The organism is Desulfovibrio inopinatus DSM 10711 (assembly GCF_000429305.1).
In the GTDB taxonomy this organism is placed as follows: domain Bacteria; phylum Desulfobacterota; class Desulfovibrionia; order Desulfovibrionales; family Desulfovibrionaceae; genus Alteridesulfovibrio; species Alteridesulfovibrio inopinatus.
In genome coordinates this window covers 1-57,671 of the sequence record NZ_AUBP01000017.1, presented here as the reverse complement: position 1 = coordinate 57,671, position 57,671 = coordinate 1, and the positions used below count along the sequence as shown (strand labels likewise).

Here is a 57,671-nt window from a genome sequence, read left to right as displayed (position 1 = left end):
CGCATGCCTTGGTTGCTGCCGGCCACACTGTTTTTATTGAAGAAGGTACTGGTCTGGGTAGTGGTATCACCGACGACGAGTACCTCGCCGCCGGAGCGGATATCCTCCCTTCCGCCAAGGATGTTTTCGATCGGGCCGATATGATCATCAAGGTTAAAGAACCTTTACCCCAAGAATACCCGCTGCTGCGTGAAAACCAAATTCTTTACACCTACTTGCACCTCGCCCCGGCTCAACAGTTGACCGAAGCTCTGCTCGACCGCAAAATTATTGGTGTAGCGTATGAAACCATCCAGCTTGCCGACGGTTCATTGCCGCTCCTTACACCTATGAGCGAAGTCGCCGGCAGGATGGCCACCCAGGTCGGTGCGTACTACCTCGGGAAATCCCACGGTGGACGGGGCGTTCTGCTCGGCGGTGTCCCCGGTGTCCATCGCGGGCGCATTACCATCATCGGCGGCGGTGTCGTCGGAATCAATGCCGCTAAGATTGCCGTCGGTCTCGGTGCCCAAGTGACGATTCTCGATGTCAATCAAGGTCGCTTGGCTTATCTCGACGACATCTTCGGAAATGGCATTACAACGCTGATGTCCAACAAGCACACGATGGCCGAAGTAGTGGCCAACTCCAACCTTGTTGTTGGTGCCGTGCTCATTCCTGGCGCCAAAGCCCCCCATCTTGTCACTCGTGAAATGATCGCTTCCATGCTGCCGGGATCGGTTATTGTCGACGTCGCGATCGACCAAGGGGGTTGCATAGAAACGAGCCATGCAACGACCCACGACGATCCCGTCTTCGTTGTCGACGATGTCATTCACTATTGCGTGGCCAATATGCCCGGCGAGTTTGCCCGTACCTCGACTTTTGCTCTCACCAACGTCACCCTGCCGTATGCGCTGGCCCTGGCCAATAATGGCGTCAAGCAAGCCATTGAAAACGATGCCTGCCTGCGCAAGGGTGTCAATGTCTGCAAAGGACACATTACCTGTGCTCCGGTTGCCGACGCTATGAACAAGCCGTACACCAATGTTATGACCCTCGTTTAATTGCCGTAACCCTCCTTAAGACGAAGGGCATGCGCGCACCCTGCATGCCCTTCCCCTTCACTACTACCACGATTTCTCCTCGACACATTTCCTAGCTGCATTTATAATCACACCATCCATGTCAATCCACACTATTTTGATAGAATATCATATTTTATCGAGACCAGAATATACTGTACGAACACAGAAAAATTGATAAAAGGAAGGTTGTCTACAGACTCTTTCCTTCCCCAGGCATACAGAGCTCTATAAATTCAAAAAGTAGAAAAAAACAAGAGGCATGGAGAACATATGCAAAAGAACATCTTGCAACACACACTTATTCTGCTTTTTATTATATTTTTCATAAGTCCTTCAAAAGGGCTTACAGCTCAATCTCCCCACGTATCTCTTACGAATTTGACACAATACTACCGTGTAACAGTCGATCTCACCGATACATCGACAACGCGCCCTGCTGTTTGGCAAGAATATGGAACATTACTCAAATCATCAGTCCCCAACATGGGTGCACTTCTTGACTCACTTATCCATGACGCCTGCCAAGGCAAAAACGACATCTATACACTGTTTTTATTGCGTACCTCGCAAATTCGACCACAAGTTCCGGAAATTTATCAAAATGATGTTAACGCCATCGCTCTCGGTCTTGTCGACACGACGACGGACACCATGGGCGACGGTCTGCTGTCGACAAACGAATTATGGCTGCTCAACCTGCTCGGCGATGTCGCCCGGCAAACTCAATGCAGTGGCTTCGGCGTGTTGCCTGAGGCCGCGGCTTCCGGAAAAACGACGGTTGTACGAAACCTCGACTGGGACGATGGAAGCACCTTTCAACTTTCTCAGCTGCAAGCGGTCACAACCATCACATTCCCTGACAATCGAAAACTCACGCTCATTGGCTATTTAGGAGCAATGCAATGCATCACCGGCATTGTCACCATCCCGCTTGCAGGCGGAAGCGGAAACACCGGCCTTTTTGCCGCTATTCTCGACTCAGAAACCGGACAAGCATATACGAGCGAAAATAAACGTTCCTTCCCCTTCGATCTGCTGTATGGAATGGAAACTCTCGACTCCTTGGCCGCTCTTGTCACGCACCTGCAATCCACCTCCACCCAATATAGCTACGGACACCTCACTCTGCTTGCGGATAAAGACACCGTAGAAGTATTGGAAAATGATCTTTTGCCAGGCGGCTCCCATCTCCGTACGGTGGACAGCGCTCCATTGTACCATACCTGGTCTGTTCCCAATACCATCGGCGCGGTCAACTGCAATATGCTTCCAGCAAGCTTCAACAACTCCAACGATGCCTGGGACACGAAACGATGGGAATCCATGCAACAATTGTTGAATAAAGCAGGTCCGACGATCAGTCGGGACGAGATGGAATCTATTGCCGGATACGGTCCCGGGTTGGGATCAGATGGATATCTATATATTATCAATCCGCAATCTGCTGTTCAAACACAACAGATTATTCTTTTCGAACCCGAAACATTCACAACACGAATTGCTTTCCATCCGGTAGGACGAAGTCTTTCGGACCATGAGCACCCCGTATTCCAAAATTTTTCCATACTTCCTCAACCGTATATTCCGCTTTCCCTCTTCTTGGAACAAGGAAAATAATTCTCACACACAGCAATAACGATCAAAAATCGGTCGTCTCATTCATTTTCGACGACTCATCCGTAAGATGCGATGTGTATCCTCCTTCATGAAGATAAGTACTTGCATTTGTCTTCATGAAGGAGAAAGCATATGCGTCGTGCTCTGCGTCAACTGAATAGCCTCGCAGGCAGCCTACACAAAGAACATCATGTGTACTGCACCGACAAATAAAGAGGAAACAATGCCATTCAGCCAGCTCCAGCAGTTCATTGAAAATGGATTTCCGTTTCACGAATTTCTCGGCATCAAAGTAGACTTTATCGAAGAAGGTCGTGTCCGTTTACATGTTCCCTTCAGACCCGAACTTGTCGGTCATACAACGCCGCCCATGATGCATGGCGGCGTCATGTCGACAATTGTCGATATTTGTGGCGGTTTTGCGGTCTGGACACGATGTAACCCCAAGGATAACCTTGTTACCATCACCTTGAGCATAGACTATCTTCGCCCGGCGCCAGCCGCTGACCTGTATGCGGAAGCAACCATTCGACTTCTGGGAAACCGTGTCGGAAACTCCCATGTTGTCGTCTGGTCGGCCAATGCCCCCGACCTCCATGTTGCTGAAGGCCGAGGCGTATACAATATTAAGCGGAATTCTTGAGAATGCGTGTAATCACATGTCGGAAGAAAGACCGTATGCGTCTGAATCAAGCGCAAAAAAAAAGGAAGAGAACGTTCACTCTCTTCCTCCGCTTTCATGCTCTGTGTGTATGCTCATGGACCTGGTTCTAGCACCTGAAACTGGGTCAATTTTTCGGAAAGTTTGGCGGCCTTTTTGGCTTCGACATAGGTGAGAATTTCACCCGCCTGACGTCCACGCATACCTGCCAAAATTTGGACAGCGATATCTTCGTCTAAATCTTGAAGGACTTGTGCGGCTTGTTTGGCTTTCATGTTGGAATAAACGTCAATAAGATGACGAAGTTTCTTGTTCTTCGCTGCCGACGCCTGCTCAACAGCTTCTTTCAACTGGCCTTCAAGTTGGTCCAACCGTTCGACACGTTTGCTGAGTTCTGCTTCAAGCGCTTTCAGTGCTTGTTCGCGCTGCGCAATTTCATCTTGTTTTTTCTTTAACGCATCCCAGTTTAACGGCGAATCGCCAGAAGCTGCGCCTTGGGGCGCCTGTGTCTGTGCATTCGCAGCATTGGTTTGTGCTTGGGCTGTAGAAGCCAGAGATACGGCGTTTAAAACGGGGGCAACGACAGATGCGGATACGGTCGCGACGGGCGTAGCGGGTAACACTTTCGATGATGTCGATACATTGACTCCAGTAGGAAAGGACTCTGGATTGGGGAAGATGGCATCAAGCCCCATAAACATAAGGACACCGAATTTCACCGCCGCCAAAAGAATCAATACAGAAAAGAGTCTAGATATCTTTCGGCCTGTACCGGACGGTTGCCATTTCATCGAATTCAGATTGTTCGGCGTGTGCAAGGTCTCGAGCATGGCGTTTCGCTTGGTTTTCCTTGAGTTTTTCGAGAAGTTTCCGATCTTTCGACCGGATTACCAAATCAACCCGACAGGTTTCGCAATGCTGCTCCAGCTCTGCCAGACGATTGACGGCCTGCGCGACTTCTTGCAAAAGGCGTTCCTTATAATCTCGATACAACATCATTTCTGCGGCTGTCTGTGTTTTTTGAGCAACACTCGCCTGTTCATGCTCAGCAAGTTGATGCTGCAGTTTGTCGAGAAACTGATTTTGCGCAAATATTTTGGCCTGGGCATCGGCAAACGCCTGTTTTGCCTCATCTTCAAGGCGCTCACGGTAATCAAGAACCTTTTGTAAGTTGAACTTGAAGACACGAGGCATACAATATTCTCCTTAGAGCAGGAGCAAGAGCGTGGGCACCACGACACGACCTGCATCAAAATTAAAAAAAGCATTGGTGGCGCTATCACTGGTGTAGGAAATCAAAAGCTCCGAATCTTCCGGTATCTCAGCTGAATACAGATAATATATGTTCCAGTCAGAGTAATCGATGACGGTGCCATCTTCGTACGTCACCGTCATATACTGCGTTCGCAATGAATCCAAAGCCGCCTTTTGATCATTTGTAAAATAATCATCGCCAATGTTATTTAACAACTGGAAAAACGTCGTCGCATAATAATAATTATTTTCTCCATCGAGCACGCCATACATAGCGGAGTATGTATCGACAGTTTCCTCGACCTGGGAAAGCACAGCTTCCGATGGTTCAGTGAAATCAATAAGACTCCGTAATGCTTCCGAGATCATTGTTCTGGCTAAAACAATATTGCCAAGGGGATTCGAATACAAATTGTGTTTCTGGGTATTGGATACGTCCTTCATCTTGGTAGCTCCGGCGGCAGAAATATAGCCCAAGCTACTGTCACAAAGAATATTCCCTAGCGTCGCTGTCATTTGCTCGTCAATGCTGTAGCCAGCGTGACCTATTGCTGGTGCATCCTTCATGTAGAAGGATCCAAAATACGTGCCGTGCCGTTCTGGACAAAAATAAACATCTGAAACAACTGATCCGGCATACCAAGAATAGAGGTCCCCAGCATAGGTCATCATGGCAACGACGATATCGTTAGATAAGCCTTGGAGTTTTTCTTTGACGTCAGACTCTGATATGTCCGGCCAAGAATTGTATCCCTTACCAACCATAGCATCGATATACGCCTTCTGAGTCTCATTTAAGGATCTATAGATCGCTGCGTATACTACGGCTCGTTCAAAGCTGATCTGGCCGTCAAGAAGGTACAACTCCTGCGAAGCGTCTTTCACGGATTCCAAATTCAATCCCGTCGCTCCAGTGGGCATGGTATTATCGACAAAAAGACGAAAAGCCTTCATCAGGGGATAACGTTTCCAAGCATACAGATTAATAGTATCTATTTGCACTTCGGCCAAGGTCTTGAGCAACTGAATCTGCTCGTCATCTAGAAGATATAATATGTTGCAAGATATTCTGGTCAAAAAGTTCGTATTGTGTCCCATATCGTCCGGGTCATTGTCTCGCAAGTATTGGAAGCCCCAATAATCAGCCACTTTGCCTGGGGGAAAAAACGACTGTGGCCCCAATTGGCCGGTCATCATGGCGAATCCTGAGAAAGCAATAGTCGTACTTTGGGCGCCGTCACTTAAAGCTTGAATGATGTTGAACTCGTCCGGACTTGTCACGATAATGGAATACGCTATCGCACTGTCTGAAACGGCGTCGGCAAGGTCTTTGGCAAAAGCGTATAAAAGCTTGTAACCTGAGTTTTGAAACGTATATTGGGTTGGACTGGAGGAGCTCCAGACACAGTCACTGCTGCTGTTTGATTCTGTGAGGCAGTAACCGGCGAGACCGTTCTCAACAGTGGCCAAAAAACTGACTTCAACAGTAAGATTGTCTGAAGTTTCAGGGAGACTAAAGGCAGTTATGGTCGGAGGCGTTGCACCTGCATGGGCGGCATATCCTGCTACCACGAGCAATATCGTGAGCCTGAAAATACGACAAGAGATGCGCTGTTCCATGACGAGTTCTCCTTTTTTGACGGTACCCATAACAAAGGAAGACCATTCGCTCGCTGCCAACAGGAGAACAATACGTCCAATCCTTTTCGCTATTCCCCGTGGGGGAGTGCCTCGTTTTTCAAATCAGCAGAATCAAAACGTGAGCTCCTCGCAATCGAAGCAATCATGTGATGAAGCATGAATTATACCAGAAAAAATCTCACAAAGTGTGCAGGGTATACTTCCATTGCTCGATATACATTATGTCACCGCCAGGACCATGACCGTTACAAGCAATAAAAACCATATCACAACGAGCCACTTTTTTAATCACCGTGAAAGGACAGGATTGCCTTTGCATTGCCCACTAAGGATTCTTTTTTGATGAAATTATAGACCAATTTCTCTGGCAATCATATACCACCCCCCTGAATACCGTGACCATACCTTGCTACTATGACAATACCTTTAATTTTCACTCCTTTGCCTCACCATCGATCTCTTATTCTCTTTATTTTTCCCCAAAAACAATATATAATAAGACGTTGAATATAAAAAAAGTATTCCAAGGACATATGGCATTGTTTTTCCTTGCCTCATAACGGTGAAATGCTTATCGGCTGTTGAAGGAAAATCCGCCTCTTTCCTGTAACCTTGCTCCTTCGCAGGGCGACTCCAAACACAAGACACTGATCCCCATTGGACAGAAGAGTGAACAGGACCCCCTATGAAACATCGCTCAATTATTTCAATACTTGCTTCATCACTTAAAATTATCTTGCCGATTCTTGTCCTGGCGGCAGGAGGTGCTGCAGCGGCTTATTTTCAGGCCACAAAACCCATTACCCCGAAATCGCGTCCACAAAGACAGGCGTCCGTTGTTGACGTGATGACCGCTTTACACGGACAGGCAACAACAACCATCACCGGCACGGGAACGATCATTCCGTCTCGTGAGGTTGTTATGCGTCCGGAAGTCTCCGGAACGATCCAAAGCATCTCGCAAGAATTCAACCCCGGCGATCAGGTACAACAAGGGGAAGTGATCGTCACGTTAGACCCGTTTGACTATGAAGCGGAAGTCAAAGTCAAAGAAGGTGAACTCGACGTGGCTGAAGCCGACTTGGCTATTGAGAATGGACACCAGAGCATTGTCAAAGACGAACTCTCCAGCTTACGCCGAGCATCGTCCTTAACCATTCACGAAACATCGCTGATCCTACGGAAGCCCAACCTCAAACAGGTTGTCGCCAAGGTCAATATGGCCAAAGCTGAATTGGAAAAAGCCAAACGGGATCTGGAACGGACAAAAGTCAAAGCGCCGTTTACCGGTATCGTCATCTCGCGCGATGTGGCGCAAGGCTCGCGGGTAAGTGAATCGGATACGCTCGGTACGCTTGTTGCCACGGATGAATATTGGATTGAGGCTGCTATTCCCATGGATAAAGTGGTCAGCCTTGATCTGAGTTCATCGGAAGGTGCACCGGCAAAAGTACGTACGCAAACCGGAGAATGGCAGGGTCGTGCGCTCAGGCTGACCGGAAACCTGAGTGAAAATACATTGATGGCCAAAGTCCTTATCGCCGTCAAAGATCCCCTTGGCCACGACGTGAATAACGGGAAACCGCCCTTGCTTTTGGACGACTATGCAACCGTAACCATTACCGGTCGTTCTCTTGAAAATGTTGTTGAAATTCCTCGACTTGCTTTACGTGAAGATGAAACCGTCTGGATTTTAAAAGACGGTCAGCTCGACATCCGCAAGGTTAATACGGCCTGGAAAAACGATAAGCAGGTTTTTATCAAAGGTGGTCTGAAAGAAGGAGAAACCATTGTCACATCCGATCTCGGTGCTCCGGTTGCCGGCATGGCACTGACTACGGCCGAAATCGTCAAAGCCTCGGACAGTCCGACTCCTCAGCCTACTGAAGATAAAGAGGATTCCTAATGCATACCGATGATCGGAACTGTCCCGATACCTCCCCGAATAAACGCACCGGTCCGATAGCATGGATGGCGGGAAACTCCGTTGCCGCCAATATTTTGATGCTTCTCCTGCTTGTAGGCGGTTTTATTGTTGCCAACAACGTCAAGCAAGAAGTCTTTCCCGAATTCTCCACCGATATGGTAAGAATAATTATTGCCTATCCTGGAGCCGGGCCGGAAGAAGTCGAATCCGGTGTCGTTTTAGCCGTCGAAGAAGCCATCCAAGGTTTGGAGGGCATAAAAAAAATTGAGTCCACGGCATCGGAAGGTTCAGCAGTAATCACTGTCGAAGCCTTGACAGGTGCCGATGTCACGTTGCTCTGGCAAGACATCAAAGCTGAAGTCGATCGCATCACCACATTTCCCGAAGAAATCGAAGAACCGCAGGTTGCCATCGCCGAACGACATCGGGAAGTCCTCTCATTTGCTTTGTCCGGGGACACGAGCGAACGCGCCTTGCGTGAAAAGGCTGAGCAGATACGTGACCAACTCCTTCTCAACTCAAACATCACCCAAGTGGAACTGAGTGGCGTTCGTGACTACGAAATTATTGTCGAAGTGCCGCATTCAGTCTTGCGACGATACGGTGTGACACTCAACGACGTCGCGAATCGCATAGCCAACAACTCCGTGGAACTTGGCGGCGGCAGTTTGAAAACAGCGGGTGGCGAAGTCCTCCTTCGTGTGGATGATAAACGTGAAACAGGACGAGGGTATAGCCAGCTCCCGTTGTTGACCGGTGAAGACGGAAGCCGCATTCACCTTGACGATGTGGCGACCGTCAAAGACGATTTTGAAGACACGGACAGTTGGGCGACGTTTAACGGCAAGCCCGCGATCATGATCGAAGTCTATCGTGTTGGTGACCAGACTCCGATCCAGGTTGCCGATGCTGCCCGCAAAGTTGCCGATCAAGTCAACCAGGAACTCCCGAAAGGACTCCATCTTGATGTGTTGCGTGACAGTTCGGAGGTCTACCGCCAACGCGCCGACTTGCTTTTAAGTAACGCCTATACCGGCTTGGCGCTTGTTTTTGTCTGTCTCGCCTTGTTTCTCGAGATCCGGCTCGCATTCTGGGTCAGTTTGGGAATTCCCATTTCGTTCCTTGGCTCGTTTCTTATTCTTCCGGCTTTTGGATTCAGCATCAACATGATCACCATGTTTGCCTTTCTCGTCACCTTGGGGATTGTGGTCGATGATGCCATTGTGGTGGGTGAAAACGTCTACCACCATCGCAGCCTGGGGAAAAGCCGACTGCAAGCTGCTATCGATGGCTCTCGGGAAGTGGCCATGCCGGTTGTCTTCAGCGTTCTCACCAACGTCATCGCTTTCTTGCCACTCTATTTTGTCCCCGGTATAATGGGAAAAGTTTTCAGGACCATCCCCGTCGTCGTTGTGGGTGTTTTCACGATATCGCTTATTGAAAGTCTTTTCATTCTTCCCGCCCACCTCGGGCATGGCGACCCGCGCCCCATGCCCGGCCCACTCGCATGGTTGGGAAGAAAACAAACCCAATTCAGCGAGGGCGTGGAATCATTCATTGCCAATCGCTTTGCCCCACTCCTCCGTTGGTGTCTCAACCAGCGCTATCTCGTCATTTCCATCGGTATCGCCATTTTGATCACCACGGTCAGTTATGTTGCCTCCGGTCGCATGGGGATTGTGCTTTTCTCCAAAATCGAGTCGGACTATGCCTATGTTGAAGCGGAACTCCCGTACGGCAGCGCCACTGAGCGCGTACGTACTGTTCAGAATAAACTTGTTGCCGCTGCAGAAAAGGTCGTGAAAGAATCGGGTGGAGAGGCATTGTCCCGTGGTATTTTTTCGGTTGTCGATGAAAATGTTGTCAAAGCACGAATATTTCTCACGCCTCCGGAAGAACGTCCCTTCGGAACAGCCGAAATAACCCGGCGTTGGCAGCAAGCAACTGGCATTATCCCTGGCCTCGAAACAATCAGTTTTGAATCCGACCGTGGCGGTCCAGGCTCGGGTAAAGGACTTTCCGTCCAGCTCTCGCACCGAAACCGTGACCAACTCGAAGCAGCCGGTGAAGACCTTGCCGCACAGATATCGAAATATAGCGGGGTGAGTGATATTTACGATGGATCGGCCAGAGGCAAACGACAGTATGATGTCAGTCTGTTGCCTGCCGGTGAGCGTATGGGCCTCACCTCACGAGAAATCGGGAATCAGATTCGAGCCTCCTTTTACGGAGCCGAGGCATTACGTCAACAGCGTGGCCGCAACGAGGTGACCGTTCGTGTCCGTCTGCCGGAAAATGAACGGACGACCGAATCCACGCTGGAAGATCTTGTCCTGACCACACCATCGGGAGGAGAAATCTATTTGCGGGATGCCGCGAAACTCACCCCGAGCCAAGCCTACACATCGATAATGCGCACCGATAGCCGACGAACGATCACGGTCACCGCCAATGTACGCCCGCAATCCCAGGCCGAAAATATCATTAACTCCATGAAGAAAGATATTCTGCCTGAACTGATGCGCAAGTATCCCGGTCTGAACTTCAGTTTTGGAGGCCGTCAGGCTGATTTACGCGAAAGTTTGCAGAGCTTGAAAACAGGCTTCTTCCTTGCGTTATTGGCCATTTATGCCTTTCTCGCAATACCGTTTCGCAACTACTTTCAGCCGCTTATCATCATGTTTTGCATCCCCTTCGGCATCATCGGTGCCATTTTCGGACACCTTGCCATGGGCTACTCCTTGAGTCTCATGAGTATGTTCGGAATCATCGCCCTGTCCGGGGTTGTGGTCAATGATTCGCTCGTCCTCATCGACTTCTCCAACCGTCGCAGGCTCGAAGGACTGACAGCACTGGAAGCAATTCTTGATTCAGGGAGACAGCGGTTTCGCCCCATTCTCCTCACAACTCTGACCACGTTTGGGGGTCTCGCGCCTATGATATTCGAAACCTCGCGTCAGGCGCGATTTCTTATTCCTATGGCCATTTCATTGGGATTCGGTATCCTGTTTGCCACCTTCATCACCCTGCTTTTGGTGCCGTGTCTTTATATCGTGCAGGAAGACATCCACAATCTGTTCACATCATCGAAGCCAGCCGCCAACGTGAAGCTTAAAAACATCGAACAAGTCTAAGTTTTTCAAATCTCCAAGGGCCAGAGGAAGAGAAATTTGCCCTTTCCCTGGCCCCATGTCCTTCCTCTCTCACTGCAATTCACGGAAAAAAATGATAGAATGTCGTATTTCCGATTGTCTCTCGAGAAAATATCGCGTTATCATAAATACCAGTAAAAAGTTTTTGAAGGAGGGATGGGGTCTCTGCACTCACTTTCACAGGGGAACTTTCCCCGTGAAAGTGAGTGCAGAGCCGTCGGAGACATTTATTTTTCATTTCAAGGAGATGCCTGCACATGGAATATCGCACTGAAACCGACAGCTTGGGCGAAGTTCAAGTCCCGGCCGATCGCCTGTGGGGCGCACAGACTCAGCGGTCATTGGAACATTTCAGCATCGGCGATGACCTCATCCCGCGAGAAATGATTCAGGCGTATGCCTATTTGAAAAAAGGCACCGCTTTAGCCAATGCTGAACAAGGACGACTGGGAAAAGAACAAGCCAAACTCATTATACACGTCTGCGATGAAATTCTCGACCATCAACACGACGATATGTTCCCCCTGCATGTTTGGATGACGGGAAGCGGCACGCAGTTCAATATGAATGTCAATGAAGTTATCAGTAATCGCTGTTGTCAACTTGCCGACACCCCACTGGGATCGAAAACACCGGTCCACCCCAATGATCACGTCAACATGTCGCAATCGAGCAATGACAATTTCCCTTCGGCCATGTGTATTGCCGCGGCCTTGGGAGTGACACAACACCTCGTGCCGGCAGTGGCGTTTTTACGAGAAGGTTTGAAACAAAAACAAGACGAATTCAAAGACATCGTCAAAATCGGTCGCACCCACTTGCAGGACGCGACGCCATTAACATTAGGTCAGGAATTTTCCGGCTATGTCGGCATGCTCGACGATAACATGAAGCGACTGGAAGAATGTATTCCCGGTGTCTGCCGTTTGGCATTGGGCGGCACAGCAGTCGGGACCGGCATCAATGCCGCCCCCGAATTCGCCGATGCTGCGGCCAAACATATTGCCGAATTGACCGGACAGACGTTTCTCTCAGCCCCCAATAAATTCACGGTGCAAGGCTCGCATGACGACCTGGTACACCTCTCCGGAGCGCTACGGACGCTTGCCGTTTCACTTTTTAAAATCGCTAATGATATCCGTTTATTGTCGTGTGGACCGCGCGCCGGATTCGCCGAATTGATTCTCCCTTCCAACGAACCGGGATCGTCCATCATGCCGGGCAAGGTCAATCCCACACAATGCGAAGCCCTGGCCATGGTGGCCGCTCAGGTCATGGCAAACGACGTCGCCGTTGGATTTGGCGGCGCCAGCGGATATTTGGAAATGAATGTCTATAAGCCGCTCATAATCTTCAATATCATGAAGTCCATCCGTATCATGTCGGATTCCGTGAAGAACTTCCGAAAATATCTTGTGGATGGTGTCGTCGCCAATACGAAAAAGATTGAATACTTCGTTGAGCGTTCACTCATGCTCGTCACGGCGTTGAGCCCGGTTGTCGGCTACGACAAAGCATCCGAAATTGCTCACCATGCACTGGACAAAGACCTCTCCCTCCGTGAAGCGGCCCTGGAGCTGGGTTACGTCAGTGAAGAAGAATTCGATCGGGTTGTTGATCCGAAAAAAATGACCGCCCCGTATGTAGCCAAAGACAAATAGTCATTTCACTCCCTGCGCTTTTTTGGAGGTATAGTAATGGCGACGACGCAAAAACATGGCCGAGACATCCTATGCGATCCGGAAACCAATAAATCAACCGCCTTCTCCGAAGCCGAAAAAGAACACTATGGATTGATCGGCCTTGTTCCCGACATCGTTGAAGACATCGAGACGCAATTACAGCGCGTCATGATGCAGCTTGATCATAAAACGAGCGATATTGACCGTTATATCTATCTCGTCAACCTGCTCGATCACAACGAGACCCTGTTCTACAAGACCATCATGTCGGACCCGACACGATTTCTCCCCATTGTCTACGACCCGACGATCGGCGAAGCCTGTCTCAAATTCGGCCATATCTATCGCCAACCCCGCGGTATGTATCTGTCCATCACGCGCAAAGGAATGGTGGAGCAGATATTGCGCAACTGGCCGGGGCAGGATGTGCGTTTTATTTGCGTCACCAACGGAGGCCGCATTCTCGGATTGGGAGACCTTGGGGCCAATGGCATGGGGATTCCCATCGGCAAATTGCAACTCTACACGGCCGCGGCCGGTGTTCCGCCTGAAGGCCTGCTTCCCATGTATCTCGATGCAGGAACAAACAATGAAACCCTGCTCAGCGATCCGCTCTATCTCGGTCTGCGCCAACACCGTCCCCTGAGTGAAGAACTCTATGCCTTTGTCGATGAATTCGTTGACGCCGTCCAAAAAGTCTTTCCGGATTGCTGCATTCACTTCGAAGACTGGACCGGTGCCGATGCCGTCCATTTGCTTGAACGCTACCGAGACAAGGTCTGTTGCTATAACGATGACGTGCAAGGAACGGCCGGCATCACCCTGACCGGCATGATTAACGCCTGCAAAGTCAAAGGCACACGACTTCGCGACGAATCCTTTCTCTTCCTCGGAGCCGGGTCTGCTGGCATCGGCTTGAGCAATCTGTTGTGTTCGGCGCTGGTCGAGGAAGGGTTGAGCCTGGACGAAGCCCGCAGCCGAGTCCACATGTTCGACCTCAACGGCCTGCTTGAAGATTCGCGCACCGATTTATTCGACTTCCAACGCCCCTACGCGCATCCTCATGCCCCCATGCCGCGCAACGCTTTTGTACAGGCAATCGACGAATTCAAGCCGACAACACTGATCGGCGTCAGCACCACCGGGGGCGCATTCGGCAAGGACGTCATAGAAGCCATGAGCCGCGTCAACGAGCGTCCCGTCATCCTGGCTCTCTCCAATCCGACAGAGAAGGCTGAATGCACGGCCGAACAGGCCTATACATGGAGCAACGGCAAAGCCCTCTACGCCGCAGGGGTGCAGTTCCCGCCGGTTTCGTTAGGCGGCAAGACCTTTCTCCCCGGCCAAGCCAACAACTTCTACATCTTCCCGGCCGTCGGCATGGCTATCTACGCCACACGCGCCAAACGAGTCACCGACCAAATGTTCATCGAAGCCGCCCGCGCCGTAGCCGACCAAGTCACCGACGAACAACGCGCTCAGGGCCTGCTCTACCCCATGCAATCCAATATCCTCGAAACAGAAATCCAAACCGCCATTCGGGTGGCACGTCTTGTTTTCGAAAGCGGATTAGCAGGAGTGCATAGACCAGAAAATCTCGAAGCCTTTATTCGCGGGCATGTGTATGTGCCGGAGTATGGTGGGTAAGAAAATATCAGTCCCAGGGGAGAACACGCTCCCCTGGGATCCAACAGTATCATTTCATACGACTTTTCGTTTTATCATACAGCATATCAAAAGCACCTTTTCCAAACTTCACGAGTTTTTTCCCTCTCTCAAGAAACTCCTGCGCACTGGGATTCTGGCCTTGGAGTGTTTCCCCGAAGGTTTTGGCCTCGCTACGTTTGTGCTGCGTATTTCCCGAATCACGAAAAAAAGTTTTACTTTTCTCATTGAAATCATACACTTTATCGTATGCTTTTTTGAGTTGTGCCGATGGAATAATCTGGAGCAAAACACCATTCTCTTTATGTTGGCATCCACGAATGCCCACAATACTGAGAGGTGCCGACGCTGACCAATTTGATATTTTCGGCTTCAACATCTGTTGAATAACTTCGAGTTCGCCCAGTTGGATTGTCACGGTCTGATTGGTTTCATCAAATTCAGCGTACTGCTTCAAGTTCGTTTGGTTGAGCGAATGGCGTGCCAGGCTTCCCACCAATGCAGAACCGACGCCACAAAGAACTTTGCCAAGAGTGTCTTGGCCGATTGGCGTTTCTTCAAGAATGCGAAGCACCAAGACTTGCGTTTGATCCGTTAACACCAACGTTTCAACAGCAAGTCGCAAATGGAGCGCAACGCCCCCGCCAAATCGTTTCCCTTCAAGCTCGACGTCTATGCCGTCAGCATGGCAGCGGAGGTCTTTCAAAAATGGCTGTATATCTTCAATCTTCTCTAGTTCACGCCGAAGTGTTTCCTGCGAGATGTGAAGTTGTCCTTCCCGAATATGGGCAAAGGCTTGGGAGGTGATATTGTCTTGCAACAGACGCGTCATCCCCTCTTGGTGTCCTGAAATAGCCGATAATGCCTTTTGCAACGTATCATAAAGAGGCATTGCTGCTCCTTGTGCTTAAATCCTGTCGTAAACTTCATCTCTGCAACACATATAGTCGTGTTCTGCGTCGTCACGGCTTTTTCCAAAGCCGTTGGCCGAGACGGACGCTTTCCGTGTCTATGCCTCATCAGGTGTTCGATCGTCCAGACTCGAAAGATCGACAAAATCACCTTGGCGCTGTTCTTGCTTTCTCTTTACGCATTGCAGCCATGGTACGACACCTGTCATGGCATCACGGTCTGACGAGGGGAGAAAAAACGTGGCAAATACAATCGATATCACCTTGATTGCTAACGCTGGCGTCATGGTTGAACAAAATGGAACAGGATTGCTGGTGGATGGAATGCATCACGAAGGCGGCCATCCCTTCAGTCGTGTTCCTCAAAGCGAAATGGCCTCTATGCGAGATAGCGCACCACCATTCGAACATCTCGATTATCTCTTGTTTACACACGAACATCCGGACCATTTTACCCCCGGATACGTATTGGAATATCTTCGCCACCGTCCCATCCAAGGACTTCTTCTGCCGGACGAGACCGGCGGCTCAGCAGATTATGCCGACTTGCTCGGCCATGTTCGAAAACAGAACATCCCGCATCATACATTTGGATTGGAACCAGGACAAACCCGACACGTTAGGCTCGCCGAGCATCTCCATATCACTGCCATCGGTACCCTCCACATGGGACCGCAATATCAAGATGTCCGCAACGACTGTTTTCTCGTTGCACTAAACGGTATGAACATTCTTTTCACCGGAGACGCCGACCATGTCGCCGAGTACTACGAAAACGCACTGCACAATGTGAGGCTCGACGCGGTATTCGTGAATCCCATTTTCTACCACAATCCCCACGGGCAACATATTATCAACACGATCTTCCGACCGCGACACGTCATTATCTATCACATGCCCTTCGCCGAAGATGACACCATGAATTTCACCTATATGGTGGGACGCGACCAAGAAAAACACAAGAATCCACGCGTACAGGTGCATGTTCTTGGAGAACAACGACAACGTCTTCGGTTATACGGTGCAACCTAATCACGACGACACATAATGCTCTTTATACGACGTCGCGCATCCTCGAAACGAATCATGAATTCTGTATTGAATGGGATGTCCTATTCTCATAAACAATTTCTATCATGATATACCCAGATCAATCCGACAATGAATCTATAGCAAGCACCTTGGCATACATCTCATTGGCTTTCAAAATCTCTCCATTGTGCTTAAGCAAATCAGCAAGGCGAGTATACAAGCCTTTGTCATCTTCTTTCCATAAAATAGCATCGCGCATTTTCTGGATAGCTCTCACAATGTCACCTTGTTTTTCATACACATGACTCAGTTGAATATGTGGAGAGGAAACTCGCTCATTCAATTGGATGGCTTTGCAGAAGGCTTCTTCCGATTTTTCAAGATCCCCGATCCTCAACAAAATCCTTCCAAGGTGATTATAAGAAGCGTGATCGTCATGCTTCAATGCAATGGCACATTGAATCTCATCGAGCGCTTTCTTGTTATTCCCTTGTCGGGCATACACATGACTCAGGGAGACATGGGGAGAGTGAACTCGTGAATTCAATTGGACAGCTTTACAAAATGCTTTTTCCGCACTTGCAAGGTCACCTGACTTTATAGAAAGAAGTCCCAACTGATTATAGAAAGAAAAAACATTTTCTTTTAATTCAATTGAACATTTAATTTCACATATAGCCGACTTGAAATCTCTTTCTTTTTCATAAATGCGACTAAGATGAAAATGCGGAAGAGGATTCTCTCTATCGAGCTGAGCAGCTTTTAAAAAAGATTCCTTTGCTCTCAAACCATCATTATTGTCCATACAGAGAGATCCAAGACAACTATAAAGATCATAATCATCATGTATTATAGTAATTGCATTATCGATAACCTCTATCGCTTTTTTATAATTACTTTGCTGAGCATACACATGGCTCAATTGAATATGTGAAGAAGAGGCTCGTGGATTTAATTGAATAGATTTACGAAAAGCTCCTTCTGCTTTTTCAAGGTTACCAACCTCCTTACAAAGCACACCTAACTGATTATACAGCCTATAGTCATCATCCTGCAATTCAATAGCATATCGAATCACCTCCATTGCTTTTCCGTTATCCCCTTGTCGTGAATAAATTTGGCTCAGTACAAAAAGAGGGGCAGCAGAGTTTGGAAAAAGACGGAGCGCTTCTTTGCAATATTTTTCAGCTTCATCAAAACGCCCCATGCTTAAAAGTTGTCGCGAGAGAGAGAGTTCCTTTGTGTTGAAAGCTCTAGGAGAGATATCTGCACTTTTTTCTAATAGTTTTAACGCCTTTTCAGGTTCTCCCTTCAAATATGTAACCAACGCAAGAAGTTGGCACGAGAGATTACTTGAAGGATTAAGACGCAACGCTTTTTCTGTTAATATCTGAGCAAGACGAAGATCTTTCAACTTTGTCACAACGTACATTATAAGAAAATTAATTTGAGAATAGTCAGCCAAAGGACCAAGAGCGAACAAGACACCTTCATATATCGATTCATCTGTTTCTGCATTCACTATATCACTTCGAATTGAATTCCACTGCACAACATCTTTTCGTGGAGCGAATGCACCAGACTTAACATCTCGCAGAAAAGAGCAAGAAAAATCAATATATCTGTTAAATACATTATATGAATTACAAATATCAACAACAGACTGTACATCATTAACAGTCCATAGTGCTTTAAACCGAGATTGTGATTCTTTTCTATAACATTTATCTTCACATCGTCTCTCCCATTCATCATCTTTTTCAAGACTCAGAAACTGAGAAACTCTATGGAGCTCTCGCCTTGGATTTTCTATAAAATCATCATGATATATGACAATATATTCCTTTCTCTCCAAAAGAGTGGACATAATATCGGCATTTGCCTTCACTATATTCTTAAAAATACTTACAACTTTCGCCAAAGATGCATTTTGTCTATAAGTCATTGTTGAGATGGTATCAATCGGATTTCTTACGTAATGAATAAATTTAATATCTACAGAAACTATAGATCTTAATCGTTGCAACAGAAATGGATAATTTAGCAATAATTGTGTCGTCCCAGCACCTTTCTTATTTCCTACACATTGAACCACATCATGTGATACTTGTGCCTCTGGAATTATTTTATAATCGTATGATTCCCATATGTAATTCAAATTATTGCAGAAATGATCATTCACACTGACAATATCATCAACAATTTGTCCAAATGTAATGTCATTTTCGTACAATAATGAATGCAAAAAAGAAGACTCATGCGATACGACTGCATCTTTTCTTGAATTTATACATTGTCCAAGAAATGAGTGCCCACTCCTTGGATACCCAAAAAACAACAAGAAACTGTTTATCTCAGAATATTGCATGACATTGTCCCATTTTATTACGCTAGGCATTTACTAAAACAAAATCAACCGCTTAATGCAGTAGAACTCTCTATGGTAACTCATAGCCAAATCAAAAAACTGCCAGCACAAAGCACAACCCTTTCAAATCAGTCGAAAAATCTCCTTCCCTAAAAGACGTAGTGGATTCATCCCTTTCTTGCATTACGCATCTATCAAGGATGTTTTACACAAACAATAGAAACTCCACGCAATCGCAATCGCAATCAAGAGAGTGGAGCTATCCCCCGGACTCTTTTCCAGACTTCTTCTTTTCTTGATTTTTAAAAAATGACTCTTCGAGCCTTGACACTCTGCACTTTCCTAGACAGAATGGTCCGACCAAAACGAAGCGAGAAAAAAACACATCCGATCATCTTGCTGTTTATCTCTCAATTTCCTTAAAAAAAACCTGAAAAGGTCGAACCATTATGGCCAAGATTTTGGAAATGTCGGACCAAGAAACACTGTTCGTTCCCGTCACCGGAGGACGTGCCAGTGAAGAAGTGATTTTACAGATTGAAGCGGCAATTCTCGACGGAAAGATAAAACCCGGCGAGAGTTTGCCGAGTGAGCGCGACTTGCAGCACCGGTTCGAAACGAGCCGTGGTGTTGTGCGCGAGGCATTGCGGGCACTGAAGGAAAAAGGCCTGCTTGAAATTCGCAAAGGAGCCAAGGGGGGTGCCTTCGTCAAAAACATCGACGTTGTCACGATCAGTCAATCTTTGGCTCTGTTTCTCAAGCAGCGGAACATCAGCCCCAATTGCATTATCGAGTTTCGCGAAAGCCACGACCGTATCATCACGACCATGGCCATTACCAAAGGTACAGACGAAGAAAAGGCGGAGCTTATCGCATTGGCAAGTCGACTGGAAGACGTCTTGACCCAGGACACGCCCGACTTAGCATCTGCGTCTGAAATGGACCGTGATCTGAATATCTTGTTGGCGAAAATGACCAAAAATCCCATCTTTGAATGGGTTATGCAGGCCATGCAGCTTGGCTTCACCTCCTTGGATGACCTGCTTTATGCCGATCCTGAATTTCGGGCCGCCACGGCCGGCAACTGGACCGATACGGCCAAAGCCATTGCCGAAGGAGACCCATTGAAAGCCCTCTCATTTACCGGCTTCCACTACGTCATGCTGCGCCGTTGCATCGCCAGTGTGCAGCAGAAGCAATCCATGAACCTCTAATACCAGGCCTCCACCTGGCCCTTATATCAAGGATCAAGGAGGGACTCCCCCTTGCCGCCGGAGGCCCCATCGACGACCGATCCCCCAATATGTCGGCTGATCGTTTCAAAGGAGTATTGTTTATGAAAAACTACGATTTCATCATCGTCGGCGGCGGTTCCGCCGGCAGTGTTCTGGCTAACCGTTTGAGCGCCAACCCCAAGAACAAAGTTCTCGTCCTTGAAGCCGGTCCGCCGGATTACCGGTTCGATTTCCGTATCCATATGCCTGCCGCCCTCACTTATCCGCTAGCTGGCAAGACCTATAACTGGTGGTATGAATCCGAGCCCGAGCCGTACATGCACAACCGCCGCGTCTATCAGCCTCGCGGCAAAGTCCTTGGTGGTTCAAGCTGCATCAACGGAATGATCTACATCCGCGGCAATGCCATGGATTATCAGAAATGGTCGAAAAACGACGGCCTGGAAGACTGGGATTACGCTCACTGCCTGCCCTATTTTCAACGTTTCGAAACGCACATGAGTGGCGCCTCCGCCTACCAAGGCGTCAGCGGCCCGCTGTATATCCATACCCCCGAATGCGATAACCCGCTGTTCGATGCTTTTTTCAAATCCGTTCAAGAAGCCGGATACCCGCTCACAGATGACGTCAACGGCTACCAACAAGAAGGCTTTGCCCATTTCGACGCCACGATTTACCGCGGACGCCGTTGGAACGCGGCGCGGGCCTATGTCCACCCGGTGAAAAATCGCTCTAACCTCAAAGTGATTTGCCGGGCGCAAGCACTGCGTATCCTGTTCGAAGGCAACACAGCCGTGGGTGTGGAGTACGCCAAAGGCAAAAAGGTCTACACGGCCAAGGGCGGCGAAATCATAAGCTGCGGCGGCGCCATCAACTCACCGCAATTGCTCCAGTTGTCCGGCATCGGCAACGCTGAAGAACTGAAAGGCCACGGCATCAATGTGGTCCATGACCTGCCCGGTGTTGGGGAGAATCTCCAAGACCACCTTGAAGTTTACGTTCAATACGCCTGCAAAAAGCCGGTCAGCCTCTACCCCGCTCTCCAATGGTGGCGTCATCCGTTTATCGGTTTCCAATGGCTCTTCCAACGCAAGGGGACCGGAGCCAGCAACCACTTTGAAGCCGGTGGATTTATCCGCAGTAATGATCGGGTGGAATATCCCAACTTGCAGTATCACTTCCTGCCCATTGCCATTCGTTACGACGGCTCTGTTGCCGAGCAAGGGCATGGCTACCAGGTCCACGTCGGCCCCATGAACACGGACGTACGCGGGCATGTCAAACTCAAGTCCTCCGATCCCAAAACCTACCCGGCCGTGCAGTTCAACTACCTCTCGACGGAACAAGAACGCCGCGAGTGGGTTGAAGCCATTCGGGTAACGCGCAACATCATGACGCAGCCCGGATTCGATGAATTCCGCGGTGCTGAAACCGCGCCCGGCGATCAGTGCCAGACCGACGAAGAAATTCTCGATTTCGTGGCCCGTGAAGGCGAGTCCGCCTACCATCCGAGCTGCACCTGTAAAATGGGGTATGACGACATGGCCGTCGTGGATTCCAACCTCAAAGTCCATGGGGTAGAAAATCTGCGCGTCGTCGATGCCTCCATCATGCCGTCCATCACTAACGGGAACATTTACGCCCCAGTCATGATGATTGCAGAAAAAGCCGCCGATGCCATCTTAGGTAATACCCCGGCTCAACCAAACACGGCACCATTTTACAAACACGAAAAGTAAAGAAGGAAGAAGAGGAATGCCTCCGGCGGTTGGGGAGGGAACAGGTGAGTTTTTGGCCTTTTTAAGAAAAGGGTTCTTTCACCTCCCCAAACCCCACCCCCTTTTCCAAAAACTTTAGCGAAATGAATGTGGTGCCGCTTACCACAAACCACATTCATACATTAAACACCTTGAAATCGTTAAAAGTTTTTGAAGATTCTCAAGAAACTTTTTTCAAAAAGTTTCTTGAGCCGCCGGAGGCATTCCCTCCTTCCTCACAAACACATGAGGACACCATGAACCAAGAATTCTTGCGCACCATGCATATCGACGGTCAGTGGGTTGAAGCTCAATCCAAGACCGTGCGTGACATCATCAATCCCTATGACGGGTCCATTATAACGCAGGCGGTTGAAGGTGATCGTGAAGACGCCAAAGCCGCGATTGCGGCAGCCCGCAAGGCGTTCGATGACGGCGACTGGGCAACATCCCCGGCCGCTGATAGGGGCGCCTTGCTCAACAAGCTGGCCGATCTCATTCGACGCGATCATGAAGAACTGGCCACCCTCGAAAGTTTGGATACCGGCAAAACCGTTGAGGAAAGCCGCTGGGATATGAACGATATTGCCGGCATCTTTACGTATTTTGCCGGCCTTGCCGATAAAGACGGCGGCGAAATCATTGCCTCGCCGATCCCCGATTCGAGCAGTCTCGTCGTGCGTGAGCCCGTCGGGGTGTGCGGCCAGATTTCACCCTGGAACTATCCACTGTTGCAGGCCGCGTGGAAGCTCGCTCCCGCCTTGGCCGCGGGCTGTACGGTGGTCATGAAACCGAGCGAAATCACTCCGCTGACGACATTCAAGACCATGCAACTCGTCGAAGAAGCCGGATTCCCGGCCGGCGTAGTCAATCTCGTACTCGGCCCCGGTCCCACGGTAGGTGCCGAACTCGCCGAAAGCCACCTCGTTGACCTCATCTCCTTCACCGGCGGTGCAGCAACAGGCAAAAAGATCATTGCGGCCGCGGCTGGCAACGTCAAAAAGATAGCCCTCGAACTCGGCGGGAAGAATCCGCACATCATTTTTGATGATGCCGATTTCGATGTTGCCGTGGATCATGCGTTGAATGGCGTTTTCTTCCATGCCGGTCAGATTTGCTCGGCTGGAACACGCCTTATCGTACATGAAGCCATTCACGACCGCTTTGTTGACGCGCTGGCTAAACGCATGGCCAATATCACACTCGGTAATGCTTTTAACGACGCAACTCGCATGGGCCCGCTTATTTCGGCGACGCACCTTGAAAAGGTCGAATCATATATCGATATCGCGAAAGGGGAAGGAGCCAAGCTCGTGCTTGGGGGCAGTCGTCCCAGTGATCCGGCGTTGGCGAATGGATTCTTCTATCTGCCCACGCTCTTTACCGAATGCACCAGCTCCATGCGCATCGTGCAGGAAGAGGTGTTCGGTCCGGTCATCACCGTGGAGAAATTCACTGAAGAAGACGAAGCCGTCGCACTGGCCAACGATACGATTTACGGTCTGTCCGGTGGATTCCGAACCAAAGATCCTGATCGTATCGCGCGTGTTTCCCGAAAGTTGCGTTTTGGCACCGTATGGGTCAATGATTTTAATGTGTATTTCACGCAAGCGCCCTGGGGCGGCTACAAGCAATCGGGCATGGGCCGCGAACTCGGGAAGATCGGGCTTGAGGAATACACCGAAGTCAAACATATCTTCCAAAATCATAACCCCGCGGCGTTGAACTGGTTCTAACCGGTCAGGCCGTGTCATTCAGCCAACCCAACGTGTTTCAGGCGGAGCGGTTCATAGTCCTTAACGGGGAAGAGCCGCTCCTGTATCCAGCATCGTAACCCAGGAGTGTCAATGTTCACCCGAATGTCCCGTCGTCTTATTGTCGCGTTGTCCCTGTTGATTGTCTTCACCCTCAGCACCGTGGCACTGGCCTCGGATAAAATCCGCATCGCCAGCGTGAGCTGGACCGGCGTCACCATCAAAACCGATCTTGCCGTCACCATTCTCGACCAACTCGGCTACAATGCCGAAAATCTCCTTGTCTCTGTTCCGGTCGCCTATCAAGCTATGTCCACCGGTGACGCCGATGCCTTTCTCGGCAACTGGATGCCGTCCATGAAGACCCTGGCCGACAAATACTTTCAAGATGGTTCCGTTGTGCAACTCTGCCCCAACATGACCGGAGCCAAATACACCCTGGCCGTACCGACCTACGAATACGAAGCCGGTCTGAAAAATTTCAGCGATATCGCCAAGTTCGCTGACAAGCTCGACCATAAAATTTATGGCATCGAGGAAGGCAACGACGGCAATATCATCATCGAGAACATGATCAAAAAGAACATGTTCAACTTGGGCAATTTCAAACTTGTGGCTTCCAGTGAAATCGGCATGCTCGGTGAGGTCCACAGCTTCGTCAAAGACAAAAAGTGGATCGTCTTCCTGGGGTGGGCACCGCATAGCATGAACGAAAATATCGACATGAAATACCTCGACGGAAGCACGGACGAAACCTTCGGCCCCGATAATGGCTCGGCCACCGTCTATACCAATGTCCGCAAAGGTTTCACCAAAGACTACCCCAACCTGACCGTGTTCCTCAAAAACTTCACCTTCCCCGTCGCCATGATGAACCAAATCATGGTCGAACTAAAAAAAGATCAAAACCAAAAACCCGTCAGCGCCGCGCTCCACTGGCTCAAAAGCCATCCCGATATGTACAAAGGCTGGCTCAAAGACGTCAAAACCAAAGACGGCAAACCCGCCCTGCCCGCCTTTGAAGCGTACATGAAGACTGTGGAATAAAAGAGAAGAAACGAAGAAGAAAGAAAAAGGGGAAGGGGGTGTGATGCGCCTACGGCGCGAAAGCATGAAAGGCACGCCTCCGGCGGCTGGTTCTGCACTCACTTTTTGTTCGCAAAAAGTGAGTGCAGAACAGACCCCTTGAGCTGGGGAATGGTATCGGATGAGAATTTTTTGTCAAAATGCACCGGAATCACAAAGCTCAGGAAAATAGAACTGAACGGCATCGGGCGGAAGCCCAATCTCAAGTGGAGCTTTTTGATTCTCGGTTTCCAGCAGACCTTCAGCAAGGAGAAGCTTCACAATATCGCGCGCTTTACGATCTGAGCAGTTGATAACCTCATGGACGCTCCCCTTGGAGAGTTGCCCATAGGTAAAAACATACACGAGAATCCGGGATGCCTCTTTGGGTAAAGGAACTTTCTTCGCCATATACCCTTTGTTACGCACAGTGCAGTATAACTCGATATTTTTGACCGTCGAATCCAAATGTAACAACGCATCCATAAAGCACGCTTGATCCAGGGCCGTCTCCAAAAAGAAAACGCAGAAGTCATACAGTCCCTTTTCAGACAAGTTGCCTCTTCCATCATAATCGCCCTGTCGCCGTGCATCGGCAGCGGACAAAAACAATTTATACTGCTCTTCGGCACGAGCCAATCCCCGACTCATGGTCCACAACCCATACCCATCCAGTTCGGCATATTTGAGATACAAGTCGGAAAAAAGTCGTGCGACCCGACCATTTCCTTCAAGAAAAGGATGAATCCACAGCAAACGGTGATGTGATGCGGCAGCTGTAATGAGGCGCTCGACACCCTTGACTCTCCCCAGCGAATAGACGTCATGGAACCGCTGCAGCAATGGAGAAAGATCCTTGTCATCCGGGGGAATATGTCTCCCCACTTGGACAACATCATGACGAAATTGACCAGGAACAGTGATCACTTCGCGTGTGCCGCCTTTATCCCGCTGAATCAAAAATTCACGAGGAACCTTTTCGAACAACATGCCATGCAACCGGCAAAGAAACGTGGCTGAAGTAATGTCCTGTGCGTTGAGCAAGCGATCCTGCTCAATTGCCGTTTGGGCAGCAATATGTTGTTTGTGAAGCTGCTGAAGACGTCGCGTTTCCTCGTCTTTCGAAGGGCTCACAAGACCCGACTCAATGTCGAGCAACGTCGTACGAATCCCCTCGATAAGATTGGAATAGTAACTGTTCACATGACGAAGCATTGTGCAAATACGCGTGGCAACTCGAGGATGAACACGGCCGGCAATCTTTGCTGACGCTTTGTAGATTGCGAGCGAGAGCGCTTGTAATTCTTCACGACGAGTAGGAACCAGAGGCTCCATTTGATGGACGGTGAGCATATTTTGCCGAAAAAATTTCCGAAATAAATGTTACATTATATACTTATTTCAATGAATATTTATTCTGTTTAACACAAGAAGAGAAGTCATTTTTTCCGAAATATTTGCCGAAATAAATATATAACAAGGTAGGATAGCCATAGGGGGGCAGCCTTCAAAAGACTTCAACTCTAATCCTGCTGGCACAAAGACGGCAAACCCGCCCTGCCGTCTTTGCAGCGTACATGAAGACCGTGGAATAGACTGGAAGAAAAGAAGTATTGAAGAGGGGGTAAGGTGGTACAACTACGACGCTGAAGCGTGAAAGGAACGTCTCGGGAGCAGTTCAGCACTCACATTTTGTTCACAAGGATGAAGGCAGAACATCTATCTCTAGTTGATAACATACGTATTTTTTCTCATCCAATATATTCATTGGAACTCTAGACACAATAGATAATTTATTCTCAACAATCATACAAATCATATATAATGCAATACAATTATTATCAACTACCATATTTATTTATGAAATCAATTCAAACACACACAGAGCGTGTATATATATTTCTATTCTACATAATATCAAGACAAATAATTCTTGTGATGTCTTTTTCGTGAAAAAATTATTTTTTTTGATTGTTTTCAACAATATTGATACATAAACTCAATCCATGAAAAGACAGTATCCGTTGTATGATACGTCTGAAGCCGTCGTAAATATCGAGAAAACAAAGGAGAACAAGATGGCTACCCATCAAATACAGCACATGATTAAGCTCACAGGCGTCACAATAAACGGTGGAACGCTTTCCTGGACAGGGACCACAGACTACGACACGACCAGTAATGTTGTTGACACGAATGACGACAACGACCTCGACCAAAATGTTGACTATTGGAACATCACCTCCTTTCTTTTTTCCGGATACTATATAGAATCAGGTGCTCAGAAGTGGGCAGTCTACACGTCGTCTAGCTATCCAACAAACGCATACATCCCTTTCCAAACGGTCAACTCCCCCGTGACTGCAGGTGCGATTACCCTTGATACGAGTGGCTCCACAACGCTCTACACAACAGAACTCGTCGACGAAATCGTCGTATGTTTCCTCAAAGGAACGACAATCGAAACATTACGGGGTTCTATTGCCGTGGAACATCTGAAAAGAGGAGATGTGCTCGCAGGAAACGCTCCAGGAACACCTGGCGGGACGATAAAGTTCATCCACCGAATGTCCGTTGATAAGCACACTGATTTTTCCAATGTTTTAAGTCTTTATCCCAAACCAGTGCTCTTGAAGGCAGGAAGTCTTGCGGAGAACTCTCCGAACAAGGACCTCTTCGTCTCTCGTGACCACGCGCTTTTTCTCAACAATGAAATATTAGTAGAAGCAAGCGCTTTGGTGAATGGAGAAAGCATTGTATTCCACGACACCAAAGAACCAATAGATTACTACTACCATATCGAATTGGAAGATCATTCCTTAGTCTGGGCCCACAACACGTTATCGGAAAGTTATATCGACAATGTATCTCGCGCTTTATTTGATACATATGAGGAATTCATGTCTCTTTACCCTGAAATGCACGACATGAAAGAGCTCGATTACCCACGAGCAAAATCGTGGCGCCAGATACCACGCCACATCAAAGCATTACTGGAAGAGCGAAAAAACACATTATTCCCCAAAGCTGTCAAAAACGTTGCATAACAACGCGTTGCAGCCCCCATCTTCTTCAGTATTATGAGGAGAGGATGATATATCGGTTTTCAGATTTGATCAGACTGCCTCCCTTTACTGCGGTTGCTTTCTGCTCGATGGAGAAAATTTGTTCATCTTCTCCTCATAAAATTCTTATCATGTATCCAGTCAAGATACCCCTTATAAAATAACCTTTTCGCATCTTGGGAAAGAGGCTGAAAAACGAATTTTGCAGTTTCTCCGAGAGAGAATTGCTCCTCTGGAAGACCCGCGAGGGCTTGGCGAACCTCTCAAAGGCTCACGATTTTCTGGATTGTGGCGCTACCGGGCTGGGGACTACCGCATTCTTTGTGAGATCCAAGAGGAGAGAATTACGATTCTTGTTGTGCTTGTCGGTCATCGACGAGATATATACAAGAGCATTCTGTAACCACAATTTTTTTACATTGATTGTATCGCATGCGATACATAGCAGGCGTATTGTACAGAAGCAATTCCTTCTCGACCGCAATCTCCATGTAGAACCACAGACTCAACACCAAGCTCCCCCCCGAGCAAAGGAACGCACACCAATGGACAAAAAATACATCTGCCCATGCGGACTCATCTGCACGGATTGTTTGTTTTATAAACCGGAGATTTACGACACGGCTGTTCAATTACGAGATGCGATAGAGCATTCTCAACTTGATATCTTCCTTGAGGGCATCGCGAAGCATGAAAGCTGGAAAGCCATTGCAGACCATCTCCACGCGGAACGTGACGAGATGGGGAATCATCTTGAGAAATTCAGGACGTTTTCCGACTTCATGCATGTCCTTGATGGACTCGTTCAGTTACGGTGTACATCGACATGTAGAGAATCTGGTGGGTGTTCCATGGGGGGAACGTCGCATACCTGTGACGCCGCCAAATGTGTGCAATCCAAAGGATATGAAGGCTGCTGGGAATGCTCAGAGTCATCCACCTGCGCCCATCTCACGTTTGTCAAACAGGCATATGGGGAGACCATACACGAAAACTTCACAACCATCACGGAACACGGGTATGATGCCGTGCAATCCCATGGAAAGAACTATTACGCGTGGCAAAGGAAACGGAATATGTAGTGTGATCATCCGCGTGGCAATACAGGGAAGGACCGGGCTACATTGCCCACATTTCCTCTTTTTCTATGGAGCCGAGCCTGGAAAAATCATCCCTATGGCTATGCGCCATGTGTCATCAGACGTCTCCTTCCCATGCATTCAACTTAAATTCTGGCAAGATATCATCGTTGGAAAACGATGCAAAACTCAGTCCCCACTCCCAGGGAGCTCTCAACTTCAATATGCGCTCTGTGGGCTTTTATGATTGTTTGGCAAAGATAAAGTCCTAAGCCATATCCCCCTGTGTCACGGGTGCGCGATTCGTCCACTCTGTAGAAAGGATCAAAAATATGGCTGATTGACCCTTCCGGGATGCCTATACCGTGGTCTTTTATGATAATACTGAACCCATTATTTCGTCCTCGTAGCGATATTTCGACAGGAAGACTGTCCGGGGGAGAGTATTTCATTGCGTTGCCCAGTAACGTGTTCAAAGCCATAATCATTTTGTCGGAATCGACCTTTGCCATGACCGGTCCTTCAGGGATGTCTGATACAATTCCGGGAGACTGATCTCGATACCCGTCCGCAACGGACGCAACAAGTTGGGCCATATCCGTCAACTGTGGTCGGATGCCATCGACACCGTGATGCATTTTCGCTGTTTCCAGCAACGAGGTGATCATGGATTCCATTTGTCGCACATCTTGTTTGATAGCCGAAGTGTCGACCTCAGCGTCCAGCATCTCAAAACGGAGCTTGAGGCGAGTGAGTGGGGTTCGCAATTCATGGCTAACTCCAAGGAGCAAATCCCGTTGTCCTTTTACAAAGGTTTCCAGTCGAATTATCATCTGGTTAAAAGTTTCGCATAGCTCTCGGAGTTGCCCGGAGCCTCGCGTCTGCACACGCGTATCGAGCTTGCCATCTCGGACAGACTTGGCGACTTCGGTCAACCATTCAATAGGCCTAAGAAGAAACCTCAAGACGAGGTAAATGGCCAACATGATCAGGCAAGAGCCAATGAGAGAATAGACCCCGAATTGGCGCAACGCAGACCGTTCGGCTGTTGTGGCAAACAAATCAAAGGTTAGAAATTCGTCTGAGGCAAGTGAAACACGCAGTCTGTAATTCTCATGAAGATTGAGTATTTCGATACCACCTTGAGTGAAGCGCGGCGCCAGGAATCTCTCTGGAAATCGCTCCTCCGTTTCGCCAACCACCCATGTTGTCTCCCCTGTGTAGGTGATGCGCATGGGGCGTTGGCGAGTGAGAGCCTCCGCTCTGCTCTTCTCTGGCGGGGTGCCTACCTGGTTGGCAAGGTGGCGAGCATACAGCAATAAACCTTGGTTTAACGTGGTGTCGTGTTCACGTTTTTGGTTGGTGTAGAGGTGCATAGTGACAGCATTGATGGCTACAACCCCTATGATGAGCACCAGGGCCAACTTCGTAAACAGGGATTGTCTGATTCTTCGGCAAATTCTAGCCATCCTTATTTCCTTGCCCAATGAAGACATAACCGGTTCCCCACACCGTTTTGATGTATCTGGGGAGCTTTGGGTCGTCGCCGAGTTTCTGTCGAATGCGGCTCATTGTGATATCTATGGAGCGGTTGAACGAATCACTGTCCAGACCTCGCAACTCTTGCATGAGATCGTCCCTGCTGAATGTCTTTCCCGGGTTTCGAGCCAAAACGGCAAGTGCATTGAATTCGTTGGTGGTCAGGCCGATATCTTCTCCATTGAGTACAGCGGCACGGGCATCGAAATTGATGCGGAGTGAGCCAAACTCTCCTGTTTCGTGCGTTGTATTGTGCTGACTGCGCCGCAGAATGGCTTGGATGCGGGCGACGAGTTCACGCGGTTCAAATGGTTTGGGCAGGTAGTCGTCGGCTCCGATCTCAAGCCCGGCCACGCGATCCATAATATCGCCGCGTGCGGTAAGCATAAGGACCGGGACTTGGGAATCCTGACGAATACGGCGACAGACTTCAAATCCGTTCATTCCAGGCAGCATAACATCCAGAATGACGAGATCGGGAGAAAGGGATTTGAAGACGCTGAGCCCTGCTTCGGGCTCGCCTTCGGAGTGAACGGTGTAGCCGAATCCTGCAAGATATTCTTTCAGGAGTTGCTGCAAGTCGGTATCGTCTTCAATAACCAGAATGGTATTTGCCATTATCGCCCCGCCTGATGTGGAAAATTGAGTTGCCCCGCATGGCGAGGCATCTGTCATAACTGCCTGTTAGTGGCTGCCGTGCCACCCCTTCTTGCCATGGTCCAGAACCAGCTGGGCCAAAGCCTCCCTCTGCTTTGCCGTCAGGCTTGCATGGAATGCAACAAAATCGCTTTTCTCTTCTTCCATGATGATACGAAAGAGTTGCATGCGTTCCTTGATTAATGCATTCAGCTTATCTGTGTCGAGCTGTGGCTTACGAATTTCATCGGCCATCTTTTCGCGCAGTGCGTCTGTTTCGGGACGCTGTTCAAGTGCCTTGGCGGTCATGCTTTCCACGATCGCCTTAAACTGATCACGTTGTTCCTTGGTTAAATCAAGCCGCTCTTCGGTCTTGTCCACAACATATTCGATAAAAGCGGTGTTTACTTCATTACCGTCGAACGGCCCTTTCATAGCTGCAAATTGAGTGCAGGCTCCGAGCATAACGACACTGGCCAATACCCCGACAATCAATAGCTTTTTCATGTATTCCTCCTTGGATGGTTACGAAGTACGCCCTGTGATTACCGCAGGCAGCCGTCCAAGGCTTTTCCCGTCCGAAACGAATTGTATCCAATTGTATCTGAACGCCTGAAACAACTTGTTACATCACGTTGCAACTCAGAAAAGAATTTCGGCTTGGTTTGAGTAGTGTGACCTCAACGCCGCTACAGAATGCGGCTTCCCTCAAAGGAGGTCATAATGGAAAACACAAATAATAGACCCACGATGTCATGTGACACCTGCAAATTCAGAAAGGTCGCGGAGAATTCTCCTTCGTCATTTCTTGGCAGGCTTTGGATTTGGCATACCGCCTTTTGTCCCGGTTGGAAGAAATACGTGAAGACGCTACGCGCTTATGAAGAGAATCCACCTGCCGTCGGGCATCGTCGCGGGGCGTGGGAGAAATAATGGGCGTTTTCGTTGGCGCAGCCTTCTTGGCGGGAGTTCTCGGTAAGGTGGCGCATGAAATAAGCCAACGTAAAAAAGTTGCTTCGGGAAACGTACGCAATGAGTCGGGAGCAGAGAAAAAAATTGTTCCCGATCATAACCAATCAGCAAAGAAGTGGTAGCAATGCCAGTCCTCTTACCTCTTCATATTATCATTTGCTCTCTGGGGTATTTGCTTTTCGGAGTCACCTCGCTAATCGCCTATGTCTATCTGAAGCGAGAAAGGGCGATTAAAGCAAAGACATGGAGGTTGGACAAGCCATTTCGCTTTAGCCTCTATGAGTTGGACCGTTGTCTTTTCGCCTCCCTAACTGTTGGGTTTGTCGCGATGGGGCTGGGGCTTCCCATGGGCATAATCCTTCAGGAAGCCAAGTATGGATTCGTTGATCTGACCTCGCCTCGGATACTCTTTCCAACCGTAATTTGGCTTTTCTATCTACTGATTTTGGCTTTCAGACTGCTGACCGGCCTGCGCGGTAAAATCCCTTCTTATATGTCTGTCTATGGTTTTCATGCAACGGTGATATCCTTTGTTTTGGAACTCTATTTAGCGGCAGTCTAAAAATGGCCTTCACGCTTGCATGTTTACCATTCGGCCAACCTCATCAATATAAAACGTTCTCAACATCAACCCATACTAAGGAGAAAAAAATGAAAACAGTCGATCAATCCGTTCTGGAAGCATTTGACATCATGTGGGGACTGTATCCCGAGCCTGTGCTGCTTGTTCACGCCTGCCGCGATATTCTGGCCGTGAACCATCGGGCGGAGGAACTGGGTATCTCCACGGGCATCAAATGCCATTCCCTGTACCCGAGCGATCGCCCCTGTCCCGGCTGTCTGGCTAATAAGATGCTCAAATCCGGCCAGGCCGAACGTAAAGGTTCCGTAAATAATCAGACCGGCAGATTCCTTGACGGGTACTGGATTCCAGTCAAAGGCGTGGATAAGGTGTATGTTCACCTCGGCAACGACATCACTGACTTCGTCAAGCCGGAGTTGCTGGCCGAGTAATGTACAGTTAAGGCCACAGAAGCAATCACTCCGCCCCAGACTCGGATGGGAAGGCGAGATGCACGTCCTCACTTCTTTTTTCAGGGCGACTATTCTCGCAGCCTTACCTTTATCTGTACCGCAGTAGATGGTTCAAAGCCAAGCGGGTGGGGTGATCGCTTACTCTGGAGCTGAGTCCAACAGGACGCGCTTCTGCTCAACAACCTTAAAAGAGGCCTTTCTTTCATGGGGCAGGACTTGTGCTCGGGCTGACAGTCCATATGCAGACGGGCAATACGCGTGCCCCTGCTTCTACCTACTCTCCATATTCTGTTATATTACATGGCCGCACAACTATCCGAATCAAGATTCGTACAAAGGGATCTTGGCCCACGTAGACGGTAACGTACAGGTCAATACCAGAACGAGTACGGTCAAAGCCCCCCCATGCCCCCAAAATTCGACGTGTATTCCGCACCATTTCGCTCCTTCCATTTTCCGTTCGCACACCATTGCCGCAGCCCGCCATCGTCACGCCTCAAAACGCATCGTTATTCCGCTCTCGCATCCTCTCCAACGAGGAGCGCTCTTCCCGAGAGCTACACCTTCTTGTGTTTTTCTGGATATCATATTGTTGTGAGACGATGCGAAAACACAAAGCCTGATCATTGAAAACATGGACGCCTTTTTCCCGGCACACATATTGCTTTTCTCCCTCCAATCCATTTCACCTCCACCCCATGAAGAACCATGCGTATGAATGAAACAACTCCCCATGACGGCGCAGTGTGGTTGGAACTTCCGAGGCAAGACTATGCGGAGATGACTCGTCTTCAGGAAGTGCTTCATCACAAAAGACAGCAAGGACATATTCCGGATGTCGTGATCTTTCTGGAACATAATCCGTGCTTCACCATTGGGCGAAGCGGTGGCCTGCATCATCTCCTTGTCGACGATACCGTTCTGAAACAGCACGACATCACGGTACATGAGACGACCAGAGGCGGCGACATCACCTATCATGGCCCCGGACAGCTCGTGTGCTATCCGATCATCGGACTAGAAGATGAGGAACGGGACCTTCATGCGTATGCACGCAAGATGGAAGAAGTTATGATCCGAACGCTCCGCGCATTCGACATCACGGCCAGCCGCAAATCCGAGTACCCCGGCGTCTGGGTCGGTGAATCCAAAATCGGGGCTATGGGAATCGCTGTTCGTAAATGGACCACCATGCACGGTATCGCGCTGAATGTATGTCCTGATCTTGAACATTTCTCGTTTATCGTTCCCTGCGGCATCTCGGATCATGGCGTCACTTCGATGACCCGCGTGCTTGAACGGCCCATTTCTGTTGAAATTGTTCGTGATGAAATGCGCAGACAATTCTCCGATATATTCAAAACGCTTATGCAACCCGCGAGATTGGAAGAGATTCTTGAGGAGGAATGTTGTGAAAAGGCCTGATTGGCTGGTGCTTCCAGCCCCCAATGCACAGGATATGGATCGCATCCAGTCACTGCTGGATAAAGGACATCTGCATTCCGTCTGCGAAAGCGCCCAATGTCCAAATATCGGCGAATGTTTTGCCAGCAAAACATGCACCTTCATGATTTTGGGCGACATCTGCACCCGCGATTGTGCGTTTTGTGCGGTGACACATGGCCGGCCAAATAGCCCTGACCCTGACGAACCGGAGATGGTCGCATTGACGTCCAAACAGCTCGGATTACGCCATGTCGTTGTGACGTCTGTCACCCGCGACGACCTTCCTGACGACGGTGCCGGTCAGTTTGCCGAGACAATACGGGCCATCAAACGCGAGCTCCCGAATGCCACGGTCGAAGTGCTTATTCCGGATTTCAAAGGACAGGATGCTCCACTGAAGATGGTTATCGACGCCGCCCCGGACGTCATCAATCACAATGTCGAAACCGTTCCGCGTCTTTATCCGTCTGTGCGTCCCCAAGCGATCTATTCGCGATCCATCCAGCTCATACACCATGTTGCGCAGCACAGCTCCAACCAACAGATAACGACCAAATCAGGCTTGATGCTCGGCTTGGGGGAAACCCAGGAAGAAGTCATCGCAGTGATGCATGACTTGATTGAAGCTGGTTGCCAAACCCTGACACTCGGTCAATATCTGCGCCCCTCTCCTCAGCATCATCCCGTGATTGAATATGTCCACCCGGATACATTCAACCACTTGGCCGAAGTCGGAACATCAATGGGCTTCAAACACGTCGCATCCGGGCCGCTGGTACGCAGTTCGTATCATGCCGCCGAAAGCTTTGCGCAACTCTGCGCATAATATTGTGGAATGGGAGAGAGGAACGAGGTCAACACCCCTCCATGTGAACCTCGTGAGTCACCACGCTCAAGAACCGTCCCCTGACCACTGCCCTGCCGCCTCAATGGACAAAGGCGCGTCTCCTGCGCTGGGGAGGCCCCCCCTCCCCAGCACTTTCATTTTTATTGCGACCACCCTTCAGACTCAAAAATCTCTCGCGCCGTGTCGCCGCGCAGATACTCAATAAATGTCACCGACGCCGGATCGGCCTTGTCATTGGTGACAACGGTCAAATCACGATAGATTCGACGTTCCGGCTCAATCTCGACGAAATCGGCAACATCAGGATTGTTGATGGCCCAGTGCGCCCACGTAATCCAAGCATCTGCGTCTTTTTCTTTGAATGCGCGAAAACTTGCCCCACTTCCCTTTGCCTGACTGACAATATTCTTGCGAAATGCTTTCACGTCTTCCAAAGAGCCAAGACGACCGACCACATCTTCCCATACCCCCGTGCCCGAGGTGTTGTAGTCATCTCCGCCTTCCGTGACGACAATCTTCATACCTGGCTGCAAGAGATCGTGTATTCCTTTGATGTTCTTCGGATTTCCTTTCTTGACCGCAATAACCGACGGACGAATGTAAATGGGCAAGACATCATGGGTATCAAATTCCATAAAGCTATCGAGAAACGCCGTCATAGACTGTTCAGCAGTCCCCCACAGGATGTCCGCATTTTTCTTTGCGTCCGCACTCCATTTGCTCTGTGGACCGGCCGTAATCACCACCTCCGTCCCGGTTTCCTTCTGAAATTCTTTGGCCACTCGACGTAACGCCGTATCCGGACCTCCAGCGCCATAAACTCGTATGACACCGTCTTTGGGGTTATACCCCGGCTCTGCGGCGTGTGCGGATATGGAAAAATTGAACCACGACAAGCATACAGCAAACACAAAAACGACAACGACTCGCTTCATAACGTTCTCCTAAAAGGAAGTTTAAAAAGTGTCGTACGCAGCGTTACAAACAACACGGCGACGGTCCCTTCTCCTGCAAAGAGACCACCATATTGTATTCTATGCTTCCCGTGCAGCATCCTTGTCAACGTGGTTCATCATAAATCAGTTCCCCATGCTCCAACCAAACAATCTGTCAATTCCTCCAATACACGCGACCCAATATTCCAGACATGCCAATAGAGATGTACCGGGCAAGTATTCCCTGGTGAAAGATTGACCAATGTGGCCGTATCGAGATGCTTTTGGGCTTGTGGTTGAGGGACAAGACCGTACGCGCAGTGTGCGAGAATGAAGTCAACAAAGCTTTCGGACGACGGGACATAATGGCGGGGAGCGTCTTTTTTGTCGCACACATGGCCAAACACCGCCCCAAGGAATCGGTCGTGAACGGCATCTTTGCGATTGAACACAACAGCCGGGGCTGTCGTAAGGGAACTCACTGTCAGTCCTTCCGGAAACCAGCGTTCGGCAAATGCCGGTGTGGCAACACAAAGATAGTCCATACGGCCCAGTCGCCGGCATTCGCATCCACGAAACTGCGTTTTGCGGGTGCTGATGCACCCCACCACTTCGCCGTTGTGCAATAAGGCCTCCGTGACGTCCTGATCATCCACATGAATATCAAGCATGATCCGGCCCGATATGATCAGCGGCTGTACGGCTTCAAGAAACCATGTCGCCAGGCTGTCAGCATTGACGGCGACCGCGAGGCGTGTTGGTCCGGCGGTATTTGCACGCAAATCGGTCCACAATTCCTCTTCCAACTGCGCCACTTTGCGATGATGCCGCAAGAGCACCTGTCCAACTGCCGTTGGACGCGGTGGATTCGATCGTACAAGCACAGGCGCACCCAATTGCTCTTCAAGCAAACGCAAACGCTGCGAAACGGCCGACTGGGTGATACCCAGGCGGCTTGCCGCTTTTTCAAAACCAGCCTCATCAAGCACTGCGGTCAAAGCCGCGGTTAATTTCGTGTCGATCATGCATCATCATTAGAAAAATTCATGAAGAAAGAAAACTATTCATTGGACGAATGGCATCGCGTGTGATTCTCCTCATTCAGAAATATCACCTTTGCTTGGGTATACTGGAGATTTCAATGGAAGCGTTTTTTTCCGGTTTTGGTCTTGGAGCGGGCTTAATTATCGCTATTGGCGCGCAAAATGCCTTTGTGCTGGCACGTGGGGTTCATCGAGATCGTGCTGCCCTGGCAGCACTGATTTGTACATGCTGTGATATCCTCCTCATCAGTGTAGGCGTAACCGGGCTCGGTTCGCTTGTGGCGAGTCGTCCGGAACTCGTCACCCTCACTGCACTCGGTGGAGCCATTTTTCTCTTGTGGTATGGATGGTGTTCACTGCGCTCGGCCCTACAAGGTGGACAACTCAACCCGGAAAGTACCAAGCCACAATCGCTGCGCCTCTTTCTGGCCACGGCATTGGCCGTGAGTTTGCTCAACCCGCATGCCTATCTCGACACGGTGGTGTTGCTGGGCGGCGTGAGCAGTCAATTCCCGGAAGCGCAACGGATGATGTTTGGCTTCGGAGCCATGTGCGCGTCGGCGTGTTGGTTTTTCAGTCTGGGTTTGGGAGGCCGGTTGCTGGCACCGGTACTGCGCACGAAAACAGCGTGGCGGGTGTTGGATGGTCTGATTTGTCTGACGATGTGGACGCTGGCCGCCAATCTGCTTCGCGACCAAACATGGGGATAGGCGAACGCCATTCCCCATGTTTATACAAAACGTAAAAGGCTCGTCGCGCTTATCCGTCCAAGGTCTCAAACTGCGCCGAACGCCGCACCGGCGTAAATCCCGCTGCCGTAATGGCGTGTTCAAGGTCGGAAACGGTCAATCCTTTGGGCGTGTTCGCTCCAGCGGCATGACCGATGCGTTCTTCAATCAACGTGCCGTCCATGTCGTCGGCCCCAGCGTGCAACGCCATTTGCGCCGCCTTGATACCAGCATACACCCAATAGGCTTTCAAGTGCGGGACATTGTCGAGAAACAAGCGGCTGAGAGACATTGTTCGTAAATAATCCACCCCATCGACGCCAGCTCCCCCCAAGGGGTTATTGGCTGGCTGATACGGCAGTAAAATAAAACATTTGAACCCGCCGGTCTTGTCTTGCAGGTCTCGAATCGCCGCCATGTGATCCAACCGATCAGCCCAGGTTTCAATGTGGCCGAACAGCAAGGTAGCATTAGTGGGCAAGCCCAATTTATGGGCTTTTTCATGCACACCGAGCCAGCGCTCACCCGAAACTTTCTCCGGACAGAGCCTGGCGCGCAGGGCCGGTGAAAAGACTTCGGCACCGCCTCCCGGCAACATATCCAGACCTGCTTTCATGAGGCGTTCCAAGACGGCTTCTTCGCTCAATGAATGCGTATCGGCCAAGTGCGCAACTTCTACAGCAGTAAACGCTTTGACCGCAGCATCTGGAAATTGATCTTTCGCCGCTTTGAGCAAATCCTCATAGAATGAAAAGGGATAGTCCGGATTGAGGCCGCCAACGATATGGACTTCATCGACACCACGCGCAGCCGGGGTGTCGACAAGTTTGATCGCCTCTTCCACATTCAACGCATACGCGCCCTCATCGCCAGGTCGCTTGCTGAATGCACAGAATCGGCAGGCATTGATGCAGACATTGGTGTAGTTGAGATGCACATTCCGAACATAGTATGCATTCATACCATGTCGGGTACGTCGTGCCTCCAGGCCGGCCCGGCCCAAATCGTGAACCGACGCGGTTTCTGCCAGCTTTTGCGCCTGTTCCAATGTCAAACGCGTTCCGGTCGCGGCAGCGGCTAACGGCTCTGGCAAATTCTGGACCGAAATATCGGCCGAAAAAGCAATCTCGGAAACATCCGGTGTGGTTTTGTCTTCGGGCATGGCGTTGTCCTGCAGTTTAGAAACGATCCGGCAATCATGTCTACCACGCATTGCACGGTCCGAAAAAGCGGTCTATACAGAGAGTGAACGGTCTGGAGAGCAATCATCAGAGACTCCAGATTGTATGTGAGGCGCGTTTCTACCTCTTTTTGAACCTGAACGCCAGTACGCCACATCGGCAAGGACATTTGCCCGGCACCAAGGATATCCCATGACGCGACGACATGCCCTTGCGGCCCTTTTTCTGTGTTGTTGTATGATGCTTCCCCTGCGAAGTGCGCACGCCCAAAACGATTCTCTCCCGGAATTGTCCATCAGCCAGCTCAAAAAGATCTTTGGCGGCCTTGGCGGAAAAAAGCCAGGGAAACTCGATTTCACCATCATCGGTGGATACGCCAACTTCGTGCGGCAATACGACGAGGCATCCGGTCGATATTATATCGAAAATCAATATCTCACACGGCTGACCGGTTACATTTACCAACTCGACCTGGACTTCATGAAGCGCCTCAAAGTCGATCTGCTCGATTTTGCTCCAGATTATACCTTTCGCGAGAAAAAACGGATCTACTTCTGGTACGCCAATGGAGACCGTATTATTTTCAAAATCGGTCCATCCAAACAGACCATCAAGATTGGTCAGAAGCAAGAACGCGAAGTCAAAATCAGCTCGATGGAAACCTATTCCATGGAAGTCAAACGACTTACGCAAGATTTCGAACTGCGAGATGGCAAAGACGAGATTGTTATTCAGGTAAAATTTAAATAGCTGCTCACCGCGAGAGGGCTACGGTGTTCCCTTCATTGACGAAGAATCTATTGCAGGGAACATGATCGCAACATGCCCTTCTACGACAAATGCGCGGCGACTATCCGGAAAAGCATAAATCGTACTCAGGCCAAGAAGCGAACAGCCTGTCTCAATGACGGTCACCGTATCGTCTTGTATTAATCCAAGCCCGCTTATAGAGCATCCGAGGCGCTGTGCAACGGCATCAGCGCCAAGCACCTGCGAATGCACGTCGTTTATCCGGCAACGCCGTCCACCGAATCGAATTTCGTGGGGATATACGTCGATATTTTGGCCAAGAATTCTTCCCAATCCACGCGGCATCGGTGTTTGCGGATCAATGGCCTTCAATGAAACAATCGTCCAGGTCCCGCATTCCAACTCCTCGGCCCATGTCACAGTGCTTCCCATCAAACAGAGCATTCCTACCACGAGCAGCGAGTATAAAATTTTTTCAAGCATCATTGCCTCCGGCAATGCGCAAAACGTTGTAGAAAATACGTTCTGAAAGCGCCTCAAACGACTCAACGGCCGCATACGATTTCACATCAACCGTATCACGCCCACCTTCTTTCATGCCTTATTCAGCCGTTTTTTTCCACACAAACTGCAAGCACATATACCCACGTCTGAATAACGGTTTTCTATGGTGCAAGGCGAAGAAAATACTTCTTTTTCCTCAACAACATCCAGCCCTCCCCCTGGCGGGAATTCGCGAAAAAGGGTATGGGAAAAAGGTTTGTTGCACCTTTAGCGGACTGGACCGATTATGGATTTGTGTATCTCGCTTTTGACGGACTTCGGTTATGACGACCCGTATGTCGGGCAATTGAAAGGAGTTCTTGCCAGCCTGGCCCCCCACGCTCGCATCTATGACCTCACCCATGGGGTAAGGCCGCATAATGTCTTACAAGGCGGCTTTTTTTTGTGTGCCAGTCTCATGACCGCACCGGAAAAGACCGTTTTCTTGGCTGTTGTCGATCCCGGTGTCGGGTCCAATCGACGTATTGTGGCTGCTCGCGTGAAAGACCGCTTTCTTCTCGCTCCGGACAATGGTCTGCTCAGCATGGTAATCGACTATCATAAGGTACAGGAACTTGTCCTCGTCACGAACATGGACTCGCATCTTGGGTACGGGAAGATCAGTGCCACTTTTCATGGTCGCGACGTCTTCGCGCCATTGGCTGCAGCATTGGCGAATGGCACCCCACTCTCCGAGCTCGGACAGCCCGTTGATCCCAAAGAGCTTGTTCATCATCCCCTGGCCAGTCCCGCATTGCATTACACGCAAGTCGCAGCAGCGGTCATTCATGTCGACCGGTTCGGCAATGTCGTCCTCAATGTTCCTGAAAATGCTGGATATATTCCGATTGAGCTTTTTGAACTGCTTTCTCCCAAAAAAGAACGGGGGCGTATTGTGCAGACATATGCCGACCTGAAAGAAATGGAACTTGGCTTTCTCGCTGGAAGCCAAGGCTTCATGGAACTTGCTTATGACCGAAATTCGGCCGCAGCTATCCTGAATCTCGACATCGGCGACACCGTTCTTTTTACTCCACGAGCATTAGGATGATGGCATTCCTACGGCGTCTTCGCATCGCGCTGTCCTTTCTCACTCGACTTGCCCCAGCAAAAAGCGTTTCAAACAGCGAATTTGCCGCTTCGCTTGAAACTTTTCCCGCCGTAGGCTTGGTGCTGGGATTGATAATCTGCGCACCATTTGCCTGTGGTCTTTTGGCCCATCATCCCCATGTTGCCGGCTGGTTGGCGGTAGGGGGCAGCATTGTCTTGACCAGAGGACTCCACCTCGATGGACTGGCCGATATCGCCGACGGCTGGGGCTCCGGCGCCGTTGGTGAACGCTTCTGGGAAATTGTCAAAGATAGTCGCATCGGTGCATTCGGCGTCATCGCATTGGTGTTCTTTCTCATGGGACAGGCCATTATTTTTGGAACACTCTTTCAGGATGGCCACTTCGGTGCGATTGCCTATGCATTTGTGCTTGGCCGAGCCGCAGCCGTATGGCTGTCCATTTGGGGCAAAGCAATAACACGTCCCGGTTTGGGAAACCTCTTTGCAACCGGTGCCACCTGGCGTACAGGATGGTTGGTTTTAATCCAAACATTGCTCTTTGGCCTTGTGTTGACCCCGCTTCCGGGACTAATACTCAGCTTTTTGCTCACAGGCATATGTTTGGGATTACTTTTTCGATTGGCCAGACGACAATCAGGTTTGAATGGAGATTTTTTAGGAAGCGCAGTGATCTTATGCGAAACCGCGACGGGGCTCGCTTGTCTCATCGTCGCATGACATCACCGAAGACGAGCATGGAATTGCCTTGCATTCTGAAATACGCTAGGGGGATTGCGAATTATCCCTTTCGCCTTTCGACCTCGAGACCGGTGTGATATATCAAATACGACATTGTGCTCTTTTCGTACTGCTCCTCGTCTTCGTTGCGCTCACCCTTTCCGGTTGCGCCGACTTTAAGGTACCCAGTTACGATAAGGCAGCCATGCCACCAACAAGTCGTGTCGGCACAAAAAATCCCCTCACAACCTCCTATGCCCTTGGCGTCGGCGATGAGCTGAACATTACCGTCTGGCGCCAGGACGATCTGCAACGCTCGGTTCGTTTGGACCCGACCGGTAACGTGGACCTGCCTCTTGTTGGTCAAGTCCATCTTTTCGGTCTCACAGTGGATCAGGCGCGTACAGAGATCAAAACAAAACTGGCTGAATATATTATCGACCCAAGAGTTGATCTCAATATTACGAGCTTCAATAGTCTCAATGTGTATGTTTTGGGTGAAGTGGAAAGGCCAGGATTGGTTGAAAATCAACGTTACCTGACCATTTGGGAAGCTTTGGCTGCAGCCGGAGGGTTGAACGAGAATGCCCGTAACGACGACGTACTGTTGGTACGCCGTGACAGTGACGGCACCATTCACGGCATGACCGTCGACATTAGTCTCAAAGAAAAAACGCAAAACGCTTTTTTCCTCAAGGGTGGCGACATCGTCTATGTCCCCCAGAGTACGCTTGCCTCGGTGGAAGATTTCATGCGTCGGCTCAATACAATCCTGACGCCGATATTCAATATCGGCCGTGGAGTCATTCTTGCCCCAGATGTTCTTGATGTGTTTACGGGCAAGGCGTTTGAGGAGACCACGATCAACGCAGCCGGCGCCAATGCCAACGTGGTTAATCCGCCCTCCAATTAGACCAGACAACGCACGGATACGTCATGGAACTGCTTTTGCTTTGGGAAACGATTCTGCGTTGGAAAAAAGTTTTCTTAACTGTTTTCCTTGGTTTTTTTTTCTTTGTTGCGCTGACAACGCTCATCATGCAGTCGGTCTATAAAGCGAAGACCGTTCTGATCGTCAACGACGCCAGTCCCATGACAACCCTTCTTTCCTCGCTCCAAATTCGTTCGGAAACACGGCGTAGCTCTATGGAAGATCCCTACGGAGCGGACCTCGCCATGGTTACGGCAGAACCGGTCCTTCGAAGCGTCATCAACGACCTCAAACTCAAGACGTTTTTTGGTTCAGACCTGGAAACCGACGATTTCACGGAAAAAAAACTGCTTCGTAAAATTTTGCCTCAGCCCTATGTCGAAGCGGATCTCATGGACGATACCGACCAACTTATCACGATTATTGCACTGTCTCCCGACCCACAGCAGGCGACCGATATTGCCAACGGTGTGGCAAAAACGGCGATCTCCTTCCGCAATGATCTGATGCGCCGCGACTTTGCGGCAATACGAGAATCGCTGACAGCACGCCTCAGCGGCGTCGGTGATCAATACTACCAAGCATTGGTTGCAGCGCGTGATTTCCGCGTCAAAACCGGAGCTGAAGCCGTCGAGCTGTCTTCTCAGGCACAAGCTCTGATTTCAAAAATCCGTGACGTCGAATCCGAAATTTCGAGTAATGACAACGCTATTGTCAACGCAGAAGCACAAAACGTCGAAGCCAAAGCACTGTTGACGCAAATCGATGAACTTCGCCAAGCATCCATTGATTATAGTCCGAGCCAACAACGCACCTCACTTGAAAATTTACTTGTCGATAAATTGGTGACCTTTGTGGGGCAAGCAGCCGAGCTGACCAAAGCGCATCCCCAAATGAAATCACTCAACAATCAAATTAATGAAATCAAGCACCAACTCAAAAAACAGCCAGTCACATCATTGAATACCATCCAGAAAAGCATCAATCCGGTGTATGATAGCCTCAAAGACCGCATCCAGCAAAATACCGTCGAACTCCAAGGGCACTTTGCCAAACAAAAAAACCTCTCCATGCAGCTTGATGCGGTCAAACAACAACTCATTCGTATCCCGGAGATCGCCGTTACCGACGACCGTCTGTCCACCGATTTGAGCGCAGCGAAGACGATGTATCAGGATTTGAAGGAATATCTGCTCAAGGCCACCGTTGCCGAATCCGTCGCCACATCGGAACTGAGTGTTGTCGAATCGGCAACCGTGCCAACAGAGCGAAATTTCCCGAGCAAAAAAATCAATTTTAGCCTTGGATTTATTGTCGGACTTTTTCTGGCGCTGATGAGCGTTCTTCTGCTCGAATATATCGACCGGGCTCGAACCATCCGGAAACACGAGGCTTCCCTTCAGTCATGATTGGTCCCCTTGCACGAAAGCTCAAAAGCCAATCCGGCGACAGTCATTCTCGTGAACTGCTGTCCGGTTCGGCCGCCGCATTTGTCCTGAAATTTATTTCTGTTGCGCTCAGCTATGCCATGACCATCTTTATTACCCGAACCTATGGTCCCGAGGTCATGGGCACCTATTCGTATGTGCAATCCGTGATTTTCATTCTCGGTATTACTGCGAGCATGGGGTTTGATTCCTCTATGGTCCGCTTTACCGCCTCGCTCGTCGCCTCGCGTCAGTTTTCGGCATTACGGCATGCCTACACCCATGCGCTCTTTTTACTGGTCCCGACGGCCCTTGTTTTGGCCATACTATTACCGCAAGCGGCATCGCTTTTTCCGTCGCTGAAACTCCCCGTCAACGATGCCTGGCCAGCCAGCGTAGCACTCGTGGCATTCATCGTTTCGCAACTCAATGCCGGGTGCCTGCGCGGTCTGAAACAAATCGTCACGTTTGTTTTCCTCCAGGATTTTGGCGTAGTCGCGCTTTCATTTGCCAGTCTGTTCGTGTTGTCTTTTTTTATGATACCGGCCAATGCTCCGCTTGTTGCCTATAGCATTGCGCTCAGTGTTATTTGCATTCTCGGCGTTTTCTTTTGGAAAAGACGCTTGAACAAATTGGGGCATGGGGAACCGGGCGGAAGTATTCCCTTCCCCGAACTCGTCACAACCTCCGCGTCCATGCTTGTGGCTTCGGCACTGCTTTTTCTCAGCGGCTGGATCAACGTCTTTATTATCGGCCTGCTTGCCGATCCTGTCGAAACGGCATTATTCAGTGTGGCGTTTAAAGTCGCCTCGATAGTCAACTTTGCACTGTATGCTATCAATGCCATTGCCACCCCGAAATTCGCGGAATTGTATCAAGCGGGTGATCCCATACGCATGCGACGGTTTGCGCGCCAGGCAACGCGGCTTATGTTGGCCGCAGGCGCGCCTTGCCTGGCCGTCTTGGCATGTTTCCCCTCGTTCTTTATGAAGCTTTTCGGGCCGGAATTCATCCCCGCGGCACCCGTTCTCCTCATTCTCTGTGCCGGACAATTGGCCAATGTGTTTTGTGGCTCTGTCGGCGCCATTCTCATGATGACCGGAAAACAACGCCTTTTCCAAAATATCCTGCTTATCGGGACCGCGGTGAATGTGGCGCTCAATCTGACCCTCATTCCCCTTTTCGGTGCAACCGGCGCGGCAATAGGTTGCTCTGTCGGCCTCGCTGTCTGGAATACCCTTGGCGTCATCACCGTCAAACGCGTCCACGGGTTTTCAACGCTCGCGTTTTAGCGCATTTACCCGGTTCTTACGTCTCTCCAAACTCTTCGCGAGTGCTTCCTACACAACACGTGACTCTTCCCCACGACGAGAAGGCTCACCACTCGATATTTTTTCTCAAAAACTGACATTTCGTTTCACACAATCCACACATTGTCCTTTCTGCCTTTCGTTATGGACGAAATTCCCGTAGGGTCGACGCATTATGCCAACTTCATCATTGGAAAAAATCCCAGGCAAGAAGGAGACCAACTCAAAAAGGCAATCACTCGATGGGTGTAAAATTCTTGCTGAAATTCTTATCTTCCTTCCCACCACTCCTGCAATGGTGTGCACCGCGATCACACCGAAACAATCGCTTGTTTATTACCAACTATCGCAACCAAGGAGCATTCCATGTCCCTCCATGTCGTATGTATCAGCGTTCTGATCATTGGTCTTTTTTTCTGCATATTCCCCTCGCGAGCTTCGGCTTGTACGGCAATTGCTCTCAAGGCAGAAAATGGTGATGTCGTTACCGGGCGAACCATGGACTGGCGATCGTTTGACCTCATGTCGCGCATACTGATTATTCCGCGTGGTCAGGAATTTACCGGACAAACGCCGGATGGAACCCCCGGCCTGCAGTGGAAAGGCAAATACGGTGTTGTCGGTATCGATATGTTACACCAAGATGTGCTTGCCGACGGACTCAACGAAAAAGGCTTGAGTGTCAGCGTCCTCTACCTTCCTGATTTTGCGGAATTTCCTTCGTTCAATCCCGTGCTGGCCCGAAATACGATTGGCCCACTCAACGTCATCACGTATCTTCTGACGACAACAACCACGGTCGAAGAAGCCCGAGAAGCCATAGAAGGCGTCAACGTCGTGTCCGTGGTGGAACCGGCTATTCATATTCCCCCGCCCATTCACTGGATTATCACGGATCATAGCGGCAAACACATTGTCATCGAATATCTCAAAGGCAAGCTTGTTATTCATGATGCACCGCTTGGGGTCATGACCAATGCTCCATCGTACGACTGGCACATGACCAACTTACGCAACTATATCAATCTCTCGCCAACGAGTTTGCCGGGTCGAAAAATTGAAGATCTTGATTTCAAACCCCTTGGTGGTGGAAGCGGCATGATCGGTTTACCCGGCGATTTCACGCCTCCTTCCCGTTTCGTTCGAGCCGTTGCCTTCACCCAAACCGCCCGCCCCACGGTCGATGGTCCGGAAACACTCTACGAAGGCTTTCGCATCCTGGACAATTTCAATGTCCCCGTCACTGCCGCCGAAGGCGCCGCAACGCTGGAACCTTCCGATGTCAAACGAAGTGCAACCTTGTGGACGGTGCTCAACGATCACAACAATCTTACCGTTTCGTATCACACGCAACACAATCGCCGTGTGCGACAGGTCAACTTCAGCGATATCGATTTCGATACTCTCGATACCATGCTGCACATCCCTTTGGACAAAGAAAGCAAGCAAGACATTGAAATGATCACAATCCCGCAATAACCCATCATTCCATCTTCGTTTCCGGCGGTTGGGAAAATATGCGCTCCTCCCAACCGTCTCCCCCACTATGCAGACAAGACGATTCAAACCAGCCCCTTCCATTGTATGACCGTAAGGCTACACGTGCTGGAGAAATATGGAACACCACGTGATGAAAAGCCCGAGAGTTGAAAAATATCTCGTTATGTCCCAGACTCCCTCTGACAAATACATGACTCCCTCCGAAATACCGGAATAGACGTAAGGGTGAAGATGAAACTTTTTTGGCGATTGATATTGGTTTTGGGCATTCTGTTGGCAGTGGCAAGTATCCTGACCCAGCATAAAACGTATGAGGCTCCCGTCCCTACTCAGGTATCGCCTCTCCAATGCGATCGGGACACGCCTCGCAACGCCATGGCTTCCTTTTTACAAAGCATGCACCGTTTTGAGGAGAACAACCAGTCAGGCCTTTCCTGCGTGGTCCCCCTCGTCACCTCATCCGAGGAGTCCGAGGAGGACATCAATAAATCCATCGTCTTGCTTCGGGCGAGACAACTGTTGTTGCTTTTAGAAAACCTTGACTTCAAGCTAGATGATATCGTTTCCGCCGGAGTGAACGAAGCGCGGGTGGAGCTTCCCTTTACATATCAGGGAAAAACTATCGATATCACCATGTTGCACACAGATACGGGATGGTATTTCGATCCTGCAATGTTTCAGAGTGCGGAATTTCAAGCCATGTACCGCAATCTGCGTGATATGTACGAACGATTCACCCGATCAGACATGGAAGGAGACACCTTTGTTCCAGATCTCATGAGCCCGTACCGTACTTTTTTCACCTTGAAAGCCGGCGTGGAAGGTCTGGATTCTGAAGGCATGGTCGATGCCCTCAAAACAATGGATATGAGCGCATTCATGCCTCTGGAGCGTTCTGTTTATGGGCCCGTCCTGGCAGTCATGCTCTACCGGATAATCACCTTACGCTCCCCACTGCAATTGGAAGAACTTTCCGCCGACCCCCAAACCACCCGACAACCTATTTTTCTGGTGGTCCCTGGCTTAGGAACAGTCACCATGCACGTGGTCACTCTAGAAAACGGACTCAAAGCCTGGAAGTTCACCCCCAAGAGCCTGGAGGTAACCTGGAAGACCTATGACGACATCATACGAAATCTCATGATGGAAGGCATTGATCCCTTCATTGGTCAAAGGCTCTCCCTGCACACGCGCCTCGACGATATGATACAGAAATATACTCCAGGGCTTTTAGTCTATTTTCTGAAAAGCAATCTCTACAAGTGGATCGTGATATTTCTTTTGCTCGCGGCTACACCATTTCTCTGTCGCGCAACCGCCTGGCTCGCAAAACGCAGTCTGATGGCTTTGGAGAGACGTCTTCCCTGGGACATTCCTTCTTTGCATTACAAACACTTCGTGTTGCCCGCTCAAATTTTATTTGTTGCCTTTGCCTGGCTGAAAACCATTATAATAATCTTCCCATACCGGGGAGTCATGGTGGCCGCGCTTTACAGCCTGGAAATCATGATGATTATGACGTTAGTCTGGGTCGCTATGTTAGGGGTTGGCCTCATCACGGATATCCTCACAGCAGGCCAAAATGCCAGTGTACGCAGCACAATGCTGCTCATTATCGCTCAAATCGTGAAGATATTCGCGATTATCGCGGGTATCGTGGCGATAGCCAATCTTTTTAATCAAGATTCCACACGAATCGTGGCCGCTCTGGGGATTGGTGGCGTGGCCTTGGCCCTGGCTGGCAAAGACACCTTGGAAAACATCTTCGGAACACTCGTTATCATGACCACAAGACCGTTTGCCGTGGGAGACTGGATCGTGGTGAGTCAAGTGGAAGGCACAGTCGAAAAGGTCGGTGTCCGTTCAACGTCCATCCGTACCTTCTACAACTCAGAGGTCATTGTGCCCAACGCCAAATTCATCACGTCTCCGGTGGACAACATGGGACGGCGCAACTGGCGGCGCTACAAAACCTCTATTGGCGTTGCCTACGGCACCCCTCTGAAAAATGTGAATGGATTCGTGTCAGGACTTCGACAACTTGTGCTGAACAGTCCCAACATCAACAAAGAAAATTTTCATGTCGTGGTCAACGAGTTCGGCCCCTGGTCCCTCAACATCATGGTCTACATCTTTTTCAAGACTTCGGACTGGTCACAAGAACTCAAAGAACGCCATCGCTTCATAACGGACGCCCTCCGCCTGGCAGAAGAAATGGGCATAACGATAACGGTGCCCGAAAGAGTCGTGCACCTCAAGCATGACGAACCCGAGTCTTCTCCCATAGTCGAATTCCAATCCGACTCTCAAGCCGAGCAACACGGTCGAGCAAAAGCCAACGCCATCCGTCCTGTAAAAATCGTCCCGGACGCAACGCGCTGATCTCTTACGAACTGGGGTTCTTCTCACTGTTTAGCACCTCAAACGCATATTGCGTTCATGTCCTGAAAAATCATTTCCAGGGCTTGAACGCAATATGCAGTGTTCGTCGAGAACGGTTTTTCTCGTCAGCCCAAAAAAAACGCCCGAACGGGAGCGGTCCGGGCGTTTTATGAGGAGATTGCCCGCTAGGGTGGTAAGCGGACATCTGAGGATTGATTTGCTATTCGGCTGCAGGCGGTGTGGTGTGGCAACCGTTACAGGTCACAGGCCCCTCACCGCGTTCAATGTGGCATGACGTGCATTGCACGTGGTACGCACGCCGCAAGCTGACGGAATTACTTTTTCCATCGTGGCAATCAGCACAGGGTATTCCAGCCGAATCACCTTCGACAATTTTGCCGTCTTCAGCATCGTGGTGACAAACGGCACAATCATCGATTTCCGCTTTTTCATTATGCGCATCGTGATTGAAAACCGCGGGCATGCGTTTCAGCGGCTGCAACGCTTCAGGCGCAAGTGTCACAATGTCTTCCTGCGAAAATGCAGGAAGAAACATGAAGAGGCTGATGGCCATGGCCGCAATCAGGATGCCAAGTGTTTTGTTCATGGTATTCCTCCGGCCCTAGGCTTCGGGTTTTTCCATAAGCTGGTAAATAAGGTCGCCGAAAAATTTCATTTCGATGCCCAGCTTATAGTAGTGGTTGATATCTTCAAGACCGCCGTGGCAGTTGTGGCACGGAACAATGCACAGTTTGACGCCCGTGGCCTTGATCTGATCGGCCTTGGCGCGGTTGCCGGTGGTACGGGTATTTTTGAACGGAGGTCCACAGTTAATGATACCGCCACCAGCTGCACAGCAGTAGTTGTGCACGCCATTGGGGGTCATCTCGACGATATTTTCACACAGGGCGGCAGCAACTTTACGCGACGCTTCGTAGAGACCGCGTCCACGGATAATGTTGCAGGGGTCCTGAATAGTGACGGGTTCTTTGATCTTTTCTTTGATCTTGATTTTTCCTGAGCTGATGAGTTCCCAATAGAACTCGACGGCATGAACGACTTCAATGGGATACATCTTCCAACCGAGCCAACGGTTGCCCATATCATAAATCGAACGGAAGGCGTGCCCGCATTCACCCATAACAATACGTTTGGCCTTCAGGTCCATGGCGCATTCAAAGTGACGGCGTTTATTGCGTCCCATGATTTCATTATCGCCCGAGAACATGGCCAAGTCGGAGTTGTCCCAACCTGGGGAAGACGGCATGGTCCAGTCAACACCAGCCTGATGCATAATGGCAGCGGCTTGGTAAATCAGGTGGGTACGGAACTTCGGTTCCGGAGCGATAACCGAGTACATGATCTCGGCGCCTTCCTTGTCAACAGGAATGCGCAGATCCGGAAACTCGTCACGAGCTTCGTCTTCCTGCCATTGCAAGCTATCAACCCATTCGTCGTCTTTGATCCACATCTGGTTGTAGGTTGCCGAATGGCTGTTGGTGGTGTCATGAATGTATTGCGGAACAACACCGAGTTTGTAGCAGATACGACGAACAACCAACATGATGTAGCCGGTGTCGATACCGAGCGGACAATAGTGTACACACCGTTTGCACAGGTTACATTCTGTGTAGGCGATCTGAGCGATCTTATAGATTTCTTCAGGATCGAGTCGGCCCTTGGTCTCCAGAATGCGGCTCATGGTCTGATGGACCTTGCCGGCCGGAGAATAGGTCGGATCATTGTCATGCGAAACATAGAAATGACAGGCCTGCGAGCACATTCCGCAACGTACGCAGGTTTCTGCGTACATTTTCAGTTTAGCCCCGGTTTCACCGTCAAGAACGGCTTTAATCGTCTTTTCTATTTTGTCCGGGGTCAAGGCGGCAACGCCGCGCATCAACCCCGCATCTTCAACTTTGCGGTCGAATTTCATGATGCTGTCTCCCTGTGCTCGTTTACCAGTCTTGGACGCGCCGGATGCCACCGAACTCGGAACCCATGTAGGCACGGCTGAACAGTCCAAAGATCATGTGGCTCAAACGGGTGAACGGTATGGCGACCAGCATGAGTTCGCCGGCCAGTATATGAAGAATAGTCATAAACTTGTCACCACCGATGCCGTGGTAGGCAAGAAAACCCGTAAAGAACGGCAAAAAGGCAACGCACAGAGCGAACCAGTCTTTGCGCGTAGTCAAGAACTTCACGTCGGGTTGGGACTTACGACGCCAGTAAAAATACACGCAGGCAGCAATGACGATAATCGTCATGAAATCGGCCAGACCGTCTGGCAGCGCCGGATAGGAAATACCCAGATTTTGTTCCAAAAGCACGATGTGCCCAAGAAGAAAAAGCGGGGTCAAAATCAGACAAATGTGGAAGAGAAACGTCGCGACGGTCATGCCGGGATTTTCTTTCCAACCCAAAGCCCGAAACGGGATAAGCCAGTTCAAGATGGAGCGCAGGGCGTAATGTTTATCCATATACGCCAAAGAGTTCACATCTTTTTTCTTGGCCTCATTGTACATGGAATACAACCGCCAAGCGCTGCCGCCAATGAAGACGATAAAGGCGATCCAGCACAGGGGGCCGGAAACGAAATCGTAAATAGCGTTCATATCGGTCTTCCTCCCACCTAGAATTCGTTGACAGGGACGACGATTCGGACGTAGGTGCCGCCGTCAACGCCTCGGATGAGGACTTTCCCGGAGTCGGGGCTAAACACCGGATCGAACACCTGATCAAAGGTGCGGCCGTATAACTTGCCGTCAACAAAGTAGGTGAACTTCTTGCCGGGCAACTCGATCTTCGACGCGTAGTGTTTGGAATCAGGGCTGAACACGGCTTTCCAAATCATGGGGTACGGACCGGCCACGATGGCATCGTCGACAACCAAGCTGTAGTCGTAGTCTTTTTTCCCGATAGCCGATGCGCGCTTTCCATCCGGGCTCACGGCAAGATCGATCACTGCGGGGAACAAATCGTTCCATGCTTTGTCATTGGCGATGACTGTGAATTCACCGTACACAGGAGCACCGATAGCGTAGATATCACCGGACATGCTCGCCTGGGTGTGCCAGAGCTGGAAGTAAGCCGGCTGCCACAGGATATCGCCATTCTTCGCGAGACCCCACTTGCCACCCTGACGGACCGGGGCGAGAACTGAGCCATCAGCCGGGTTGAACAACGGGTCCCACACACAGCCAAACGTTTTGGACCACGGTTCACCGTCCACCGCGATGGTGTAATCAAACGGTGTTAAACGAACCTGGCAGGCAACTTTTGTGGAATTGGCATCAAACACCGGGGTCCAGCAGTTCACAAACGTGCGGTCCCAAGCAACGCCATTGATGGCGACGGAAAAGACGCCAGCCAGAAAGCCTTCAACATCGGCCTGCCCGAGTGATTTGACCTGAACAACGGCACAAGTGGACTTGCCGTTCGGGGCCAAAGTGAAATCGTTGGCATTTTCGTACATGGTTTCCCACAGCTCGCCCTCAACGCCCATCCCGTACTCGCCGTCCTGTTGAACAGCAGCGGCAATGGAGCCTTGCGGCCCAAACTTGGTCGCCCAAATGTACGCATAGTTTTCAGACCACGTTTCGCCATCAACGCCCATGGTCCATTCGCCCATGGTCTGGCACAATCCAGCCAAACGGCCATCAGGGCTGAATTTCAAACCCCAAACGCGCTCAAAGGTTTCTTCCCAGGCTTCTCCGTTCACGCAGACTGTGGACTCGGCGTCCTCGGTGCGTACAACGGCCGCGATTTTTTCACCATCGGGGGATGCGGTGAGTTCCTCGACCCATTCAAACTTCTCGGACCAGGCTCCGGGTTCGGCGATCTGCCGCTCTCCGGGCTGCCAGTCCCATTTGGACACGTCCAACATGGTTTTCTCCTTGCCTATGTCATGGATCACTTCGTCATCCAAAGAGTGCGTTCTCCAAACGACTTCCCCTGCACGATACCGAAGGTTGCTGCCCAGGTCGGCGCAATCCGGAATTTCCAGACTAGCAGTTCAGCACACCGGCCGGCGCTCCCCCGGCCTGATATTTCGGTGTGATGCAGGAAAATTTGATTGTCCAAACACTAGTGTTTCGCGGTTGCTCATTACAGGTTGTTATAGGGAATGTCTATCCCTGGGATTAGAATCTTGCCATACGTTTGCGCTTTTTTTCCCAAAGATATAATCTTCCGATAGAGGTATTCTTGCCTTCTTGTCCGCTCTTCCCTTTCTCGAAACAACGTCGCACTATCACGGACATATTCAACTGTTTGACAAACTCGAACCGGAAGGCTAGCCAACGCCTTTTCACAGCATCCTCGCCCGCATTCTCGGGCTTTATTCTAAGGAGAGTCCATGTCCCAGATTCCCGTCACCGTATTGACCGGCTACCTTGGTGCCGGCAAAACAACATTGCTGAATCGAATCCTCAGCGAAAACCACGGACGCCGATTCGCCGTCATCGTCAACGAATTCGGCGAACTCGGCATTGATGCCGGATTGGTTGTCGACGCACAGGAAGAAATTTACGAAATGAATAATGGCTGCGTATGCTGCAACGTACGTGGCGACTTGATTCGCATCGTCAACGGACTGATTAAACGCCGGGGGAGATTTGACGGAATCCTGGTTGAAACAACCGGCTTGGCTGAACCGGCTCCTGTCATTCAGACGTTTTATATGGATGATGAAACACGCGAGCGCACCAAACTCGACGCCATTGTCACCGTCGTTGATGCACACCACTTCTCCGACCAGTCCAAACGCTGCAAGGAAGTTGTTCGGCAAGTCGTTTACGCCAATGTCGTGCTTGTCAACAAAATAGACTTAATTGATGACGAGACATTGCAGACCTGTCTGGACAACATACGCTCCATCAATCCTGGAGCCGAAATCATCACCACCACGCGTTGTGACGCTCCCATTGCTTCGCTTCTCGACAAAGATGCCTTCGACATCACAAAAGTCATGGCGAACGATCCATTTTTCCTGATGCCCGATGGCCATGTTCACGACCACGGGGACGATCTCAAAAGTATCTCTCTCTCCGTACCCGGAGCGGTTGATCTTGACGCGTTCCAGCAATTCATCGGAAAAGTTCTTGAGGAACAAGGACAAGATATCCTGCGCAGTAAGGGCATTCTTGAAATTGCCGACTCTGACCTCCGTTTCGTCTTTCAAGGAGTCCATATGCTTGCAGAAATGAGTTACGGCGCCCCCTGGAAAGAAGAGGAACCACGAGGCAGCCGGGTCGTTTTCATTGGTCGCGGCCTCGACAAAGACGCATTGACTGCCGCCTTTACCGCATGCACCAATCCCGTGGAGGCAAACGCATGAGTGAATACGACAACGACAGCACTCCAGGCCTGACGACGTTTTCCTTTGATGCTTTTGTCACCGGCGCCGCCGTGTCCAAGTCATCTCCTATGGCCGGTTTTGGATTAGGTGACGGGCGTGTTGCTTTGGTTGATCCGCGCACCCCGGAAACACCGAACATCGTCTCTCTCGGCGAAGATTGCGGCATTCTGTCATTTGCCGCTGCACCCAAAAGCGGATTCATTGCCGGCACGGATGACGGCCGGTTCCTCAAAATCACAGACTCCGGAGAGGTTCTCGAACTACTCTCCATTCCGGGTAAATGGATTGAACCGATTGCTGTGGCCACCCGAGGCCCACTCATGGCAGCCGGAGCCGGAAACGATGTCTACTTATTTGCCGACGATGCCGATGAAGCCCCGGAAAAGCTCGGCCCGCATCCCGGGACCGTGACAGGATTAGCCGTCGCTCCGGGGGGGACCATTGTTGCCTGTGCGCATCACGGCGGTATGTCCCTTTGGAAGCTCGAAGATGGTTTTTCCGACCCCAAAACCTTGGAGTGGCCAGGATCAAACCAATTCACCGCATTTTCTCCCGGCGGCCGCTATCTTGTTTGTGCCACCCAGGATAAAACGCTTTATGGCCTCGACTTCGAGACCTCGAAGCAGTTCGGTCTCACCGGCTATCCCAACAAAGTGACCAGCCTCGGTTTCACAGCCGATGAATCATTGCTCCTTACCGATGCCGAACAAGCGTTTGTGGCCTGGGTACTCCCTCGTGGACAGAGCGACGATGCCGTTGTCTTCTCACCCATCGAAGAAGCGCTGATGACCGCCATCGCCCCACACCCCAAATTCCCCCTGGCCGTAGGAGGATTCACCGGTGGTGTTGTCATGCTGGCAGACATGAATAAACAAACGGCTACCCCCATGACCATTCTCGACGGCGATAAAATCAGTTGCCTCAATTGGTCACACGACGGGCTCTTCCTCGTCGGTGGCAGCGAAGACGGTGACGGGTTCCTGCTTAATATGATGCAGTTTCTTGGCATGGCATAAAAAATCGAAAGACTGCGTTCAATCTTACTCAACGATTTGGGGAGAGATCATCTCCCCAACCGTTGATTGTAGCGGACGTCATCACGCCTCTTTTCTCCGCTATTCGGTCCCTACCGGATAGCGGTTTTTGTTTGCCCATTGAATTCGATAATTCATCATATTGGCATCACGGTCTTCAGTGTTATGGAGCATGCATATACCGACATTGCGAGAGGGTGATATGAAATCCTACATTCACTGGATTTGCCTTTTCGTTCCAGCGCTGATGTCGATGACCACCCACCCCGCCATCTCAGCGACATCTTCTCTTGATCTTCAGGTAAAAGAAACGGCTGGAGCCAGTCGAAATGCTGAGATTGTTCGATCTGGCATCCCTCCCCCGGTGGAGCTGAATCTCACGAATCTCGACCACGCATGTGTTCGCATCGAAAATAGAACGGCCGTTGCGTCACAATTGGATGTGCTAGGCAGATACAACGCCGGAAAATCTGTCTCAACGGCGCCAATCCAATGGCTCTTAGCCAGTTTCCCTGCCACGGTCTCAGCCAATCAAACGACGACGTATCGTCTCTTTTTCAATGATTCGACATGTTCGCCTTCAGCCTTATCAAACACGATTACAGTCAGCCAAGACGCTTCCGGCATTACCGTCAACACTGGGGCGGCATCCTTCCGCATCGGTGACGGGTACACAGGCCTCTTCTCTTCCATTCAGATATCGAACAGCGGCTCGGTGATTATGGGCGGAGCGACAACAATTGCCGTCAATGGTCAGGAGTATGGACATGTCAATCTTCGAGACGTCACCGTGAAAAAAGGAGACCTGGCAACAGCGGTAACAAGTCCGTGAAAGTTATGGAAACGCCCCGGAAGGTTCTCTTGGCGGACTCAGACGATACGAATTCCGAGCCGGTTCCCCTGTGGCGCTTATACGGCATGCCGTCTATTTCGAAGGCGATCGATGCGAAGGGAACGGCTGGGACTTAACCTGCCAAGACGAAAACGAACAGACCATCATTAGTCGAGCCTGAAAAAACCGTTTTAGCGCCTATGTGATGCTTGCCGCCGGTCTCTGGTTCGCGCCTCCTCCGAGGAGCAGAAACGCCAGGAGCGCAAAAAGACTTCCCAGCTTCCGCATCAGCTTTCTGAGATTGAACGCCGCACATGCCATGAACAGATTGATGGTGTCCCCGACCGCGCCCTTGAGGTAGCTCCGCGCCATGCGGTGGTCGTGCTTGAGATGGCCGATCACCGGCTCGATGCCTGCTCGACGGCGGAAGCGTTGCCGGGCCTTCTGGCGCTGATGTCGCGAGTCTTTCTTCTTCGGCGGCTTCGGGATGAGGATTTGTGTATCTCCAACCTGTTTTA

At 50.1% G+C, this 57,671-nt stretch carries 51 protein-coding genes (1 of these 51 running past the window's edge); 32 read left to right on the top strand and 19 right to left on the bottom strand.

The features are described from left to right. The 3 genes from ald to G451_RS0111820 all read left to right on the top strand — a co-directional run. Positions 1 to 1,046: the 3' portion of an alanine dehydrogenase gene (gene ald, locus G451_RS0111830; protein WP_027184431.1), read on the top strand. It extends 67 nt beyond the left edge of the window; the window shows 1,046 of its 1,113 coding nt (coding positions 68-1,113); its start codon lies beyond the left edge, outside the window; the stop codon is at positions 1,044 to 1,046. 291 nt (positions 1,047 to 1,337) lie between these two features. Further along, positions 1,338 to 2,684: a C45 family peptidase gene (locus G451_RS0111825; protein WP_027184430.1), complete on the top strand. Its 1,347-nt coding sequence runs from the start codon at positions 1,338 to 1,340 to the stop codon at positions 2,682 to 2,684. A 223-nt stretch (positions 2,685 to 2,907) separates the two neighbouring features. Further along, positions 2,908 to 3,327 carry a PaaI family thioesterase gene (locus G451_RS0111820; RefSeq protein ID WP_027184429.1) on the top strand — a complete coding sequence of 140 codons (420 nt, stop codon included), beginning with the start codon at positions 2,908 to 2,910 and terminating at the stop codon, positions 3,325 to 3,327. Between the two features lie 113 nt (positions 3,328 to 3,440). On the opposite strand, the gene G451_RS0111815 is transcribed toward G451_RS0111820, so the two are convergent. From G451_RS0111815 to G451_RS0111805, 3 genes are read right to left on the bottom strand one after another with little or no spacing between them, the layout of a single operon-like run. Continuing rightward, positions 3,441 to 4,064, bottom strand: a complete 624-nt coding sequence (locus tag G451_RS0111815) for a MotE family protein (RefSeq protein ID WP_245587815.1) — start codon at positions 4,062 to 4,064, stop codon at positions 3,441 to 3,443. A gap of 31 nt (positions 4,065 to 4,095) precedes the next feature. After that, a complete protein-coding gene (gene fliJ / locus G451_RS0111810; RefSeq protein ID WP_027184427.1) occupies positions 4,096 to 4,539 on the bottom strand; it encodes a flagellar export protein FliJ in 444 nt (147 codons plus the stop codon). 12 nt (positions 4,540 to 4,551) lie between these two features. Next, a complete protein-coding gene (locus G451_RS0111805) occupies positions 4,552 to 6,219 on the bottom strand; it encodes a hypothetical protein (protein WP_027184426.1) in 1,668 nt (555 codons plus the stop codon). A gap of 706 nt (positions 6,220 to 6,925) precedes the next feature. Here G451_RS0111805 and G451_RS29005 point away from each other — a divergent pair. The 4 genes from G451_RS29005 to G451_RS0111785 all read left to right on the top strand — a co-directional run bounded on the left by G451_RS29005 (position 6,926) and on the right by G451_RS0111785 (position 14,648). Next, entirely contained in the window at positions 6,926 to 8,146 is a 1,221-nt protein-coding gene (locus G451_RS29005) for an efflux RND transporter periplasmic adaptor subunit (RefSeq protein ID WP_051261415.1), read from the top strand. Next, entirely contained in the window at positions 8,146 to 11,301 is a 3,156-nt protein-coding gene (locus G451_RS29000; protein ID WP_034641994.1) for an efflux RND transporter permease subunit, read from the top strand. The genes G451_RS29005 and G451_RS29000 overlap by 1 nt, the downstream gene beginning before the upstream one ends. 275 nt (positions 11,302 to 11,576) lie before the next feature. After that, entirely contained in the window at positions 11,577 to 12,980 is a 1,404-nt protein-coding gene (gene fumC / locus G451_RS0111790) for a class II fumarate hydratase (protein WP_027184425.1), read from the top strand. A gap of 36 nt (positions 12,981 to 13,016) precedes the next feature. Continuing rightward, entirely contained in the window at positions 13,017 to 14,648 is a 1,632-nt protein-coding gene (locus tag G451_RS0111785) for an NAD-dependent malic enzyme (RefSeq protein ID WP_034641993.1), read from the top strand. 49 nt (positions 14,649 to 14,697) lie between these two features. On the opposite strand, the gene G451_RS0111780 is transcribed toward G451_RS0111785, so the two are convergent. Then, complete coding sequence (locus G451_RS0111780) at positions 14,698 to 15,558, bottom strand: hypothetical protein (RefSeq protein WP_027184423.1); 861 nt, start codon at positions 15,556 to 15,558, stop codon at positions 14,698 to 14,700. Positions 15,559 to 15,817: 259 nt separating this feature from the next. Here G451_RS0111780 and G451_RS0111775 point away from each other — a divergent pair, with 259 nt between their 5' ends. Further along, positions 15,818 to 16,609 (top strand): MBL fold metallo-hydrolase, encoded by a 792-nt coding sequence (locus G451_RS0111775; protein ID WP_027184422.1) that lies wholly within the window; start codon positions 15,818 to 15,820, stop codon positions 16,607 to 16,609. 118 nt (positions 16,610 to 16,727) lie between these two features. Here G451_RS0111775 and G451_RS33655 read toward each other — a convergent pair whose 3' ends face one another. Further along, positions 16,728 to 18,977, bottom strand: a complete 2,250-nt coding sequence (locus G451_RS33655; RefSeq protein WP_169727870.1) for a tetratricopeptide repeat protein — start codon at positions 18,975 to 18,977, stop codon at positions 16,728 to 16,730. A gap of 449 nt (positions 18,978 to 19,426) precedes the next feature. Here G451_RS33655 and G451_RS28995 point away from each other — a divergent pair, with 449 nt between their 5' ends. The 4 genes from G451_RS28995 to G451_RS0111740 all read left to right on the top strand — a co-directional run bounded on the left by G451_RS28995 (position 19,427) and on the right by G451_RS0111740 (position 24,770). Beyond that, complete coding sequence (locus G451_RS28995; protein WP_245587814.1) at positions 19,427 to 20,191, top strand: FadR/GntR family transcriptional regulator; 765 nt, start codon at positions 19,427 to 19,429, stop codon at positions 20,189 to 20,191. Positions 20,192 to 20,313: 122 nt separating this feature from the next. Continuing rightward, a complete protein-coding gene (gene betA / locus G451_RS0111755; protein ID WP_027184419.1) occupies positions 20,314 to 21,951 on the top strand; it encodes a choline dehydrogenase in 1,638 nt (545 codons plus the stop codon). Positions 21,952 to 22,226: 275 nt separating this feature from the next. Beyond that, complete coding sequence (betB, locus tag G451_RS0111745) at positions 22,227 to 23,705, top strand: betaine-aldehyde dehydrogenase (protein WP_034642028.1); 1,479 nt, start codon at positions 22,227 to 22,229, stop codon at positions 23,703 to 23,705. 111 nt (positions 23,706 to 23,816) lie between these two features. Further along, positions 23,817 to 24,770, top strand: a complete 954-nt coding sequence (locus tag G451_RS0111740; RefSeq protein WP_034641991.1) for an ABC transporter substrate-binding protein — start codon at positions 23,817 to 23,819, stop codon at positions 24,768 to 24,770. Between the two features lie 174 nt (positions 24,771 to 24,944). On the opposite strand, the gene G451_RS0111735 is transcribed toward G451_RS0111740, so the two are convergent. Further along, positions 24,945 to 26,141 (bottom strand): Fic family protein, encoded by a 1,197-nt coding sequence (locus G451_RS0111735; protein ID WP_034641990.1) that lies wholly within the window; start codon positions 26,139 to 26,141, stop codon positions 24,945 to 24,947. A 725-nt stretch (positions 26,142 to 26,866) separates the two neighbouring features. Between G451_RS0111735 and G451_RS32695 the strand changes: the two genes are divergently transcribed. The 3 genes from G451_RS32695 to G451_RS0111720 all read left to right on the top strand — a co-directional run bounded on the left by G451_RS32695 (position 26,867) and on the right by G451_RS0111720 (position 28,935). Beyond that, complete coding sequence (locus G451_RS32695; protein WP_051261414.1) at positions 26,867 to 27,835, top strand: Hint domain-containing protein; 969 nt, start codon at positions 26,867 to 26,869, stop codon at positions 27,833 to 27,835. A gap of 178 nt (positions 27,836 to 28,013) precedes the next feature. Next, entirely contained in the window at positions 28,014 to 28,256 is a 243-nt protein-coding gene (locus G451_RS33650; protein ID WP_084448529.1) for a type II toxin-antitoxin system RelE family toxin, read from the top strand. 142 nt (positions 28,257 to 28,398) lie between these two features. After that, on the top strand, positions 28,399 to 28,935 hold the full coding sequence (locus G451_RS0111720; protein ID WP_027184415.1) for a DUF3795 domain-containing protein: 537 nt from the start codon (positions 28,399 to 28,401) through the stop codon (positions 28,933 to 28,935). 161 nt (positions 28,936 to 29,096) lie between these two features. Here G451_RS0111720 and G451_RS0111715 read toward each other — a convergent pair whose 3' ends face one another. From G451_RS0111715 to G451_RS0111705, 3 genes are all read right to left on the bottom strand, one after another. Further along, on the bottom strand, positions 29,097 to 30,401 hold the full coding sequence (locus G451_RS0111715) for a sensor histidine kinase (RefSeq protein WP_027184414.1): 1,305 nt from the start codon (positions 30,399 to 30,401) through the stop codon (positions 29,097 to 29,099). Further along, a complete protein-coding gene (locus G451_RS0111710) occupies positions 30,394 to 31,089 on the bottom strand; it encodes a response regulator transcription factor (RefSeq protein ID WP_027184413.1) in 696 nt (231 codons plus the stop codon). The genes G451_RS0111715 and G451_RS0111710 overlap by 8 nt, the downstream gene beginning before the upstream one ends. A gap of 66 nt (positions 31,090 to 31,155) precedes the next feature. Further along, positions 31,156 to 31,614, bottom strand: a complete 459-nt coding sequence (locus G451_RS0111705) for a Spy/CpxP family protein refolding chaperone (RefSeq protein ID WP_027184412.1) — start codon at positions 31,612 to 31,614, stop codon at positions 31,156 to 31,158. A gap of 425 nt (positions 31,615 to 32,039) precedes the next feature. Here G451_RS0111705 and G451_RS34125 point away from each other — a divergent pair, with 425 nt between their 5' ends. The 5 genes from G451_RS34125 to lipA all read left to right on the top strand — a co-directional run bounded on the left by G451_RS34125 (position 32,040) and on the right by lipA (position 35,386). Further along, entirely contained in the window at positions 32,040 to 32,201 is a 162-nt protein-coding gene (locus G451_RS34125; RefSeq protein ID WP_156921608.1) for a hypothetical protein, read from the top strand. 2 nt (positions 32,202 to 32,203) lie between these two features. Beyond that, complete coding sequence (gene ccsA, locus G451_RS0111690; RefSeq protein WP_027184411.1) at positions 32,204 to 32,641, top strand: cytochrome c biogenesis protein CcsA; 438 nt, start codon at positions 32,204 to 32,206, stop codon at positions 32,639 to 32,641. An 89-nt stretch (positions 32,642 to 32,730) separates the two neighbouring features. Continuing rightward, the gene (locus G451_RS0111685; RefSeq protein WP_027184410.1) at positions 32,731 to 33,093 is read left to right on the top strand and encodes a hypothetical protein; all 363 of its coding nucleotides are present in this window, start codon (positions 32,731 to 32,733) and stop codon (positions 33,091 to 33,093) included. Positions 33,094 to 33,822: 729 nt separating this feature from the next. Continuing rightward, positions 33,823 to 34,539: a lipoyl(octanoyl) transferase LipB gene (gene lipB / locus G451_RS28980; RefSeq protein ID WP_034641986.1), complete on the top strand. Its 717-nt coding sequence runs from the start codon at positions 33,823 to 33,825 to the stop codon at positions 34,537 to 34,539. Further along, positions 34,526 to 35,386 carry a lipoyl synthase gene (gene lipA, locus G451_RS0111670; protein ID WP_027184408.1) on the top strand — a complete coding sequence of 287 codons (861 nt, stop codon included), beginning with the start codon at positions 34,526 to 34,528 and terminating at the stop codon, positions 35,384 to 35,386. Before lipB ends, lipA begins: the two co-directional genes overlap by 14 nt. A 161-nt stretch (positions 35,387 to 35,547) precedes the next feature. On the opposite strand, the gene G451_RS0111665 is transcribed toward lipA, so the two are convergent. Together G451_RS0111665 and G451_RS0111660 are read right to left on the bottom strand one after the other, a co-directional pair. Further along, positions 35,548 to 36,342 carry a substrate-binding domain-containing protein gene (locus tag G451_RS0111665; RefSeq protein WP_027184407.1) on the bottom strand — a complete coding sequence of 265 codons (795 nt, stop codon included), beginning with the start codon at positions 36,340 to 36,342 and terminating at the stop codon, positions 35,548 to 35,550. A 137-nt stretch (positions 36,343 to 36,479) separates the two neighbouring features. Beyond that, positions 36,480 to 37,367 (bottom strand): LysR family transcriptional regulator ArgP, encoded by an 888-nt coding sequence (locus G451_RS0111660; RefSeq protein ID WP_027184406.1) that lies wholly within the window; start codon positions 37,365 to 37,367, stop codon positions 36,480 to 36,482. Between the two features lie 116 nt (positions 37,368 to 37,483). On the opposite strand from G451_RS0111660, the gene G451_RS0111655 reads away from it, so the two are divergent. After that, complete coding sequence (locus G451_RS0111655; RefSeq protein ID WP_027184405.1) at positions 37,484 to 38,095, top strand: LysE/ArgO family amino acid transporter; 612 nt, start codon at positions 37,484 to 37,486, stop codon at positions 38,093 to 38,095. A 49-nt stretch (positions 38,096 to 38,144) separates the two neighbouring features. Here the strand turns inward: G451_RS0111655 and mqnE are convergent, their stop codons facing one another. After that, positions 38,145 to 39,275, bottom strand: coding sequence for an aminofutalosine synthase MqnE (mqnE, locus tag G451_RS0111650; RefSeq protein WP_084448527.1), 1,131 nt, complete (start codon positions 39,273 to 39,275; stop codon positions 38,145 to 38,147). Positions 39,276 to 39,486: 211 nt separating this feature from the next. On the opposite strand from mqnE, the gene G451_RS0111645 reads away from it, so the two are divergent. After that, positions 39,487 to 40,044, top strand: coding sequence for a hypothetical protein (locus tag G451_RS0111645; RefSeq protein WP_027184403.1), 558 nt, complete (start codon positions 39,487 to 39,489; stop codon positions 40,042 to 40,044). 18 nt (positions 40,045 to 40,062) lie between these two features. Here G451_RS0111645 and G451_RS0111640 read toward each other — a convergent pair whose 3' ends face one another. Next, positions 40,063 to 40,527 carry a hypothetical protein gene (locus tag G451_RS0111640; RefSeq protein ID WP_027184402.1) on the bottom strand — a complete coding sequence of 155 codons (465 nt, stop codon included), beginning with the start codon at positions 40,525 to 40,527 and terminating at the stop codon, positions 40,063 to 40,065. Next, positions 40,520 to 40,642: a hypothetical protein gene (locus G451_RS35185; RefSeq protein WP_281171561.1), complete on the bottom strand. Its 123-nt coding sequence runs from the start codon at positions 40,640 to 40,642 to the stop codon at positions 40,520 to 40,522. Before G451_RS35185 ends, G451_RS0111640 begins: the two co-directional genes overlap by 8 nt. A gap of 192 nt (positions 40,643 to 40,834) precedes the next feature. Between G451_RS35185 and G451_RS0111630 the strand changes: the two genes are divergently transcribed. The 7 genes from G451_RS0111630 (at position 40,835) to G451_RS0111600 (ending at position 49,925) form a co-directional block, all read left to right on the top strand. Further along, complete coding sequence (locus tag G451_RS0111630; protein WP_027184401.1) at positions 40,835 to 41,638, top strand: SAM hydrolase/SAM-dependent halogenase family protein; 804 nt, start codon at positions 40,835 to 40,837, stop codon at positions 41,636 to 41,638. Beyond that, complete coding sequence (locus G451_RS0111625) at positions 41,635 to 42,375, top strand: adenosylcobinamide-GDP ribazoletransferase (protein ID WP_245587812.1); 741 nt, start codon at positions 41,635 to 41,637, stop codon at positions 42,373 to 42,375. The genes G451_RS0111630 and G451_RS0111625 overlap by 4 nt, the downstream gene beginning before the upstream one ends. 94 nt (positions 42,376 to 42,469) lie before the next feature. Then, complete coding sequence (locus G451_RS0111620; protein ID WP_027184399.1) at positions 42,470 to 43,288, top strand: polysaccharide biosynthesis/export family protein; 819 nt, start codon at positions 42,470 to 42,472, stop codon at positions 43,286 to 43,288. A 23-nt stretch (positions 43,289 to 43,311) separates the two neighbouring features. Further along, a complete protein-coding gene (locus G451_RS0111615; RefSeq protein ID WP_027184398.1) occupies positions 43,312 to 44,715 on the top strand; it encodes a GumC family protein in 1,404 nt (467 codons plus the stop codon). Further along, entirely contained in the window at positions 44,712 to 46,025 is a 1,314-nt protein-coding gene (locus G451_RS32690; RefSeq protein ID WP_027184397.1) for a flippase, read from the top strand. The genes G451_RS0111615 and G451_RS32690 overlap by 4 nt, the downstream gene beginning before the upstream one ends. Positions 46,026 to 46,409: 384 nt before the next feature. Continuing rightward, a complete protein-coding gene (locus G451_RS0111605) occupies positions 46,410 to 47,522 on the top strand; it encodes a linear amide C-N hydrolase (RefSeq protein ID WP_027184396.1) in 1,113 nt (370 codons plus the stop codon). A gap of 252 nt (positions 47,523 to 47,774) precedes the next feature. After that, positions 47,775 to 49,925 (top strand): mechanosensitive ion channel family protein, encoded by a 2,151-nt coding sequence (locus G451_RS0111600; protein WP_027184395.1) that lies wholly within the window; start codon positions 47,775 to 47,777, stop codon positions 49,923 to 49,925. A gap of 220 nt (positions 49,926 to 50,145) precedes the next feature. Here the strand turns inward: G451_RS0111600 and tmcA are convergent, their stop codons facing one another. The 4 genes from tmcA to tmcD are packed head-to-tail and all read right to left on the bottom strand — an operon-like array spanning position 50,146 to position 53,856. Next, positions 50,146 to 50,532 (bottom strand): acidic tetraheme cytochrome c3 TmcA, encoded by a 387-nt coding sequence (gene tmcA, locus G451_RS0111595; RefSeq protein WP_027184394.1) that lies wholly within the window; start codon positions 50,530 to 50,532, stop codon positions 50,146 to 50,148. Between the two features lie 15 nt (positions 50,533 to 50,547). Next, the gene (gene tmcB / locus G451_RS0111590; protein ID WP_027184393.1) at positions 50,548 to 51,861 is read right to left on the bottom strand and encodes an electron transfer complex ferredoxin TmcB; all 1,314 of its coding nucleotides are present in this window, start codon (positions 51,859 to 51,861) and stop codon (positions 50,548 to 50,550) included. Between the two features lie 22 nt (positions 51,862 to 51,883). Next, a complete protein-coding gene (gene tmcC, locus G451_RS0111585; RefSeq protein WP_027184392.1) occupies positions 51,884 to 52,543 on the bottom strand; it encodes a TmcC family electron transfer complex membrane anchor subunit in 660 nt (219 codons plus the stop codon). Between the two features lie 17 nt (positions 52,544 to 52,560). Then, on the bottom strand, positions 52,561 to 53,856 hold the full coding sequence (tmcD, locus tag G451_RS0111580) for an electron transfer complex subunit TmcD (protein WP_245587811.1): 1,296 nt from the start codon (positions 53,854 to 53,856) through the stop codon (positions 52,561 to 52,563). 429 nt (positions 53,857 to 54,285) lie between these two features. On the opposite strand from tmcD, the gene G451_RS0111575 reads away from it, so the two are divergent. The 3 genes from G451_RS0111575 to G451_RS0111565 all read left to right on the top strand — a co-directional run bounded on the left by G451_RS0111575 (position 54,286) and on the right by G451_RS0111565 (position 57,153). Then, the gene (locus G451_RS0111575) at positions 54,286 to 55,266 is read left to right on the top strand and encodes a CobW family GTP-binding protein (RefSeq protein ID WP_027184390.1); all 981 of its coding nucleotides are present in this window, start codon (positions 54,286 to 54,288) and stop codon (positions 55,264 to 55,266) included. After that, complete coding sequence (locus G451_RS0111570) at positions 55,263 to 56,303, top strand: WD40 repeat domain-containing protein (protein WP_027184389.1); 1,041 nt, start codon at positions 55,263 to 55,265, stop codon at positions 56,301 to 56,303. Before G451_RS0111575 ends, G451_RS0111570 begins: the two co-directional genes overlap by 4 nt. A gap of 220 nt (positions 56,304 to 56,523) precedes the next feature. After that, a complete protein-coding gene (locus G451_RS0111565; RefSeq protein WP_156921605.1) occupies positions 56,524 to 57,153 on the top strand; it encodes a hypothetical protein in 630 nt (209 codons plus the stop codon). Between the two features lie 198 nt (positions 57,154 to 57,351). Here the strand turns inward: G451_RS0111565 and G451_RS28970 are convergent. Further along, positions 57,352 to 57,671 (bottom strand): transposase (locus G451_RS28970; protein WP_027185540.1); only part of this gene is annotated, 320 nt, incomplete at its 5' end.

What these genes read in the sequence shown, in the direction of transcription:
- G451_RS0111615 (WP_027184398.1), top strand. Translation starts at nt 43,312, where the DNA reads ATGGAACTGCTTTTGCTTTGGGAAACGATTCTGCGTTGGAAAAAAGTT.
- G451_RS0111720 (WP_027184415.1), top strand. Translation starts at nt 28,399, where the DNA reads ATGGACAAAAAATACATCTGCCCATGCGGACTCATCTGCACGGATTGT.
- G451_RS0111705 (WP_027184412.1), bottom strand. Translation starts at nt 31,614, where the DNA reads ATGAAAAAGCTATTGATTGTCGGGGTATTGGCCAGTGTCGTTATGCTC.
- ccsA (WP_027184411.1), top strand. Translation starts at nt 32,204, where the DNA reads ATGCCAGTCCTCTTACCTCTTCATATTATCATTTGCTCTCTGGGGTAT.
- fumC (WP_027184425.1), top strand. Translation starts at nt 11,577, where the DNA reads ATGGAATATCGCACTGAAACCGACAGCTTGGGCGAAGTTCAAGTCCCG.
- G451_RS0111665 (WP_027184407.1), bottom strand. Translation starts at nt 36,342, where the DNA reads ATGAAGCGAGTCGTTGTCGTTTTTGTGTTTGCTGTATGCTTGTCGTGG.
- G451_RS0111825 (WP_027184430.1), top strand. Translation starts at nt 1,338, where the DNA reads ATGCAAAAGAACATCTTGCAACACACACTTATTCTGCTTTTTATTATA.
- G451_RS0111735 (WP_034641990.1), bottom strand. Translation starts at nt 26,141, where the DNA reads ATGCTCACCGTCCATCAAATGGAGCCTCTGGTTCCTACTCGTCGTGAA.
- G451_RS29000 (WP_034641994.1), top strand. Translation starts at nt 8,146, where the DNA reads ATGCATACCGATGATCGGAACTGTCCCGATACCTCCCCGAATAAACGC.
- G451_RS0111570 (WP_027184389.1), top strand. Translation starts at nt 55,263, where the DNA reads ATGAGTGAATACGACAACGACAGCACTCCAGGCCTGACGACGTTTTCC.
- betB (WP_034642028.1), top strand. Translation starts at nt 22,227, where the DNA reads ATGAACCAAGAATTCTTGCGCACCATGCATATCGACGGTCAGTGGGTT.
- G451_RS0111600 (WP_027184395.1), top strand. Translation starts at nt 47,775, where the DNA reads ATGAAACTTTTTTGGCGATTGATATTGGTTTTGGGCATTCTGTTGGCA.
- G451_RS0111605 (WP_027184396.1), top strand. Translation starts at nt 46,410, where the DNA reads ATGTCCCTCCATGTCGTATGTATCAGCGTTCTGATCATTGGTCTTTTT.
- G451_RS0111660 (WP_027184406.1), bottom strand. Translation starts at nt 37,367, where the DNA reads ATGATCGACACGAAATTAACCGCGGCTTTGACCGCAGTGCTTGATGAG.
- G451_RS0111780 (WP_027184423.1), bottom strand. Translation starts at nt 15,558, where the DNA reads ATGCCTCTTTATGATACGTTGCAAAAGGCATTATCGGCTATTTCAGGA.
- G451_RS0111805 (WP_027184426.1), bottom strand. Translation starts at nt 6,219, where the DNA reads ATGGAACAGCGCATCTCTTGTCGTATTTTCAGGCTCACGATATTGCTC.
- G451_RS0111740 (WP_034641991.1), top strand. Translation starts at nt 23,817, where the DNA reads ATGTTCACCCGAATGTCCCGTCGTCTTATTGTCGCGTTGTCCCTGTTG.
- fliJ (WP_027184427.1), bottom strand. Translation starts at nt 4,539, where the DNA reads ATGCCTCGTGTCTTCAAGTTCAACTTACAAAAGGTTCTTGATTACCGT.
- G451_RS35185 (WP_281171561.1), bottom strand. Translation starts at nt 40,642, where the DNA reads ATGAAAGAAGGTGGGCGTGATACGGTTGATGTGAAATCGTATGCGGCC.
- betA (WP_027184419.1), top strand. Translation starts at nt 20,314, where the DNA reads ATGAAAAACTACGATTTCATCATCGTCGGCGGCGGTTCCGCCGGCAGT.
- tmcA (WP_027184394.1), bottom strand. Translation starts at nt 50,532, where the DNA reads ATGAACAAAACACTTGGCATCCTGATTGCGGCCATGGCCATCAGCCTC.
- tmcB (WP_027184393.1), bottom strand. Translation starts at nt 51,861, where the DNA reads ATGAAATTCGACCGCAAAGTTGAAGATGCGGGGTTGATGCGCGGCGTT.
- G451_RS0111715 (WP_027184414.1), bottom strand. Translation starts at nt 30,401, where the DNA reads ATGGCTAGAATTTGCCGAAGAATCAGACAATCCCTGTTTACGAAGTTG.
- G451_RS0111645 (WP_027184403.1), top strand. Translation starts at nt 39,487, where the DNA reads ATGACGCGACGACATGCCCTTGCGGCCCTTTTTCTGTGTTGTTGTATG.
- G451_RS0111785 (WP_034641993.1), top strand. Translation starts at nt 13,017, where the DNA reads ATGGCGACGACGCAAAAACATGGCCGAGACATCCTATGCGATCCGGAA.
- G451_RS0111630 (WP_027184401.1), top strand. Translation starts at nt 40,835, where the DNA reads ATGGATTTGTGTATCTCGCTTTTGACGGACTTCGGTTATGACGACCCG.
- G451_RS0111575 (WP_027184390.1), top strand. Translation starts at nt 54,286, where the DNA reads ATGTCCCAGATTCCCGTCACCGTATTGACCGGCTACCTTGGTGCCGGC.
- G451_RS0111565 (WP_156921605.1), top strand. Translation starts at nt 56,524, where the DNA reads ATGAAATCCTACATTCACTGGATTTGCCTTTTCGTTCCAGCGCTGATG.
- lipB (WP_034641986.1), top strand. Translation starts at nt 33,823, where the DNA reads ATGCGTATGAATGAAACAACTCCCCATGACGGCGCAGTGTGGTTGGAA.
- G451_RS28995 (WP_245587814.1), top strand. Translation starts at nt 19,427, where the DNA reads ATGGCCAAGATTTTGGAAATGTCGGACCAAGAAACACTGTTCGTTCCC.
- G451_RS0111655 (WP_027184405.1), top strand. Translation starts at nt 37,484, where the DNA reads ATGGAAGCGTTTTTTTCCGGTTTTGGTCTTGGAGCGGGCTTAATTATC.
- mqnE (WP_084448527.1), bottom strand. Translation starts at nt 39,275, where the DNA reads ATGCCCGAAGACAAAACCACACCGGATGTTTCCGAGATTGCTTTTTCG.
- G451_RS34125 (WP_156921608.1), top strand. Translation starts at nt 32,040, where the DNA reads ATGGGCGTTTTCGTTGGCGCAGCCTTCTTGGCGGGAGTTCTCGGTAAG.
- G451_RS33655 (WP_169727870.1), bottom strand. Translation starts at nt 18,977, where the DNA reads ATGCAATATTCTGAGATAAACAGTTTCTTGTTGTTTTTTGGGTATCCA.
- G451_RS29005 (WP_051261415.1), top strand. Translation starts at nt 6,926, where the DNA reads ATGAAACATCGCTCAATTATTTCAATACTTGCTTCATCACTTAAAATT.
- tmcC (WP_027184392.1), bottom strand. Translation starts at nt 52,543, where the DNA reads ATGAACGCTATTTACGATTTCGTTTCCGGCCCCCTGTGCTGGATCGCC.
- G451_RS0111820 (WP_027184429.1), top strand. Translation starts at nt 2,908, where the DNA reads ATGCCATTCAGCCAGCTCCAGCAGTTCATTGAAAATGGATTTCCGTTT.
- G451_RS0111710 (WP_027184413.1), bottom strand. Translation starts at nt 31,089, where the DNA reads ATGGCAAATACCATTCTGGTTATTGAAGACGATACCGACTTGCAGCAA.
- G451_RS32695 (WP_051261414.1), top strand. Translation starts at nt 26,867, where the DNA reads ATGGCTACCCATCAAATACAGCACATGATTAAGCTCACAGGCGTCACA.
- G451_RS0111640 (WP_027184402.1), bottom strand. Translation starts at nt 40,527, where the DNA reads ATGCTTGAAAAAATTTTATACTCGCTGCTCGTGGTAGGAATGCTCTGT.
- G451_RS32690 (WP_027184397.1), top strand. Translation starts at nt 44,712, where the DNA reads ATGATTGGTCCCCTTGCACGAAAGCTCAAAAGCCAATCCGGCGACAGT.
- G451_RS0111625 (WP_245587812.1), top strand. Translation starts at nt 41,635, where the DNA reads ATGATGGCATTCCTACGGCGTCTTCGCATCGCGCTGTCCTTTCTCACT.
- G451_RS0111685 (WP_027184410.1), top strand. Translation starts at nt 32,731, where the DNA reads ATGAAAACAGTCGATCAATCCGTTCTGGAAGCATTTGACATCATGTGG.